41 protein-coding genes and 1 pseudogene (2 of these 42 only partly in view) are annotated in these 57,671 nt (G+C 55.4%); 12 read left to right on the top strand and 30 right to left on the bottom strand.

The window, feature by feature from the left end; all coding sequences use genetic code 11:
• The 4 genes from pncB to aspC all read left to right on the top strand — a co-directional run.
• Positions 1-1,179: the 3' portion of a nicotinate phosphoribosyltransferase gene (gene pncB, locus INF68_RS04080; RefSeq protein ID WP_109846028.1), read on the top strand. 24 nt of this gene lie to the left of the window's left edge; 1,179 of the gene's 1,203 nt are visible here — the last part of the coding sequence; its start codon lies beyond the left edge, outside the window; it ends in the stop codon at positions 1,177-1,179.
• 166 nt (positions 1,180-1,345) lie between these two features.
• Positions 1,346-2,746: an asparagine--tRNA ligase gene (gene asnS / locus INF68_RS04075; RefSeq protein ID WP_109846027.1), complete on the top strand. Its 1,401-nt coding sequence runs from the start codon at positions 1,346-1,348 to the stop codon at positions 2,744-2,746.
• 606 nt (positions 2,747-3,352) lie between these two features.
• Positions 3,353-4,459, top strand: coding sequence for a porin (locus INF68_RS04070; RefSeq protein WP_032658185.1), 1,107 nt, complete (start codon positions 3,353-3,355; stop codon positions 4,457-4,459).
• A 184-nt stretch (positions 4,460-4,643) separates the two neighbouring features.
• Positions 4,644-5,834, top strand: coding sequence for an aspartate transaminase (gene aspC, locus INF68_RS04065; RefSeq protein WP_033145106.1), 1,191 nt, complete (start codon positions 4,644-4,646; stop codon positions 5,832-5,834).
• Between the two features lie 48 nt (positions 5,835-5,882).
• On the opposite strand, the gene INF68_RS04060 is transcribed toward aspC, so the two are convergent.
• The 7 genes from INF68_RS04060 to cmoM form a co-directional block, all read right to left on the bottom strand.
• A complete protein-coding gene (locus INF68_RS04060; RefSeq protein ID WP_126786652.1) occupies positions 5,883-6,530 on the bottom strand; it encodes an MBL fold metallo-hydrolase in 648 nt (215 codons plus the stop codon).
• A gap of 20 nt (positions 6,531-6,550) precedes the next feature.
• Complete coding sequence (locus tag INF68_RS04055) at positions 6,551-7,102, bottom strand: YcbK family protein (RefSeq protein WP_023335137.1); 552 nt, start codon at positions 7,100-7,102, stop codon at positions 6,551-6,553.
• Positions 7,103-7,276: 174 nt separating this feature from the next.
• Positions 7,277-9,100, bottom strand: coding sequence for a L,D-transpeptidase (gene ldtD, locus INF68_RS04050; RefSeq protein ID WP_126786651.1), 1,824 nt, complete (start codon positions 9,098-9,100; stop codon positions 7,277-7,279).
• 178 nt (positions 9,101-9,278) lie between these two features.
• Positions 9,279-13,730, bottom strand: a complete 4,452-nt coding sequence (gene mukB, locus INF68_RS04045; RefSeq protein WP_126786650.1) for a chromosome partition protein MukB — start codon at positions 13,728-13,730, stop codon at positions 9,279-9,281.
• Positions 13,730-14,434: a chromosome partition protein MukE gene (gene mukE, locus INF68_RS04040; RefSeq protein WP_008499954.1), complete on the bottom strand. Its 705-nt coding sequence runs from the start codon at positions 14,432-14,434 to the stop codon at positions 13,730-13,732. The genes mukB and mukE overlap by 1 nt, the downstream gene beginning before the upstream one ends.
• Positions 14,415-15,737, bottom strand: coding sequence for a chromosome partition protein MukF (gene mukF, locus INF68_RS04035; protein WP_023311005.1), 1,323 nt, complete (start codon positions 15,735-15,737; stop codon positions 14,415-14,417). The genes mukE and mukF overlap by 20 nt, the downstream gene beginning before the upstream one ends.
• A 3-nt stretch (positions 15,738-15,740) precedes the next feature.
• Entirely contained in the window at positions 15,741-16,520 is a 780-nt protein-coding gene (gene cmoM, locus INF68_RS04030; protein ID WP_023311004.1) for a tRNA uridine 5-oxyacetic acid(34) methyltransferase CmoM, read from the bottom strand.
• 124 nt (positions 16,521-16,644) lie between these two features.
• On the opposite strand from cmoM, the gene elyC reads away from it, so the two are divergent.
• Positions 16,645-17,424, top strand: coding sequence for an envelope biogenesis factor ElyC (elyC, locus tag INF68_RS04025; RefSeq protein WP_032658191.1), 780 nt, complete (start codon positions 16,645-16,647; stop codon positions 17,422-17,424).
• Here elyC and INF68_RS04020 read toward each other — a convergent pair.
• From INF68_RS04020 to INF68_RS03960, 13 genes and pseudogenes are all read right to left on the bottom strand, one after another.
• A complete protein-coding gene (locus INF68_RS04020; RefSeq protein ID WP_023311002.1) occupies positions 17,401-18,294 on the bottom strand; it encodes a YcbJ family phosphotransferase in 894 nt (297 codons plus the stop codon). The genes elyC and INF68_RS04020 overlap by 24 nt on opposite strands.
• A gap of 141 nt (positions 18,295-18,435) precedes the next feature.
• Entirely contained in the window at positions 18,436-19,182 is a 747-nt protein-coding gene (kdsB, locus tag INF68_RS04015; protein WP_023311001.1) for a 3-deoxy-manno-octulosonate cytidylyltransferase, read from the bottom strand.
• Complete coding sequence (gene ycaR, locus INF68_RS04010) at positions 19,179-19,361, bottom strand: protein YcaR (RefSeq protein ID WP_006174474.1); 183 nt, start codon at positions 19,359-19,361, stop codon at positions 19,179-19,181. The genes kdsB and ycaR overlap by 4 nt, the downstream gene beginning before the upstream one ends.
• A 45-nt stretch (positions 19,362-19,406) precedes the next feature.
• Complete coding sequence (locus INF68_RS04005) at positions 19,407-20,636, bottom strand: winged helix-turn-helix domain-containing protein (RefSeq protein WP_063441484.1); 1,230 nt, start codon at positions 20,634-20,636, stop codon at positions 19,407-19,409.
• Between the two features lie 44 nt (positions 20,637-20,680).
• Entirely contained in the window at positions 20,681-21,658 is a 978-nt protein-coding gene (gene lpxK / locus INF68_RS04000) for a tetraacyldisaccharide 4'-kinase (protein ID WP_126786649.1), read from the bottom strand.
• Positions 21,655-23,403, bottom strand: a complete 1,749-nt coding sequence (msbA, locus tag INF68_RS03995; protein WP_023310998.1) for a lipid A ABC transporter ATP-binding protein/permease MsbA — start codon at positions 23,401-23,403, stop codon at positions 21,655-21,657. The genes lpxK and msbA overlap by 4 nt, the downstream gene beginning before the upstream one ends.
• Before the next feature lie 36 nt (positions 23,404-23,439).
• Positions 23,440-25,704: pseudogene (locus INF68_RS03990) on the bottom strand (ComEC family protein).
• 215 nt (positions 25,705-25,919) lie between these two features.
• Complete coding sequence (gene ihfB, locus INF68_RS03985) at positions 25,920-26,207, bottom strand: integration host factor subunit beta (RefSeq protein WP_008499965.1); 288 nt, start codon at positions 26,205-26,207, stop codon at positions 25,920-25,922.
• Between the two features lie 170 nt (positions 26,208-26,377).
• Positions 26,378-28,051 carry a 30S ribosomal protein S1 gene (gene rpsA / locus INF68_RS03980; protein WP_008499966.1) on the bottom strand — a complete coding sequence of 558 codons (1,674 nt, stop codon included), beginning with the start codon at positions 28,049-28,051 and terminating at the stop codon, positions 26,378-26,380.
• A gap of 111 nt (positions 28,052-28,162) precedes the next feature.
• Positions 28,163-28,846: a (d)CMP kinase gene (cmk, locus tag INF68_RS03975; RefSeq protein WP_013097305.1), complete on the bottom strand. Its 684-nt coding sequence runs from the start codon at positions 28,844-28,846 to the stop codon at positions 28,163-28,165.
• Positions 28,847-29,031: 185 nt separating this feature from the next.
• Entirely contained in the window at positions 29,032-30,315 is a 1,284-nt protein-coding gene (gene aroA / locus INF68_RS03970) for a 3-phosphoshikimate 1-carboxyvinyltransferase (RefSeq protein WP_109846020.1), read from the bottom strand.
• Between the two features lie 69 nt (positions 30,316-30,384).
• Entirely contained in the window at positions 30,385-31,473 is a 1,089-nt protein-coding gene (serC, locus tag INF68_RS03965) for a 3-phosphoserine/phosphohydroxythreonine transaminase (RefSeq protein ID WP_109846019.1), read from the bottom strand.
• Between the two features lie 162 nt (positions 31,474-31,635).
• Complete coding sequence (locus INF68_RS03960) at positions 31,636-32,328, bottom strand: DUF421 domain-containing protein (protein WP_126786648.1); 693 nt, start codon at positions 32,326-32,328, stop codon at positions 31,636-31,638.
• Between the two features lie 127 nt (positions 32,329-32,455).
• On the opposite strand from INF68_RS03960, the gene ycaO reads away from it, so the two are divergent.
• From ycaO to pflA, 4 genes are all read left to right on the top strand, one after another.
• On the top strand, positions 32,456-34,216 hold the full coding sequence (gene ycaO, locus INF68_RS03955; RefSeq protein ID WP_023310993.1) for a 30S ribosomal protein S12 methylthiotransferase accessory factor YcaO: 1,761 nt from the start codon (positions 32,456-32,458) through the stop codon (positions 34,214-34,216).
• A 406-nt stretch (positions 34,217-34,622) separates the two neighbouring features.
• Entirely contained in the window at positions 34,623-35,480 is an 858-nt protein-coding gene (gene focA, locus INF68_RS03950; protein ID WP_008499974.1) for a formate transporter FocA, read from the top strand.
• A 51-nt stretch (positions 35,481-35,531) separates the two neighbouring features.
• Positions 35,532-37,814, top strand: a complete 2,283-nt coding sequence (gene pflB / locus INF68_RS03945) for a formate C-acetyltransferase (RefSeq protein ID WP_023310992.1) — start codon at positions 35,532-35,534, stop codon at positions 37,812-37,814.
• Between the two features lie 203 nt (positions 37,815-38,017).
• Positions 38,018-38,758, top strand: a complete 741-nt coding sequence (pflA, locus tag INF68_RS03940; protein ID WP_045630022.1) for a pyruvate formate lyase 1-activating protein — start codon at positions 38,018-38,020, stop codon at positions 38,756-38,758.
• Positions 38,759-38,794: 36 nt separating this feature from the next.
• On the opposite strand, the gene INF68_RS03935 is transcribed toward pflA, so the two are convergent.
• From INF68_RS03935 to lrp, 10 genes are all read right to left on the bottom strand, one after another.
• Positions 38,795-39,316, bottom strand: a complete 522-nt coding sequence (locus INF68_RS03935) for an anti-virulence regulator CigR family protein (protein WP_126786647.1) — start codon at positions 39,314-39,316, stop codon at positions 38,795-38,797.
• 123 nt (positions 39,317-39,439) lie between these two features.
• Complete coding sequence (locus tag INF68_RS03930) at positions 39,440-40,588, bottom strand: MFS transporter (RefSeq protein WP_033145087.1); 1,149 nt, start codon at positions 40,586-40,588, stop codon at positions 39,440-39,442.
• Positions 40,589-40,863: 275 nt separating this feature from the next.
• Complete coding sequence (locus INF68_RS03925) at positions 40,864-41,727, bottom strand: dimethyl sulfoxide reductase anchor subunit family protein (RefSeq protein WP_126786646.1); 864 nt, start codon at positions 41,725-41,727, stop codon at positions 40,864-40,866.
• Position 41,728: 1 nt separating this feature from the next.
• On the bottom strand, positions 41,729-42,346 hold the full coding sequence (locus INF68_RS03920; protein ID WP_032658209.1) for a DMSO/selenate family reductase complex B subunit: 618 nt from the start codon (positions 42,344-42,346) through the stop codon (positions 41,729-41,731).
• Between the two features lie 10 nt (positions 42,347-42,356).
• The gene (dmsA, locus tag INF68_RS03915; protein WP_109846016.1) at positions 42,357-44,801 is read right to left on the bottom strand and encodes a dimethylsulfoxide reductase subunit A; all 2,445 of its coding nucleotides are present in this window, start codon (positions 44,799-44,801) and stop codon (positions 42,357-42,359) included.
• A gap of 212 nt (positions 44,802-45,013) precedes the next feature.
• Positions 45,014-46,306 carry a serine--tRNA ligase gene (gene serS, locus INF68_RS03910; RefSeq protein WP_008499983.1) on the bottom strand — a complete coding sequence of 431 codons (1,293 nt, stop codon included), beginning with the start codon at positions 46,304-46,306 and terminating at the stop codon, positions 45,014-45,016.
• Between the two features lie 92 nt (positions 46,307-46,398).
• The gene (gene rarA, locus INF68_RS03905) at positions 46,399-47,742 is read right to left on the bottom strand and encodes a replication-associated recombination protein RarA (protein ID WP_023310984.1); all 1,344 of its coding nucleotides are present in this window, start codon (positions 47,740-47,742) and stop codon (positions 46,399-46,401) included.
• Positions 47,743-47,751: 9 nt separating this feature from the next.
• Positions 47,752-48,366, bottom strand: coding sequence for an outer membrane lipoprotein chaperone LolA (gene lolA, locus INF68_RS03900; protein WP_023310983.1), 615 nt, complete (start codon positions 48,364-48,366; stop codon positions 47,752-47,754).
• A gap of 128 nt (positions 48,367-48,494) precedes the next feature.
• Positions 48,495-52,205: a DNA translocase FtsK gene (gene ftsK / locus INF68_RS03895; protein ID WP_126786645.1), complete on the bottom strand. Its 3,711-nt coding sequence runs from the start codon at positions 52,203-52,205 to the stop codon at positions 48,495-48,497.
• 135 nt (positions 52,206-52,340) lie between these two features.
• Positions 52,341-52,835, bottom strand: coding sequence for a leucine-responsive transcriptional regulator Lrp (lrp, locus tag INF68_RS03890; RefSeq protein WP_000228469.1), 495 nt, complete (start codon positions 52,833-52,835; stop codon positions 52,341-52,343).
• A gap of 544 nt (positions 52,836-53,379) precedes the next feature.
• Between lrp and trxB the strand changes: the two genes are divergently transcribed.
• The 3 genes from trxB to cydC all read left to right on the top strand — a co-directional run.
• Positions 53,380-54,348, top strand: coding sequence for a thioredoxin-disulfide reductase (gene trxB, locus INF68_RS03885; RefSeq protein ID WP_023616696.1), 969 nt, complete (start codon positions 53,380-53,382; stop codon positions 54,346-54,348).
• Positions 54,349-54,462: 114 nt separating this feature from the next.
• Positions 54,463-56,229 carry a cysteine/glutathione ABC transporter permease/ATP-binding protein CydD gene (cydD, locus tag INF68_RS03880; protein WP_126786643.1) on the top strand — a complete coding sequence of 589 codons (1,767 nt, stop codon included), beginning with the start codon at positions 54,463-54,465 and terminating at the stop codon, positions 56,227-56,229.
• On the top strand, positions 56,229-57,671 hold the 5' portion of the coding sequence (gene cydC, locus INF68_RS03875; protein ID WP_126786642.1) for a cysteine/glutathione ABC transporter ATP-binding protein/permease CydC. It continues 279 nt past the right edge of the window; only the first 1,443 of its 1,722 coding nucleotides appear in the window; the start codon lies at positions 56,229-56,231; its stop codon lies beyond the right edge, outside the window. Before cydD ends, cydC begins: the two co-directional genes overlap by 1 nt.

Raw genomic sequence — 57,671 nt, 5'->3', positions numbered from 1 at the left:
CTGCATACGTTGCTGGATACCGACGCGTATAAACTGCATATGCAGCAAGCCGTTTTCCACCACTACTATGACGTTCACGTCGCGGCGGAATTCCGCTGTCGTGGCGACGACTTGCTCGGTATCTACGCAGACGCCATTCGTGAACAGGTCGATGCTATGCAGCATTTGACGCTGCAGGACGAGGAATATCAGTGGCTTTCTGGCCTGCCTTTCTTCAAAGCCGACTACCTGAACTGGCTGCGCGATTTTCGCTATAAGCCGGAGCAGGTCACCGTGCTTAACGATAACGGCAAGCTGGATATTCGCCTTGAAGGTCCGTGGCGGGAAGTGATCATGTGGGAAGTGCCGCTTCTGGCGGTGATCAGTGAACTGGCTCACCGCTACCGTTCGTCTGAAACAGGCGTCGCGCAGGCGGTCGCCGCGCTGGAAAATAAACTCGCAGCCTTCTCTACGCTGACCGAAGGGCTGGACATGTCCCGCTTCCGCCTGATGGACTTTGGCACGCGTCGCCGTTTCTCGCGTGACGTTCAGGAGGCCATTGTTAAACGTCTGCAGCAGGAGCCGTGGTTCGTTGGCACCAGCAACTACGATCTGGCACGCCGCCTCAGCCTGACGCCAATGGGCACCCAGGCACACGAGTGGTTCCAGGCGCATCAGCAGATCAGCCCCGATCTGGCTAACAGCCAGCGCGCGGCACTGGCCGCATGGCTTGAGGAGTACCCGAATCAGCTCGGGATTGCCCTCACCGACTGTATTACGATGGATGCCTTCCTGCGCGACTTTGGTCCCGAGTTCGCTGAACGTTACCAGGGATTACGCCACGACTCCGGGGATCCGGTTGAATGGGGCGAGAAAGCCATTGCCCATTACGAAAAACTCGGCATTGACCCGATGAGCAAGGTGCTGGTCTTCTCGGATAATCTCGACCTGGCGAAAGCGGTCGACCTCTATCGCCATTTCAATACCCGTGTGAACCTGAGCTTCGGGATTGGTACCCGTCTGACCTGCGATATACCTCAGGTAAAACCTCTGAATATCGTCATCAAACTGGTGGAATGTAACGGAAAGCCGGTGGCAAAACTCTCCGACAGCCCCGGTAAAACCATCTGCCATGACAAAGCGTTTGTCCGCGCATTGCGCAAAGCGTTCGATCTCCCCTTGATCAAAAAAGCCAGTTAAGCGCTTACGGGAGCCTTTATGGCTCCCTTCTTCTTATTTATTTCTCAATTCTTCTCTTTTGACTGCGAAATTTACTTGTCTGATAGCGGATGGCAGGTAACATAGATATCCCCCCATAAGGGTGGACAAGTGTTTATTTTTTCCGACTATTAACAGAGAGAATATTATGAGCGTTGTGCCTGTAGCCGACGTACTCCAGGGCCGTGTCGCCGTTGACCAGGAAGTCACCGTGCGCGGATGGGTGCGTACCCGCCGAGATTCTAAAGCTGGCATCTCCTTCCTTGCCGTCTATGACGGTTCCTGCTTTGATCCTGTACAGGCCGTCATTAATAATTCTCTGCCCAATTACAATGATGACGTTCTGCGCCTGACAACCGGTTGCTCCGTCATTGTTACCGGCGTGGTTGTGGCGTCACCGGGCCAGGGCCAAAGCTTCGAAATTCAGGCCTCTGCCATTGAAGTCACCGGCTGGGTTGAAGATCCGGACACCTACCCGATGGCGGCAAAACGCCACAGCATCGAATATCTGCGTGAAGTCGCCCACCTGCGTCCGCGTACCAACCTGATTGGTGCGGTGGCGCGCGTGCGTCATACGCTGGCGCAGGCGCTGCATCGTTTCTTCGATGAGCAGGGTTACTTCTGGGTGTCTACCCCGCTGATCACCGCGTCCGATACGGAAGGTGCCGGCGAGATGTTCCGCGTCTCAACGCTGGACATGGAAAACCTGCCGCGTACGCCTGAAGGTAAAGTGGACTATGACAAAGACTTCTTTGGTAAAGAAGCCTTCCTGACGGTATCTGGTCAGCTCAACGGCGAAACGTACGCCTGTGCGCTTTCTAAGATCTACACCTTTGGCCCAACCTTCCGCGCCGAAAACTCCAACACCAGCCGTCATCTGGCGGAATTCTGGATGCTGGAGCCTGAAGTGGCCTTTGCAGACCTGAACGATGTCGCTGGCCTTGCAGAAGCGATGCTGAAGTATGTGTTCAAAGCGGTGCTGGAAGAGCGTCCTGACGACATGAAATTCTTCGCAGAACGTGTAGACAGCGATGCTGTGGCGCGTCTGGAGCGTTTCGTCTCTGCCGACTTTGCGCAGGTGGACTATACCGACGCGGTAGCAATCCTCGAGAAATGCGGTGAGACATTCGAGAACCCGGTTTACTGGGGCGTTGACCTGGCGTCTGAGCACGAACGCTATCTGGCCGAGAAGCATTTCAAAGCGCCGGTTGTCGTTAAAAACTACCCGAAAGATATTAAGGCCTTCTATATGCGCCTTAACGAAGACGGTAAAACCGTGGCAGCGATGGACGTTCTGGCGCCGGGCATTGGTGAAATCATCGGTGGCTCTCAGCGTGAAGAGCGTCTCGACGTGCTGGACGCGCGTATGGAAGAGATGGGGCTCAACCCAGCTGACTACAGCTGGTACCGCGATCTGCGTCGTTACGGTACCGTACCGCACGCCGGTTTTGGTCTGGGCTTTGAGCGTCTGATTGCCTACGTTACCGGTGTTCAGAACGTACGTGACGTGATCCCGTTCCCACGTACTCCACGTAACGCCAGCTTCTAATCGGTACAAGACTAAAATGGCCAGCTTATGCTGGCCATTATTTTATTCTGTATTGTCAGTTTTCGTCAGCGTAAAGTCAGCGTCTTTAAACCTTGCCCCCGTCACAACCACTACCTGTTACGTTTTGTTTCCGCGAAATATCCAGCCACAAAAAATAAACCCCATTCTTATTGCGATTATTACACCCTCAAGCGATAGCACAAATTTCAACCACTTTTACAGCCATCCGGAAGGCCCTTCGCAGTCATAAGAAAAAACGAGCCGTTTAAGGTCTGTTTATACGAATCGCCTTTATCTCAATTAATCATAAGGAATTCATATATATAGGATAGTGCTTGTTGTTTAATTCACCAGGGCGTTCTGAAGTTTGAGGTGGTTCACAAAGTTCCCAAAAATACATATTTAGTTACACATATTTTCTTTCAGTTACTTAATCTTGAGAATTGTAGCACTTTCAGGCTAGCGAAACGCTTCGCCGAATGGAAAGATGCCTGTCAGATACATAAAGACACCAAACTCTCATCAATAGTTCCGGAAATATTTATTGACAGAATTTATTGACGGCAGTGGCGAGTGTCATAAAAAAACCAATGAGGGTAATAAATAATGATGAAGCGCAATATTCTGGCAGTGGTAATCCCTGCCCTGCTGGTAGCCGGTGCAGCTAACGCTGCAGAAATCTATAACAAGAACGGCAACAAACTGGACTTCTACGGGAAAGTTAACGCCGAGCACGATTTCGTGACTTCCGGTGATAACACCAACAATAACGACGCTACCTACGCGCAGATCGGTTTCAAAGGCGAAACTCAGATCAACGACCAGCTGACCGGTTACGGCCAGTGGGAATACCGTTTCCTGGCCAACCAGGCTGAAAATGGTACTCAGACTAACAAAAACCGTCTAGCATTCGCTGGCCTGAAAGCGGGCGATGCTGGCAGCATCGACTACGGTCGTAACTACGGTATCGTTTACGACGTAGAATCTTACACCGATATGGCGCCGTCCTTCTCAGGTATGACCTGGGGCGGTAACTATGTTGATAACTTTATGACCAGCCGCAGCACCGGTCTGCTGACCTACCGTAACAGCAACTTCTTCGGTCTGGTTGACGGTCTGAGCCTGGGCGTTCAGTACCAGGGCAAAAACGACCGTACTGACGTTAAAACCTCTAACGGTGACGGCGTAGGCTACTCCCTGGGCTACGATTTCGGCGAAGGCTTCGGTGCAATCGCATCTTACAGCAACGCTAACCGTACTCTGAACCAGAAAGCTGATGGGGAAGGTGATAAAGCTGAAGCATGGGGTGTTGGTCTGAAATACGACGCTAACAACATCTACCTGGCAACCACCTATGCAGAAACCCGTAACACCACTCGTACCGGTTCTAACGGTGACGCTGGCTTCGCTAACAAAACGCAGAACTTCGAAGTGGTTGCTCAGTACCAGTTCGACTTCGGCCTGCGTCCAGCAATCTCCTACGTGCAGACCAAAGGTAAAGACCTGGCTGCCGTCAACGGCTTCAGCGGTGGCGATGCAGACCTGGCTAAATTCATCCAGGTTGGTACCACTTACTACTTCAACAAGAACTTCAACGTGTGGGCTGACTACTACATCAACCTGCTGGACAAAGACTCCGACTACGCGAAAGCTGTTGGCGGTCTGAACGGCAACGACGATATGGCTGCTGTGGGCGTAACCTACCAGTTCTAATCAGTACACCACTTTGTTATATGCTTAATGAACAGGGCTTCGGCCCTGTTTTTTTATGCGTGACAGAAAATAATGGCGACTTTTGAAAAGCCGCACGCTTTTCGTCGCAAACGGTTGGCATTTTGTAAATCTACCGTTAACCTGATAGCGGATTTCACTTCTGTAATCACAATGGAACTTCGTCATGTTTGAGAACATTACCGCCGCTCCTGCCGACCCTATTCTGGGCCTGGCCGATCTGTTTCGTGCCGATGACCGCCCCGGCAAAATCAACCTGGGTATTGGTGTATATAAAGATGAAACCGGCAAAACTCCGGTACTGACCAGCGTTAAGAAAGCTGAGCAGTATCTGCTGGAAAACGAAACCACCAAAAACTACCTCGGTATTGATGGTATCCCTGAGTTTGGTCGCTGCACCCAGGAGCTGCTGTTCGGTAAAGGCAGCGCAATTGTGAGTGACAAACGTGCCCGTACAGCACAGACCCCAGGCGGTACCGGTGCGCTGCGCGTGGCGGCGGATTTCCTTGCGAAAAACACCTCTGTTAAGCGCGTATGGGTGAGCAACCCAAGCTGGCCGAACCACAAGAGCGTGTTTAACTCTGCGGGTCTGGAAGTGCGTGAATATGCATACTACGACGCGGCAAACCACTCTCTCGACTTTGACGGCCTGCTGGCGAGCCTGAGCGAAGCGCAGGCAGGTGACGTGGTGCTGTTCCACGGCTGCTGCCACAACCCAACCGGTATCGATCCGACGCTTGAGCAGTGGCAACACCTGGCGAAACTGTCCGTTGAAAAAGGCTGGCTGCCGCTGTTTGACTTTGCCTACCAGGGCTTCGCCCGTGGTCTGGAAGAGGATGCCGAAGGCCTGCGCGCGTTCGCAGCCGTTCACCAGGAGCTGATTGTCGCAAGCTCGTATTCCAAGAACTTCGGTCTGTACAATGAGCGCGTGGGTGCCTGTACGCTGGTTGCCGCTAACGAAGAGACCGTCGATCGCGCGTTCAGCCAGATGAAATCGGTTATCCGCGCTAACTATTCTAACCCACCGGCACACGGTGCGTCTGTTGTTGCCACTATCCTCAGCAACGATGCGCTACGCGCTATCTGGGAACAAGAGCTGAACGATATGCGCCAGCGTATTCAGCGCATGCGCCTGCTGTTTGTGAATACCCTGGCTGAGAAAGGAGCGGACCGCGATTTCAGCTTTATCATCAAACAGAACGGCATGTTCTCGTTCAGCGGCCTGACCAAAGAGCAGGTTCTGCGTCTGCGTGAAGAGTTTGGCGTGTACGCCGTGGCCTCTGGCCGCGTGAATGTTGCTGGCATGACGCCTGACAACATGGCGCCACTGTGCGAAGCGATTGTCGCCGTACTGTAATTTGCGCCCATAAAAAAGCCTGCGTTATGCAGGCTTTTTTTATTCTGGTTACCAGACAGGCATCTCATCCTGAAGGAACGGATTATGGAGCCGTTCATAGCCCAGCGTCGACATCGGACCGTGTCCAGGGATAAACGTAACGTCATCACCCAGCGGCAATAACTTTTGTTTAATCGACTGGATCAGCTGCCCGTGATCGCCGCGAGGAAAATCGCTGCGTCCTACGCCGCCTTTGAAAATCACATCGCCGGAAATCAGCAGACGAGACTGGTCATCAAAGAAGGCAATATGGCCTGGCGTATGCCCAGGACAATGCAACACCTGTAAAGTCACATTCCCTACGTTAACGCGCTCTCCTTCGTTCAGCCAGCGATCGGGCGTCAGGGGCTGACACTCATCAAGGCCAAACATGCGGCTTTGGGCGGGTAACCCCTGCAGCCAGAACTCATCTTCTTTTTCCGGGCCGATCACCGGCACACCATAGTGTTCAGCCAGTTCAGCCGCAGCACCTACATGGTCAAGATGACCATGAGTGAGCAAAATCTGCATCAGCGTGACGCCGCTTGCTGCGACTTCCTGCTTGATTTTCTCAGCGTCACCGCCGGGATCGACAAGCGCGGCCAGTTTAGTCTGTTCGCACCAGATCAATGAACAATTCTGGGAGAACGCGGTAACCGGAATAATACGATAGTTCATACTGCTCCTGTGTTTCGTTATTACCAGTGCCGAACCGGACCGGTATCAATATGTACAAAGTTGCTGCTGGGGTAATATCCTACACCACCTGCGCGCATAGATAACGCAGCTTTGCGAATATTGGCTAACGAAACGCCTTCAATATGGAAATCCATTGCCTGTCCCTTCGTGTGATAGCTTTTTTTCGCTACCCCGCGACTGTGGGCGCGCAGTTCATTATTGGTATCAATTGAGCGATAGCCAGAAATGAGCTGAACCGGCTTGCTGGTGCCCAGCAGGCCCTGCAGGCGGAAAATCTGATCAAACAGTCCTGGATCGATGGCTTTTATTTTATTCGCGCGGAAATCACGGAAAAAATGGTTAAGTCTTGCTAATTCATCCTGAATATAGCCTCTGCCATCGAAAAACTCCGCTTTTAGCGACTCACCGGTATGAAGATTGTTGAGCGTTAAAACTCGCGGACGAGGTGTCGAGAGGGTGGCAAATGCTGGCGTCGGCAGGATGGCCGCTGCGCCAAGCGCAACACCACCTAACGCCAGCAGTTTGCGGCGATTAGCGTCAAATTTGTCCATGATAATCAGGTCTACAGGTAAAAGAAATCGTAATATGCTTAGCGCACGAAGGGCACCATAACTGGCAAAACCAGGTACGTCAAGGCGCCCAACCCCAGTGAATACGCGGCTTGCAGCGATATAGCCCCTTATTCAACATAACTTACGACAATCATTTTTCCCGAACTGCTTCATTTACCTGATTAATTGTTCCGCTTTTGGCAAAATTTGTGCGCCGGATCGCGCGGTGAGATCATAATTGTAAATATCTGTACGATACTGGGTACGCCCGTCTTCGCCCACAAACGCCGTCAGATAGTAAAGATTGACCGGAATATTGTGGCGAATATTAACGTAACGTGTATCCCCCTGTTTCAGGGCATCCGAGATGCGCGTATCGTTCCAGCCCGCATCCTGCAATAACATATTGGCCAGCTCCGAGGCTTTGTTCACGCGCACGCAGCCAGAACTCAGCGCGCGCGTATCTTTCTGGAACAGGTTGTGGTTCGGCGTATCGTGCAGGTAGATCGCTTCTGAACTCGGCATGTTGAATTTGTAGCGCCCTAAAGAGTTATGCGCTCCGGGAGCCTGCTGGAAGCGGAACGGCAGATTCGACGCTGTGATGGTCGACCAGTCGACCATATAAGGATCGATGGCCTCTTTACTGTTCCATCCACGCATCACCGTGTAGCCATGACGCTCCAGATAACCCGGATCGTTCCAGACCTTCGGCAGAATGTCTTTTCGCGCCAGGGTCGGCGGCACGTTCCACGGCGGGTTAACCACCACGTTATTCAGCGCGCTGCTCATCATCGGTGTTTTACGATCCGGACGCCCGACAATCACGCGCGACGCCAGTTTTTCGCTACCATCCTGATAATAGACCAGGGAATACGCCGGGATGTTTACCATAATCCCGGTAGAGAGCGTTCCCGGCAGCAGGCGCAAACGCTGGATATTGAGCGCCAGCACCCCTGCCCGCTGCGCAGGCGATACGTTCAGCCAGTCGCGCGTCGTCTGGCCAATGACGCCATCGGCCCCCAGCCCCTGAGCGGCCTGGAATTGTTTAACGGCCGCTACCAGCTCCCGATCGTAAGCCGCAGGTTTGTTGCTCAGGACAACGGCTTTCTTCTCTTTCACGGGCGCTGACGGGCTGACGGCGACGTTTTGTGGATCGTCACCCGGAAGAGCAATCTTTGGCCCGCCTTCCAGAATACCGGAACGCGTCAGGATCTCGCGCAGGGCGGGAACATCGCTGCTCCACTGCCCCGGACGCAGCGTCGCGGTACCGCGCATTTGCGGCCATGGACGCGTGTCCCCCACCAGCGCGAGGAGCGACTGGTGCAAAGTGGCATAGTGTGGATGCGCCGGTGCCAGGCTGGCAATAAAGCGCGGCAGTTCGCCATTGTCCAGCGCGAGCTGCCATTGATTAATCACCGATAGCGCCGGCGTCGCCAGCTTGTACGGCTTATCGCTGTACAGCCAGCGGTTGCCATTGACAGGAATACCCGCCACGAACTGCAGGTAGCCCATCATGGCATCGGAAAGCACCACGTCACGCGCCTGCCCGGTGACGGCAGGATCGGTTAACAGCTCAACCCACTTTGTAAACTGCGGCTGAAACCCTGCAATCGCAACCTCTGCCAGCTGCTGCTGGAAGGCGCGCACGGCATCGCGATTTTCCCACATCGGTTTCATATCGCGGGCAGCATAGAGGAGCGTGAGCTGGTTAATATAGACAGGCGTGTAGCCTGACGGCAGCTCCGACTGCAGCTGCTGACTGAGCGATTCTGCGTCGATGCCTTCCGGCAGCGGTTTAATTCCGGCCATGATAGCCGTCGCCGGAGACTGCTCCAGCGGCTGGGACAACGACGTTGGCTGCGCGCCTGTCGTTGCCGAGCTGTCAGTCGGCACAATTTCAGGCTCGTCGGCCTGGGCGGTTAACAGCGGAGCAAACATCACTGCCAGGCATAAACTCAGCGCAGACAGCTGACGACCACATTCTTTCTTTAGCAACATCCCTTGCCCCCTGTTTTCACGACATGCCCATCACGCTGGGGCTTTCTTTCATTATAGGTAGACGGCTAAGCTGTTGCCTTACCTTATGTAAAGAAGTTTAAAGATAACGCAGCCCCAAGCACAAGTTAAGTTTAAAAAAAAAGCGGCGCCAGTGCGCCGCTTCGGGACAGAACATGCTTCAGGAAGCGTCCGCCGTGGTTTCCGGCAATGACTCCGGCGGCTGCGGCGCAAAGCCACGCAGACCGACAACGTGAACGTGTTCGCTGTTCTGGAACACCTTACGCACCAGTTTGTAGGTGGTGCCCTTCTCGGGGCTGATGTTCTCCGGCGCCGCGATAATGAGCTGCATATCGAGACGCTCGCAAAGCTCGAACAGCGTGGCAATTGAGCGGGCATCAAGACGCGCCGCCTCATCCAGGAACAGCAGTCGGCACGGCGAGATGTCTTTGCCGCGCAGGCGACGCGCTTCATCTTCCCAGCTCTGTACGACCATCACCAGAATTGACATCCCGGTACCGATCGCTTCACCGGTAGAGAGCGCCCCGGATTCCGCACGCAGCCAGCCGTCTGAGCCACGGTTTACCTCAACTTCCATTTCCAGGTAGTTACGGTAGTCGAGCAGCTCTTCACCGATGGTTTGCGGCGTACGTTGCCCCATATCAATCTGCGGGTTCAGGCGCTGATACAGCTTCGCCAGCGCTTCGGAGAAGGTCAGACGGTTGCTGTTGAACAGATCCTGATGCTGCTCATGCTGCTCTGAGAGCACTTCCAGCAGCGTCGCGTGGGCCTCACGCACGTTGACGTTGAGGCGCACGCTGTTCACCTGGCCAAACGACACGCTCTGCAGACCCTGGTTCAGCTGGCGGATACGGTTCTGCTCGCGCTGAATAGTTTTACGAATGATGTTCGCCACGCTGCGGGAGCTGATCGCCAGCTTCTGCTCGCGGGAGGTCAATTCCTCCGTCAGGCGGCCCAGCTCGATTTCCATCTGTTCGATGGCTTCGACCGGATCGTCGGTACGGATAATGTCCTGACGAATACGCTCGCGCAGGTGCTGGTAAACCGCCACGAAGAACTGAATTTTACGTTCCGGACGTTTCGGATCCTCCGACATACGCAGCACGTCGCGCAGGTGTTCGTTATCCGCCACCGCCAGACGCAGCGCACCCAACGCCTTATCCGACATGGAACGCAGCTCATCGGCAGAGAGATACGCCAGCTCGCGACGGTGCAGGCGACGCTCAACGTTATTGTCTTTCACCATGCGCATCACCGCGCACCAGCCCGCCTTGGCGGTCACGACCTGCTCGCGCATTTCGTGATAGTCGCGTTCCAGCTTGCGCAGGCGACGGGTCAGGTTATCCATTTCGGCTTCGCAGAAGGTCAGCGCTTTTTCCAGCTGATTGCGACGCGCGCGGTTATTGCTGAGCTGAGAATGCAGCTCGTCACGACGAATACGCGCGCGCTCTTCTGCCCCGCTGTCGGCACGCACGCCGATGTCCTGAAGCTCTTTCTGCAGATCGTTTAACAGCTCTTTCTTGGTATCGAAGGAGCTTTTCAGCGAGGCCAGCACCTGATTGTACTGGTTCAGCTGAGCGGAGTGGCTGCGCATCGCTTCGCGGGCGCGAGTACGTTCCGCCTCCGCCTGCTCAAGGCGCTGACGCAGTTTTTCATTCAGGTCGCTGTTACCGCTCAGCATTTCAGCCGAATCGGAGTAGCCAAAGTGCGCGCGACGCTGCACCACTTCCGTCAGGGCAAACGCCTGCTGACGCGCTTCGCGCTGCACCTGCTGCGACCAGGCATAATCTTCTTTTAACTGCTCGAACTGTTCCGGGTCGCTCTGAAGGACAGACACGACGGGCTCCAGCTTCGCCAGCTGATTGCCGTGCTGCTGAACGAAACGCGCGGCTTCCTGCGCTTCATCCAGACGTTCCTGGATCTCATCCACGCGGTCAGCCAGCGTGTCATCCGCCAGCAGATTCAGGCGCGGCAGAATGCGGTTAAGGGCAGCAACGCCCTCTTTCGCCTGTTCAAACTGAACGCGACTTTGCTGGTTATCACTTTCATGGCTGGCAATCGCACGTTCCAGCTCGCCACGGCGGGTGTTCAGCTTGCGGATTTCGGCTTCCGGATCCGCGTCAAACGCTACGGCGAGATGGCTGCCGATAAAGCGGCTGAACGACTGGTGCAGACGCTGGGTTTTCTGCACGTCAAACGACAGGGTCGCAAAACGTTCAGACAGCGTTTCACGCTCGGCGTGCAGGCTCTCGATGCGGCTTTCGCGCGCGGCGCGGCCAAACAGCGGCAGCTCAGGGAAGCGGGAGTAACGCCACTGACGGTCGGCAATTTTCACCACCACCGCTTTTTCCAGCTCGTCGACGCTGAACACGCTGTCATCGAACGACTGCGGATCCCCTTCGATCAGGTAGAGATCTTCCGGGCAATCTTCCAGGCCGGCAAGCTGCTCAGAAATCAGCGACAGATCCGGGACCACAATCGCGTTGCGGGATGGACCGTACAGCGCGGAGAAGTACGGAGCATCGTCCAGGCCAACGTCGTCATAAATCTCGGACAGCAGCACGCCGCCAAAACGCTCCGCTAGCGCATTCAGGCGCGGATCTTCTGATCCGCCAGGCTGGCTTAAGCGCTCAATTTCTTCATCGACGTCGCGCTTGCGGGCGCCCACTTCGTCACGCTCAACGATGGCTTCGCGCTCGCGCTCCAGCAGCTGCTGCAGGTATTCGGTCACTTCCTGGCTGGATTCGAACTGCTCGCCGCACTGCTCGCTGAGCTGGTTCAGGCTGCTTTGAGCCGCCAGCCAGACCGGTGCACGCTCCAGGAGCGTCTTCGAACGGGACTGAATCTGCTCCAGCTCCTGACGCAGGGTCATACGCTGTTCGCTGGCGTTTGATACGGTATCGGACAGGGCCGCAATACGCGCTTCCAGCTCCTGATGCAGGGCCTCAAGCTCGTCGAAATCGTAATTTTTTCCCTGACGCTTGCAGAATTCCGCCAGCAGACGCTCGGCTTCCTGCTGCTCGCGCAGGCGCTGCTCCAGCTCGTTCAGACGCATACGCAGCGGCTGAACCTGCTCGGCCAGATGGCGCTGGTTCACACCGTCGCGCAGCAGTTCGCGGGCAACGTCCCAGGCTTCGTTACGCGCCAGAGGGCCGTTAATCGCGACCACCAGCTGATAAGCCTGCTCAAACTGGCTGTGCGCCGTTTGCGCGACGCTCATTTTCTGTTCGAGGGAGAGCAGTTTCTCGGTGGCTTCCTGCTCTTTGGCCTGGAAGGTATCCAGCCACTCGTCGGCGCTGTCCGGCGTCAGGTCAGGCAGATGGCACAGCTCTTTTGCACGCTGTAATGCCTGCAATGCCTGGTTATACTGAATCGCTCGCGTCTGCTGCACGTCAAGCGCCTGCTGGTAATCGGCAAGCTGGCTTTTCAGCTCATCCACTTCCAGCTCGGCAGCTTCGGCGCGGGCTTCGTTCTCTTCCTGCATGTCGGCGGCTTCAGCCACCACTTCATTTTGCTCTTCGAGACGAATCTGCAGCTCATCGAGGTCCGCTTCATAGCGCTCGATTTTTTCCTGCTGACGCAGCGCGGTCTGCACCAGGTTCAGGTGATCGCTGGCAGCCTGATAGTCGGCTTCCAGGTCGCCTTCAGCACCGTTGTGCTCACCCAGCTCGCGCGCCATCTCGACGTGCTTATACTGTTCGGCCACCAGCTGTTTACGGGAGGTAAACAGCTCGCGGCGGTATTCTAATGCCTGATCGAGATGCACGCGGCGCTCGTTGGCGTGGCGCATATAGTCTGCCGCCACGTAGTTGGTGGCTTCGCTGATCAGGTGTTTAAACAGGTCGCGGTCAGACTGGGTAACGCGAATCGCTTCCAGCGTCATGCGGTTTTCGCGCAGCGCCGCTTCCATATCCTGGAAGGCCTTACGCACGCCGCTGTTTTCCGGCAGCAGGTAGTCGCGCAGGGAGCGGGTAATCGCGCTGGAGATACCGCCGTACAGAGACGCTTCGATCAGACGGTAGTATTTACTACGGTCTGATGCGGTGCGCAGACGACGCGCCACCACGCCCAGATCGAACATCAGCGAGTGGTAGTCGGTAATGGAGTTGAACTGCTTGAACTGCACGCCTTCGATGGCCTCAAGCTTGTCTTTCAGCTCCTGCAGCGTCAACACGCGCGCCTGACGTTCGTTCAGGGTTTCCGTCAGCAGCGCCGTCGGCTGCACGGAGGTTGGCAGCCCCTGGATTGCAAACGGTTTGATATCCACTTTACGGTCACGACCGGCGACCTGCTGCAGGCGCACGCCCACCACCACGCGCTGATGACGGGAGTTAATAACGTCCAGAACCGAATAACAGACGCCGGCCTTCAGCTTACCGTGCAGACCTTTATCACGGGAGCCGCTTGTTGCCCCCGCTTCGGTGGTGTTACGGAAGTGAAGCAGCGTCAGGTCAGGGATCAGCGCCGTAACAAAGGCTGCCATGGTGGTGGATTTACCCGCACCGTTACCGCCGGAGAGCGTCGTGACCAGCTCATCCAGATCGAACGTTCGGGCAAAGAAGCCGTTCCAGTTAATCAGCGTCAGTGAGCGAAATTTACCGCGTTCAATCATTACTCTTCCTCCCCGCTATCCGGCAGATTCTCTTCATGCTCATCATTGAGCTGCAAATGGTTTTCCACCGGCATCGCTTCACCGTCGCGGATCATGCGAAGCTGCGCTTCACGCGCGTCATCGCCCGCACGCACGTCGGCGCCGAAGCGGAAGACAGATTCCGTAATGCGGAATTTGCTGCTGTCGTGGCCCATAAACCAGACCATCCCCAGACGACGCAGACGGTTTAGGGAAGAGCGAACCTTTTCCTGTAATTTCTGACGGTCAAGATCCGACCCCGTGGAGCGGTTGTTCACCAGCTTGAGCAGCTTGCTTTCATCTGCCAGCGTCAACAGCTCGTCGTAAAGTTCCTGCTGGGTGAAGATCCCTTCATTCGCCAGACGTTCCGGGCTGAGGTAGAGGTAGCAAAGAATTTTGCCGACCATCATATCCAGCTCGGAGAGCACGGAACGCGGAATAAGCGTCGTGGAGCGCGGGCGCAGGTAGAAAAACCCTTCCGGCGCGCGGATAAGCTCCACGTTGTAGCGCGCGTAAAACTCTTCCAGGTACTCCTGGAAGTCCATCAAAAAGGCGTGATTATCCAGCTCGTCTAAGCCAATGTGACGACCGGCACGCAGCTGGCTGTCCAGCGCCGGAAATAACGGATTCGCCAGCGCCTGTGCCAGCTTAACGGGCATCACTTGTTCAATATTTGTCAATGACATGCGCCTGTACCTTGGCTCCGTAATCGTTAATTGGCTGCCACTTCGGCGGCAGTCCGGTGAAATCTGCTTGCGCGACGCCCAGGCGCACCGCCTGGTCTACCACAATGCGGGCAATGTCGAAGTGGCGCGCGCGTGGATATTGCGCCAGATAGTCGCGCACCACGAGACCAAGATCCAGCGGCACTTGTCTGGTTTTGTAGACAGCGAGCTGTTCTTCGATCATCGCCGCAAGCTGCTCGCGAATTTCGTTAAATTCTTCGTATTCCAGATCCGGCGGCAGTTCACCTGTCACCTCTTCATCGCGCAGCGCCATCTCTTCGTCGCGCATATCCAGCAGACGATCGGCATTGGCGTAGGTCAGCGCCCACGGCGCATCGAAATAGGTCTGCACCGACTGACGCAGACGCTGAGCAAAGACGCGGTTTTTATCCATATCAATCGCGGTACGGATAAATTTATGCACGTGTCGGTCGTAGCCGATCCACAGATCGATTGACTGCTGGCCCCAGCTGATAATGCGGTCGAGTTTGCTCTGCAGATCGAAGACCAGACGATCGATAAAATGCAGATCGTCGTGCGCCAGAGTCGCGTCCTGGATGCGCAGCAGATTCGCCTGCAGCTTGTCCCCTGCGGCTTCCAGCGTATCCTGGAGTTCGCGCAGCGTGCCGGAGGTTTCTGACAGCAGAAGTTCACAGCTGGAGATGGCCGCTCGCCAGTCTTTATTCAGCAGCTGGGCGATATCGTCTTTCACCTGCTGCTGCTGTTCGTCCATCAGACGCTGGGTGAGATCGATACTGTCAAAAATCTCGGCCACCGAATATTTCAGCGGCGCGTAGACGTTACGGTGCCAGTGGAATTCGTCACCGTTTTCATCCGCCGCGTCGGCGGCGCGCTTAAGTTCACCCGCCACGATCGAGAGCTGCATGGAAAGACGCAGCGTAGAAAATTCACGCTGGCGAATGTAGTAATCGGTGATGCCGATGCCCAGCGGCGTCAGGCGATAGATGGCGTTTCCTTCCGCCTGCTCGCTGGTAAAGCGGTTCAGCAGACGTTGACGCACCATATCGTTGATTGCGTTGTTGGCACGCACGCTAATGGTTTCGCTGGTTTGCTCAAACGCATCACTGACATGGCGGAACGCATCCACCAGTTCACCCTCGCTCATTTCACCGTCCAGCCGTTCGCCGTTCAGCGTGGCAACCGCCAGCAGGAAAGAGAGTCTGTCTACCGGCAGCGAGATGGAGAAATCGTTTTTCCTGGCCCAGGCAACCAGTTCGGGGACTGTCTGGGAAAATTCACTCATAGGTTATCCTTGCATCTGCGGCTTGTGCGCGGTGACGTGAATATAGCGGCCAAGGCTGATAAAAGGCTCCTGACGGCAATACCGCGTTTCCAATTCTGTTAAGGTGTCAAAACAGTCACGCTGTTTGTGTTTTTCACGCAGATAATCATGAAACACCCTAACGCCCGTCTTCCCGACGATCTGCCAGCCAATCGCTTCCAGCCAGCCATAAACCTGCTGTGGATCGCGCGGATAGTCCGGGGAAAGCGTGCGCTTTTTCTTTTTGGGCATCCCGACCTGCACATAGTCGAAATTTCCTGCAACCATGTTGTGCATCAGGAAGCCGTTAGCATTGTAGAACATCAGCGACAGCGTGCCGCCCGGGCGCAACATCGACCACAGGGTTTGTAACACGCTTTGCGGATCGGCAACCCACTCCAGCACCGCATGAAACAATATCAGATCAACCTGGGTTTCCAAATGCTGCGCGATGTCCTGAGCGGCGCATTGTATAAAATGCATGTTGTCGCTCACACCTTTCTCTTCTGCAGCACGCGTCGCGCGGGCGACCATTTCAGCAGAAAGATCGCAAAGCGTGACGTGATGACCGCGCTCGGCCATTTTTATCGCCGTCTGCCCTTCACCGCCACCGGCGTCCAGCACGCGCAACGTTTGCCCACCAAAGGTAGCCAGAATGGTGTCCAGATCCTGCCAGAGGATCGTCTGACGGAGCTGCCCTTTCGTGGTGCCATAAATGTTGCGCGAAAACTTTTCCGCGATGTCATCAAAATTGCGATCCCGCATTGGGAGAGTTCCACTCGCTAACTGCAAAACCGCTATTTTGTCACACCCGCGCGGAGAATGAACCTCTCTGGTGTAATATCACGGGTAATCACCTGCTATATGGTCAAAAAAGGAACCAAAAAGGATGCTTTTTACCCTTAAGAAATACATTGGAGGGATGATGCTTCCCCTTCCGCTGCTGCTCATCATCATCGCGCTGGGGCTGGCGCTGGTGTGGTTCAGTCGCTTTCAGAAGAGTGGCAAAACGCTTATTACGCTCGGCTGGTTTGTCCTGCTGCTGTTGAGCCTGCAGCCGGTCGCGGATGGTCTGCTACGCCCCATCGAAAACAAATACCCAACATGGCAAGGAAATCAGAAAGTGGCGTACATCGTGGTGCTGGGTGGCGGGTATACCTGGGATCCTGACTGGGCGCCCAGTTCAAACCTGATCAACAACAGCCTGCCACGGCTAAACGAAGGCATTCGCCTCTGGCTGGCGAACCCGGGATCAAAAATGATCTTCACCGGCGCGGCGGCCAAAACGAACCCGGTGAGTACGGCTGAAGCGGGCGCCAGGGTCGCAGAATCACTCGGCGTGCCGCGTTCCTCGATTATCACCCTGGACAGCCCAAAAGACACCGAAGAAGAGGCTGCCGCAGTGAAGCAGGCAATAGGCGATGTCCCGTTCTTACTGGTGACCTCCGCCTCACACCTGCCGCGCGCGATGATTTTCTTTGAGAAGCAAGGCCTGCACCCGCTTCCCGCACCGGCAAACCAGATGGCCATCGACGCGCCGCTCAACCCGTGGGAACGGGCGATCCCATCCCCGGCCTGGCTGATGCATAGCGATCGCGTCGGTTATGAGACGCTCGGACGCCTCTGGCAGTGGCTGAAAGGATCGTCAGGCGAGCCAGGGCAAGAGTGATTTTGTTGCCAGATCGAAATTTGCGCGATTAAAACGTCCGGTATTCACTAGTTGCGCGACTTCGTCCCAGAGCAGGTAAAGCCAGCGCCGCCAGAGAAACGCTTCTGCAACGGGCGCGCGTTGAAGGTAGTGCCACAGTAGACCTTCCGCCGCCCCGCTGTCGCTGAGCCTGAACAGCTCGTATTCGCGCGGAGCCCAGAGCATGATCCCCGGCCCGAGCATCGCCAGAAGCTGATCGCTGCGGGAGTCTTTGAGCATGCTGCGCAGGGTGAAATTACCGTGGATCAGCACGCAGTTGTCATTAAAACCGTCGAACAGCGCCGGTAAGCACTCGCGGGTGCGAAACAGAATACGTTTGTCCTGCATGGTTAAACCGGTATTGTTGAACTGGTTAAGCGTTCCCCACAGCACTTCCACCCGCTGGCGATACCACAGCGGCCACAGGTTTTCCTGAGTGCTGTCGACCGGACCGACAAGCCCGCGGCTATCCTGACGATGCCAGGCCAGCAGCGCCTCGACAATCTGGTCTTTTAACTGCTCCCAGCGTTCCGGCGTGCGCGCGGGCGCTTCAACGGGCACGCCGCGTAAACGCTCAATCAGCAGCACGTCCGGGCCGGGGTGTTCCTCGTGGGTCATCACGCCGTACACCGTCGGCATACGGACGGTTCCCTCCCGCGCCAGCATCGACATTTTCCATGCAAGCTGCCTGGCAACGCCCGGCGAGGTGAAACTTCTGGCCATCAGCGGCATTGGGTTGCCCTGACTGTCATACAACGACCAAAGCGCGGTATCGGCCTTTTCACTCACGCATTCGACCCGGCTTAATTTCTCACCCAGCAGATGGCTAAGTTCGGCACGCAGCTGTTCCATATGAGATTACCCCCATTAAGACTACTGCTTTTATAATGAGCGTCCTTAAGGGAGATGTCACCCGGAAGAGAACAATTAGGGAAAAGAAAGGGGAATTAAGGGGCAGAGGACATCCCCCCGTCAGGAGGGATGCAGGCGGTATTAGCGCAGCTCGGCGCGAACGCGCTCAAGATCTTCCGGCGTATCAACGCCCGTTCCAGGCACTTCGCTGGCAACGGCAACGTGAATTTTTTCGCCATACCAGAGCACGCGAAGCTGCTCCAGCATTTCGATATGCTCCAGCGGACTCGGCGCCCAGGTAACATATCGACGAATAAAACCGGCGCGATAGCCGTAGATCCCGATATGACGCAAGAAAGTATCACCGATTGTCTCTTTGGAGAGCGCAAAGCGATCGCGATCCCACGGGATCGTGGCGCGGGAGAAATAGAGCGCATAGCCTTCGGCATCCATGACCACCTTCACGGCATTCGGATTGAATGCCTCTTCAGCGTGGTGAATAGGCACCGCGAGCGTCGCCATACCAACCTGACGCTGAGCCAGGTTTTCTGCCACCTGACGGATAATCACCGCCGGGATCATCGGCTCGTCACCCTGCACGTTAACGATGACCGTATCATCACTGAAACCACATTTCTCAACCACTTCCGCCAGACGCTCGGTGCCGGACTGGTGATCGGCGCGGGTCATGCATACCTCACCGCCTGCTGCCTCAACCGCTCGGGCGACGTCAGGATGATCGGTAGCAACAATCACGCGATCGGCACCGGATTCACGCGCACGCTCAAGAACATGCACAATCATCGGCTTGCCGTTGATATCCACCAGCGGTTTACCTGGCAGACGCGTTGAGGCATAACGCGCAGGAATAATGACAACAAAACTCATGGTTTGCTCTCTTCTGCCACCAGGGAACGAGCTTCATTTTCCAGCAGTACCGGAATGCCGTCACGCAGCGGGAAAGCCAGGCTGTCCAGCTTGCAAATCAGCTCCTGTTTGTCCTGGCTGTAATAGAGTTTGCCGTTGCATACCGGGCAGGCAATAATTTCAAGTAAACGGTGATCCATAGTTCCTCCGTATGGGTAATCGCTAAAGCTTAACACATTCCCTTTTCAGGGAGTGCCTGTTTCCCAGCCACTTCGACAGGATGTAAACAGCCCGTCGGGCACCCTACCCAGCGTCACGTCGCGGGCACCCTGCCAGCGCGCGAATTCGCTAATGGCGGACGTTAACCCTTTTTCCAGGCTCGCCGTCACCCTGACGCCCTCTTCCAGATAAAGCGCAATAATTTCAAGCGTGCCGGTCTTGCGGTGCATTTTGGCGTCCATGCGCCCGACCAGTTGCCCCTTATGCAGCAGCGGGAGTACAAAGTAACCATACTGGCGCTTTGGCGCCGGGGTATAACATTCCAGCCGGTAGCTAAAGTCGAACAGCTGCTCGGCGCGTTTTCTGTCCCAGACGACCGGGTCGAAAGGCGACAACACCGCACTGTGGGTTGCCTGAAGTTTCCCCTCCTGGGCCAGAGGCAGTAGCGGGAGGAGATCCGCATGCAGCCACATGTCGCCCAGCGTTTCCACCGTGACCGGGATGACGCGCTGTTCGCGTTGCCAGATGTCCAGCAGCGGTTTCAGCGCGGGCTGGCGAAGGCGATAATAATCAGCCAGCCATTGCGGGCGGAAAATCCCCAGGCTGCGGGCGCTGTTTTCGAGCATGATGGCCTCGGCCGCCTCCTGGGTAAGCAGGTCACGCTCGTCGTCCCAGTGCGGCATCACGCGATGAGTCAGGTCGTACACGCGCTGAAAATTACGCCGCTCAATCACCATGACTTTGCCAGAGGTAAACAGCCCTTCGAGATGACGCTTATGCGGTTTCCACTCCCACCAGCCGCTGGTGCCTTTGCGCGGGTGTTCAAAATCGGCGGAGCGTACGGGACCGTTATCCTGAATATGCGCGATTAGCTGCTCAATTTCGGCCGCATGTTCCAGCATCCACGCCTGACGGTATTTCCAGCCCATCTTTTCCGGAGCAAGCATACGGTGGCGGACCAGGGCAAAATCGCTGCGGGGCAGGAAGCAGGCTTCGTGCGCCCAGTACTCCATTAACTCTCCCTTGCTGAGCGCCTCATCCAGCCACTGCGAAGGATAATTCCCCAGGCGGCTAAACAGCACCAGGTAAGGGCTTCGCGCCACAATGTTAATGGTGTCGATTTGAAGCAGCGACATGCGCTGGACGGTCGAGAGAATATCGGCAGGCTGCGCGCGGCGGCGGGGCTTTTTAAGCAGCCCCTGCGCGGCAAGGTGTAAATGACGTGCGGCTGAAAGTGAGAGTTGCGGTAAAGACATGCGTTATCCTGTCAGTCAAAGCGCCACCAGAACCGCGTAAGCGTTTATTTCACCAACGCAATCAGTTCCTTGAGCAAACGTTCCGGCTGCTCGCCGCTGAGTTCAGCGTCAACCGGCAGATACCACCAGTTATCTTTCGCGAAGGCACGGCATTTCACCGCATCTTTTTCGGTCATGATCAGCGACTGCCCGGGTACGGTCAGGGCGTCTACCTGCCCTTCCACCAGCGCCTGGTGGTCGGCCAGCGGAACGCGTTTTTCCAGCCGGGCACCACACTGTTCCAGCGTCGCGAAGAAGCGCGGCGGATTGCCAATCCCCGCCATCGCCACCGGTGAAGGCAGCTCAGCAACCGACCGGCGGTCACCCGTCACTAGGTTGACCGCCAGACCCGGCTGCAGGTACATCGGGATTTCACCCGCTTTTGCCTCACCACCGTTCACAATCACCGCATCAACGGACTTAAGACGCGAAGCGCGTTCGCGCATGGGTCCGGCCGGCAACCACCAGCCGTTACCGAAACGGCGAACACCGTCGATGACCACGATCTCTTTATCACGCGCCAGGGCATAGTGCTGCAGGCCATCGTCAGTGATGATGATTTGTACCGCCTGTTCGGCAAGCAGCGCCTGAACGGCGTCGCTGCGCACAGGAGAGACCGCAACCGGCGCGCCGGTACGCTGGAAAATCAATACCGGTTCATCACCCGCTTCGGCTGTCGTGGTTTCCGCCGTCAGCAGCAGCGGATAACGCGCCGCTTTGCCACCATATCCGCGCGATACCACCCCTGGGCGGATGCCGCGTTTTTGCAATTGCTCCACCAGCCAGATCACCACCGGCGTTTTACCGTTGCCGCCCGCCGTAAGATTACCGACCACCACCACCGGAACCGGCGCGCGCCAGGCGCGCTTCAGCCCCAGACGGTAAAGCAGACGGATAATGCCGCTCACCAGGCCGTATAGCCAGGAGAGCGGCAAAAGCAGCAGCCACAGCGGGGATTCACCGGACCAGATGCGTGCAATCATTCGCCAAACTGCATCTTATGAAGCTGGGCGTAAACGCCGCGGTGTTCCAGCAAATCAGCATGGCTTCCGCGTTCAACAATGATACCGTCCTCAACCACGACGATTTCGTCAGCCTGCTCGATAGTCGACAGACGGTGCGCAATCACCAGCGAGGTACGGTTCTTTTGCAGCTCATCCAGCGCAGACTGAATAGCGCGTTCAGATTCCGTATCCAGCGCAGAGGTCGCTTCGTCCAGAATCAGAATCGGGCTGTCACGCAGCAGCGCACGCGCAATAGCGATACGCTGACGCTGGCCGCCGGAGAGCAGCACCCCGTTCTCACCGATTATCGTATCAAGGCCGTTATCCATCTTGTTGATAAAGTCCATTGCGTAGGCCATGCGCGCGGCGTTCTCAATCTGCTCGCGGCTGTATTCATCCGTGCGCGCATACGCAATGTTGTTAGCCACGGTATCGTTGAACAGGTGCACGTTCTGGGAAACCAGCGCCACCTGGTTACGCAGCGACTGCAGGGTATACTCCCGCAGATCATGACCGTCCAGGAGGATCTCACCTTCGTTAATATCGTAGAATCGGGTGATCAGGCTGGCAATCGTCGATTTACCCGAGCCGGAACGGCCCACCAGCGCCACGGTTTTACCCGCCGGAATGGACAGGTTGATATTACGCAGCGCCGGCGTTTCACGTCCAGGATAGGCGAAAGTGACATTGCGGAACTCAACGTCGCCGCGGGCGCGCTCAATCTCACGAGTACCTTCATCTTTTTCCTGTTCGGAATCGAGAATGCTGAACAGCGTCTGACAGGCAGCCATCCCGCGCTGGAACTGGGCGTTCACGTTCGTCAGGGATTTCAGCGGACGCATCAGGGCGATCATTGAGGAGAAGACCACGGTGATAGTACCCGCCGTCAGCGTCTCCATGACGCTTGGGAAGCTTGCCGCATAAAGGACGAATGCCAGCGCCAGTGACGCTATCAGCTGAATAATCGGGTCAGAGATGGAAGAGGCCGAGACCATTTTCATCCCCTGCAGACGCATTTTGTTGCTGACTTTATCAAAGCGTTTGGTTTCGACGTCCTGACCGCCAAAAATCAGAACTTCTTTATGCCCTTTCAGCATCTGTTCCGCGCTGGTCGTCACCTGCCCCATCGTGTTTTGCATATTCTTACTGATATTGCGGAAGCGCTTTGAGACGACGCGGATAGCAATAGAAACTATCGGCGCCAGAACGATAAGGATGATCGACAGCTGCCAGCTGTAATAGAACATCATCGCGAACAGGCCGATGATTGACGCACCCTCACGCACAACGGTGATCAGCGCGCTTGAGGAGGAGGAGGCAACCTGCTCGGAATCGTAGGTAATACGAGACAGCAGCGTCCCGGTAGACTGCTTGTCAAAGAACGAGACCGGCATGCCCATCATGTGGCTGAACAGGCGACGGCGCATGGTCATCACCACTTTCCCTGATACCCAGGAAATACAGTAGCTGGAAATATAGCTGGTGATGCCGCGTAAGATCATCAGTCCGATAACCACCAGAGGCATCCATAGCAACACTGAGCGATCCGTTTTACCAAAACCGTCGTCCAGTAACGGTTTGAGGAGCGATAGCATAAAAGTATCGCTGGCTGCGTTGAGAATTAACGCTACACCCGCCACGATCAGGCCTGCTTTAAAGGGTGCAATCATCGGCCAGAGTCGGCGGAAGGTTTGCCACGTGGAGAGATCTTTGTCGTTATGCATTCAAAAAACCAGCATTCGTTGAAATAGCCGCATATTCTACCCGTTATCGACGGGCTCGCCAAACCACTGATGATACCAAACGGGTAAAAATTGCTCTCGCAAGCGCCGGATTTGCCAGTGATGTTGCGAGAATGTCACCGATATTTGTCCTGAATGAGGGGTATCGTGCCAGATGTACCCCTCTTTTCGATAGCGTCGGACAACTTTTGCCGACGGGAATCGCCATGCGTTATAGCGGGCCGCGGAATCCAGGGCGATCTGACCTTCCACCCGCTGTACCAGCGGCAATGACGACGAAGTATTGCTGCCATGATGAGGAACTTGTATGAGCGTGGACGTCAGATAACGCCAGTAATGGCTAAGCATAGCCTGTTCCGCTTGCGCTTCAATGTCCCCTGTTAGCAGAACACTCTGCCCTCCGTCGTCCACCTTTACCACGCAGGAATGGTTATTTCCCTGAGCCGGGTAATTTTCGGGGGGCCAGTGTACGGTGAAGGAGAGTCCCTGCCATTCCCATCTCTGCCCGCGAAAACAGGGCCGATGTCCCGCCTAGCGCAATGGGCTTCTTACCCACACGTCCGGCCAAGCTTTTTGCAACGATGCGAGTCCTCCCGCATGGTCGAGGTGTTCATGACTGAGAATAACGCCTTCAGGCCGCAGATGATGCCAGCGAAGCCACGGGATAATTAACCGCTCTGCGCTATCCCCGCCCGGCCAGGCAAGCCCGGTATCATAGATAATGGCTTTGCCCTGCCGTTCAACGACCATCGCCAGCCCCTGACCCACATCCAGCATATGCAGCGTCCAGCTCTCGCTTTTTTCCGTTCGCCACAGAGGAAATGTGAGTAAGACACTTCCTGCAAGACAAACTGCGGGAAGGGTTTTCCAGGCACGAAAGCGCCAGCCAATGATGATAAGCCAGGGCAGTAATGTCATGTACTGCCACCGTTGGTCGACATTTTGCCAGCCGTCAGGCAGGCGCATGAGGAGCCAGAACAGCCACGCAAGTGACTTATTGGCTGCGAACCAAACGACGCTTTCCGGTGCCGCCAGCGGCAGCAGATGAAGCAGCATGCCGAGCAGGATCAGCGGCACGGAGACAAACGTCACCAGGGGAACGGCAAAGAGATTCGCGACCAGGGAGGAGATGCTGAATCCATGGAAAATCAGAACCTGTAGCGGCATCAGCAGCATCAGCATGCCGACCTGCAGATAGATCAGGTTCAGCAGAGGCCGTAGACGTCGTGCCCTGCGCCAGCCAGGAAGAGGCAGCCACTGAAACCAGAAAATCAGCGCGGCGACGGCAAATGCAGACAAGAGCAGACTTTGCGAGAGTATGGCTAAGGGATCGCTTATCAGGATCGCCGCGATACAGCAGACCCACACCTGCCAGGGAGACCACTGACGGGCAGCGATCCGCAACATTGCAAGCACAGCAAGCGAGATGACCGTGCGTAGCGCAGGAGGTTGCAGACCGGTAAACCAGGCGTAGAAAGCGGCAAAGCATAACCCGGCCAGGAGAGGCATTTGCCAGTGGATACGGTGGCTGGGTAATAAAAACTGTAGCCCACGCGCGAGTAACCAGGCGAGGGATGCCGCCAGCGCGATATGCAGTCCCGAAATCGCCATCAGATGCAGCGTCCCGGTTTCGCGCATCAGGTCTTGTATTTCCCGGGGCACATCCAGACGTTCACCCATTCCCAGTCCGAGTATAACCGCCCCCCATCGGTAAGCAGAAAGGCGGTTTTGCAGTGACATGAGATATTGCGCTCGCAGGCTGCAGCGTCCATCGACGAGTTCCGCACGGGTGAAGCGTCCGCTCAGCGTTTGATGGCGTGCAAAGGCGCTACGCTGGGAATCATAACCGCCGTCGTTCAGTTCGCCATGGACAGGTCTGAGCCTGAGCGTCATGGTCCAGCGCTGACCGGCACACGCTTTCTGTGGCAGATAATTGCCATACAGCGTTATGCCGGTAGAGGCCCACCAGCGCTCGCCATCAACGCTAAGAATGTTTCCCTGATGCTGCGTTGCGCCATCTGTGGCGGTGATCGCTACCTCAGCCTGCACGGCCCCCGTGGTTAAATGCTGCATCGGCCAGACGCTCTCCTTCGCAGCCAAAATACCCCACACGCAAAATAACAGCGTGAGACCCGCATACTTCAGTCGTACGTTTCGCCGTGCGGCCAGCACGACCCCGCCAACAATCATTATCCACACGGTATGGCGTGATGGCAGTTCAGGTAACCAGAGTAACGGGGCTATTGCCAGAATGACGCAGACGCTAAGCGCGGGAATTCCCATTGCTACCTCCCTGTTTCAGAGGGGCAGTATCTAATCAGGCAGAGCGAATTGTCAGATGGGAAAAGTACGTTTTACAGCGCGCGCTGTTCTGTTTTTATCGGTTTGCAGAAAACGAAACGGAAAAATGCGGGGCACCTTCAGAAGGAAAGCGACAGAGACAAAAAAAGCACCCGCAGGTGCTTTCTTTCGAACCCAGTTTAACCGGCTGGCTAAACTCAGTTGCCGTAAATATTGGCGCGATCGCGCAGTTCTTTACCCGGCTTAAAGTGTGGAACGTACTTGCCTTCCAGCTCGACTTTATCGCCAGTTTTCGGGTTACGCCCGGTACGTGGAGCACGATAGTGCAGAGAAAAACTACCGAAACCGCGGATTTCAATGCGCTCGCCCTGGGCAAGAGTGGAGGCCATATGCTCCAGCATCTCTTTTACGGCATCTTCCACTGCCTTGGCAGGGATATGCGGTTGCTGACTGGCAAGTCTTTCAATCAATTCTGACTTGGTCATGATTCCTCCGGTTCCTTTCAAACCAATTAGCTGAACAGCTCATTAAACAAGGGCGGCCGTAGCCGCCCTTTGTTATTGATTACAGGACGAATCCTGCAATCTGTCAAGTTTGCTCCTCATCCTTCACGCTGTAAATGCGTTACAGCGCAAATGATGCTGAGAACCTGATATTACTCGCCTTTAGCTGCTTTGAAAGCTTCAGCCATTGCGTTGTTAGAGAAGTTTGCATCTTCCTGTTTGTTAACAGTTGCGATTGCATCTTTCTCATCAGCTTCGTCTTTAGCACGAACAGACAGGCTGATTGCACGGTTCTTACGGTCAACACCGGTGAACTTAGCTTCAACGTCGTCGCCTACGTTCAGAACCAGAGTGGCATCTTCAACGCGGTCACGTGAAGCTTCAGAAGCGCGCAGGTAACCTTCAACGCCGTCAGCCAGTTCTACTGTTGCGCCTTTAGCGTCAACTGCAGTCACTTTACCGTTTACGATTGCGCCTTTCTTGTTCAGTGCAACCCAGTTGTTGAACGGATCTTCTGCGAGCTGTTTAACGCCCAGGGAGATACGCTCACGCTCTGCGTCAACCTGCAGAACAACTGCAGCGATTTCGTCGCCTTTTTTGTATTCACGAACTGCTTCTTCACCTGCAACGTTCCAGGAGATGTCAGACAGGTGAACCAGGCCATCGATGCCGCCGTCCAGGCCGATGAAGATACCGAAGTCAGTGATAGACTTGATTTTACCTTCAACACGGTCGCCCTTGTTGTGGGTTTCCGCGAACTGCTGCCATGGGTTGTTTTTGCACTGTTTCAGGCCCAGGGAGATACGACGACGTTCTTCGTCGATATCCAGAACCATCACTTCCACTACATCACCAACGTTAACAACTTTGGATGGGTGGATGTTTTTGTTGGTCCAGTCCATTTCGGAAACGTGCACCAGACCTTCAACGCCTTCTTCGATTTCAACGAAGCAGCCGTAGTCAGTCAGGTTGGTTACGCGACCAGTCAGTTTAGTACCTTCTGGGTAACGCTTAGCGATAGCTACCCATGGATCTTCGCCCAGCTGTTTCAGGCCAAGGGATACACGAGTACGCTCGCGGTCGAACTTCAGCACTTTAACAGTGATTTCGTCGCCCACGTTCACGATTTCGCTTGGGTGCTTAACGCGTTTCCATGCCATGTCGGTGATGTGCAGCAGGCCATCAACGCCGCCCAGGTCAACGAATGCGCCGTAGTCAGTGAGGTTCTTAACGATACCTTTGACTTCCATGCCTTCCTGCAGGTTTTCCAGCAGCTGATCGCGTTCTGCGCTGTTTTCGGATTCGATAACGGCACGACGGGAAACAACAACGTTGTTACGCTTCTGGTCCAGCTTGATTACTTTGAACTCAAGCTCTTTGCCTTCCAGGTGCAGAGTGTCACGAACTGGACGAACGTCTACCAGAGAACCTGGCAGGAACGCACGAATACCATTCAGCTCAACAGTGAAGCCACCTTTAACTTTGCCGTTGATAACACCGACCACAGTTTCAGCTTCTTCGTAAGCTTTTTCCAGCGTGATCCATGCTTCGTGACGTTTAGCTTTCTCACGAGAAAGCAGGGTTTCACCGAAGCCGTCTTCTACTGCGTCCAGAGCAACGTCAACTTCGTCACCAACCTGGATTTCCAGCTCGCCCTGGGCGTTTTTGAACTGCTCTGCCGGAATGGCGGACTCAGATTTCAGACCGGCGTCAACCAGTACTACGTCTTTGTCGATAGCAACAACAACACCGCGAACGATGGAACCCGGGCGGGTTTCGATTTCTTTTAAGGATTCTTCAAACAGTTGAGCAAAAGATTCAGTCATGTTTAATCTTCAGGTTAATATTAACGTCCACCTGGCTCCGTGCCGGATGGGGTTGTTTCACATACCCGCCGTCAATCCATTGCAGCGGGGGTACTACTAAATCGGTCGCGATTACGCGAGTGCCAGTTTTTGGCGCGCATATTGTAGCGCTTTTTCAATCACTTGCTCAATAGTTAAACTGGTTGAATCCAGAACTAATGCATCTTCTGCAGGAACAAGTGGGGCGACGGCGCGGTTACGATCGCGGTCATCGCGCTCTTTTATCTCGGATAAAAGGCGATCAAAGTTAACACTAAACCCCTTTTCCTGCAACTGAAGCATGCGGCGTTGAGCACGTTCTTCCGAAGAGGCGTCAAGGAAAATTTTCACTGGCGCATCAGGGAATACCACCGTTCCCATATCGCGTCCGTCAGCGATCAGCCCCGGGGCTTCACGGAACGCGCGCTGACGACGTAACAGCGCCTCGCGAACGCGAGGGAACGCCGCGACCTGAGAGGCCGCATTAGCCACTTCCTGCGTACGGATTTCGCCGCTCACGTCTTCCCCTTCAAGGATGACTTCCAGGTTGCCATCGGTCGATACGAAACGCACATCCAGATGCGCAGCCAGCGGAACTAGCGCTTCTTCAGACGCGACATCCACATGGTGATGCAGCGCGGCCAGCGCCAGCACGCGATAGATTGCTCCCGAATCTAAAAGATGCCATTGCAATGCTTCCGCCATCGCTTTGCACAGAGTACCTTTCCCTGCGCCACTCGGCCCATCAATGGTGATTACCGGGGCAACTGCCGTCATCTTTTTCTCCTTAAATAAGGCATACCGTTTACATGAACGCCGCGCATTATACGCGCCAACGTGCGCAACTGTTACCTTTGCGTGCAAATTACGGAATGATTGAAGCAGAGTGTAGAAGAAATGAGCGGAGGTGTTCGTAATGAAGAGTAAGGAAATGCCGCATCGGACGATGCGGCAATACGTTATCAGCCCAGCGTACTAATGCGTGCCAGCTGTTCGAAGTAGTCCGGAAACGTTTTCGCCGTACATTTCGGGTCAAGGATGGTCACAGGCGTGTCTGACAGCGCCACCAGCGAGAAGCACATCGCCATGCGGTGATCGTTGTAGGTGCCGATTTCCGCAAACTGCAGTTTTGCCGGAGGGGTCACGCGAATGTAGTCTTCGCCCTCTTCCACCTCGGCACCGACTTTTCGCAGCTCGGTCGCCATCGCGAACAGGCGGTCCGTCTCTTTTACGCGCCAGTTGTAGATGTTACGCAGCGTGGTAGTGCCTTTGGCAAACAGCGCCGCCGTGGCAATGGTCATCGCCGCATCCGGGATATGGTTCATGTCCATGTCGATGGCGTTCAGCTCGCCGTGGGTACAGGAGATGAAGTCATCGCCCCAGGTGACAATGGCGCCCATTTTTTCCAGCACGTCCGCAAAACGGATGTCGCCCTGCACGCTGTTACGGCCAATACCGGTCACTTTTACCGTGCCGCCTTTAATCGCACCCGCGGCCAGGAAGTAGGACGCGGATGACGCATCCCCCTCAACAAGGTAGTTGCCCGGAGACTGGTACTGCTGCGCCCCGCGCACCACGAAGCGCTGATAAGACTGGTTTTCCACCTCAACGCCGAAGGTTTTCATCAGGTGCAGCGTGATATCAATGTACGGTTTAGAAACCAGTTCGCCCTTGATGCTAATAACCGTATCCTGCGGTGCCAGCGGCGCGGTCATCAGCAGGGCCGTCAGGAACTGGCTGGAGACGCTGCCGTCCACCTCGACGTGACCGCCGGTAAAACCGCCGCGCAGACGCAGTGGCGGATAGTTTTCCTGCTCCAGATACTCAACCTGCGCGCCGCCCTGACGCAGAGCATCCACCAGGTGACCAATCGGACGCTCTTTCATGCGCGGCTCGCCGGTCAGCACAATGTTGTTGCTACCCAGACACAGGGCCGCCGCCAGCGGGCGCATCGCGGTACCCGCGTTGCCCAGAAACAGCTCAAGCTCTTCGCCCGAGCGCAGCGCGCCGCCGTTGCCGGTCACTTCGCAGCGGGTACGATCGTCGGAGAGAGTGTAATGAACGCCCAACGCTTTCAGCGCATTGAGCATATGGCGCACGTCATCGCTGTCCAGCAGGTTTGTAAGGACGGTGGTGCCGTTTGCCAGAGCTGCCAGCAGCAGAGCGCGGTTCGAGACACTTTTTGAACCAGGCAGATTAATGGTGCCATCTACCCGCGCGATAGGTTGTAACGTCAGGGATTCCATGAAAACTAAACTCTCAACTCAACATAATAAAAACCCCGCAGGGACGCTGCGGGGGTGACAAACAGCAAATTAACCGTGACGACGTTCAAAGTCGATCATGAAATCCGTCAGGGCTTTAACGCCTTCCAGCGGCATCGCGTTATAGATGGAGGCACGCATGCCGCCAACGACACGGTGACCTTTGAGCGCATGCAGGCCTGCCGCGAAGGACTCTTCCAGGAACACTTTGTCCAGGCTGCTGTCCGCCAGCTGGAACGGCACGTTCATGCGGGAACGGTTCGCTTTCGCCACATCGTTGCGGTAGAAATCGCTCTTGTCGATTACGCCGTACAGCAGTTCAGCTTTCTGCTGATTCACCTTGTCCATCTGTGCCACGCCGCCGTTTTGCTTCAGCCATTTGAAGACCAGGCCGGAGAGATACCAGGCAAACGTTGGTGGGGTGTTGAACATCGAATCGTTATCGTTCAGCACGGTGTAATCGAGAATCGACGGGCAGGATTTATGCGCTTTACCCAGCAGGTCTTCACGCACGACGACAATAGTCAAACCGGCCGGACCGATATTTTTCTGCGCGCCCGCATAGATAACGCCGTAGCGGCTGACATCAATTGGCGCAGACAGAATGGTGGAGGAGAAGTCGGCGGCAACCACGACATCGCTGCCGAAGTTTGGCGTCTCGTCGATGGCAATCCCGTCAATAGTTTCGTTCGGGCAATAGTGCAGATACGCTGCGTTACCGGAAAGCTGCCACTCGCTCATTGGCTTCACGGCACGCAGACCGTCAACGGTCACTTTGGCGTCGATAACATTCGGCGTGCAGTATTTATGCGCTTCTTTAACCGCGCTTGCCGCCCAGTAACCCGCGTCAACGTAGTCAGCCGTCGTTTTATCACCGAGAATATTCAGCGGAACGCCCGCAAACTGGCCGCGCCCACCGCCGTGACAGAACAATACTTTGTAGTTCGAGGGAATATTCAGCAGATCGCGAAAATCCTTTTCTGCCTCTTCCGCCACCTGAATAAACTCTTTACCACGGTGGCTGATTTCCATCACCGACGTACCGAGACCGTTCCAGTCACAAAGTTCCTGTTGAGCCTGTTTAAGCACGTCTGCCGGTAACATTGCCGGACCTGAACTGAAATTAAAGACTTGAGCCATTTCCCCTCACCACGCTAAAAGCCATAAGTTATAACTGTGGATATCGGTTTTATCATTCAGTGACACGCGCCGCAATGTCTAAAACTTATGACCCGTGAAATGTGCCCCGCGTCACACAAAACAATCTGCCGCCTCGCTAAGACAAAACCGACAAAATGGCTGTCAGGTAATACGTTTGGCCCGGCTAACCTTGGTCCATTCCGGATTTGCACAGCGGGGGCATAATTGGCGATCCCCCGGCTGCATCGCGACAACATGGCTACATCTTACGCAAGCATACTCGCCGGATTCAGGTACCGTTCTGAAACGCTCGATCAGCATATCCGGCAGGATACACAGTCCCGGCTTCACCTCGTCGTCAGAATAGTAATAGATGCTGATCTGCCCGTTGGTTTCCATGATCGCCAGACGCACCTGCCCGAGCTGTTCAACGCTGTTAAGGCGAAGCTCCATAAAGAACTCAAACTCGGTCATATTGGCGCTTTGTACATTTTCCCAGGCCAGCTGTCCGTCCTCGACGATAACGACCGGCTTCCCTTCAAGCAGATCTTCCAGCTTTTCGCTTTTCGACATCAGCCACATGACAAGACGGTAAAGTAGCGCCAGTGAGACAAAAACGATAAACACCGGCACCATCGGCACGTCATCATAAAAGGCGACGTCACCCGCCGCCGAGCCCAGCGTCAGGATGATCAATACCTCAAAGAGCGACATCTGCCGCACGCCGCGGCGGCCGGTGATTTTAAGAAACAGGAAGACGAGGACGAAGGTATACAGGCTGCGCAGCGCCACTTCGCCCAGAAATTCAGTAGGAAATTTATCAAACGCCATCCGCTGGAGATCAAATGCTTTCATTTTTCTATGCCTTAACAGTCAGTTACTGCCACTAAGCATAGCCCAGCCTTTTATTTTCGCCGAAGATAGCACCCGTCACGCAAAACCCGTATCATTGCGCGCTTTACGTACGATAAAAGTGAACGCCATGACTCAAACGTTTATCCCCGGCAAAGACGCCGCTCTGGAAGACTCCATTGCTCGCTTCCAGCAGAAACTGACCGACCTGGGTTTTAACATCGAAGAAGCCTCCTGGCTCAATCCGGTGCCTCATGTCTGGTCCGTGCATATTCGCGATAAAGACTGTGCCCTGTGCTTTACCAACGGTAAAGGCGCGACAAAAAAAGCGGCACTGGCCTCTGCGCTGGGTGAGTATTTTGAGCGTCTGTCCACCAACTATTTCTTCGCTGACTTCTGGCTGGGCGAAACCATCGCTAACGGCCCGTTCGTTCATTATCCAAATGAAAAATGGTTCCCGCTGACCGAAGATGACGAGCTGCCGGAAGGTATTCTCGACGCGCGCCTGCGTGCTTTCTACGATCCGGAAAACGAACTGACCGCCAGCATGCTGATCGATCTGCAGTCTGGCAATGAAGACCGTGGGATCTGCGCCCTGCCGTTCACCCGTCAGTCTGATGAGCAGACCGTGTATATTCCGATGAACATCGTCGGCAACCTGTATGTGTCCAACGGTATGTCCGCCGGTAACACCCGCAATGAAGCGCGCGTGCAGGGTCTGTCTGAAGTCTTTGAACGCCACATTAAAAACCGCATCATCGCTGAATCCATCAGCCTGCCTGAAATTCCGGCAGACGTGCTGGCGCGCTACCCGGGCGTAGTGGAGTCCATCGCTAAGCTGGAAGCCGAAGGTTTCCCAATCTTTGCCTATGACGGCTCGCTGGGCGGCAAGTATCCGGTTATCTGCGTGGTGCTGTTTAACCCGGCCAACGGCACCTGCTTCGCCTCCTTCGGTGCACACCCTGACTTCGGCGTGGCGCTGGAGCGTACCGTTACCGAGCTGCTGCAGGGCCGTAGCCTGAAAGATCTCGACGTCTTCACTCCGCCAACGTTTGACGATGAAGAAGTGGCCGAGCATACCAACCTTGAAACCCACTTCATTGACTCCAGCGGTTTAATTTCCTGGGATATGTTCAAGCAGGATGCCGACTATCCGTTCGTGGACTGGAGCTTTGCCGGTACCACGGAAGAAGAGTTCGCCACGCTGATGGCTATCTTCAACGCGGAAGATCAGGAAGTCTACATTGCCGACTACGAACATCTTGGCGTCTACGCGTGCCGCATTATCGTTCCGGGCATGTCCGACATCTACCCGGCTGAAGATCTGTGGCTGGCGAATAACAGCATGGGCGCGCACCTGCGCGAAACGCTGCTGGCTCTGCCGGGCAGCGAGTGGGAAAAAGAAGATTATCTGAACCTGATCGCCCAACTGGACGAAGAAGGCCACGATGACTTCACCCGCGTACGCGAACTGCTGGGCCTGGCGACCGGTAAAGACAACGGCTGGTATACCCTGCGTATCGGTGAGCTGAAAGCGATGCTGGCCCTGGCGGGTGGTGATTTGGATCAGGCGCTGGCCTGGACCGAATGGACCATGGAATTCAACCAGTCGGTCTTCTCTGCCGAGCGCACCAATTATTACCGCTGCCTGCAAACCCTGTTGCTGCTGGCCCAGGAAGAAGATCGCGAGCCGCTGCAATACCTGAACGCTTTCGTGCGGATGTACGGAGCTGAGGCCGTAGAAGCAGCCAGCGCAGCCCTGAGCGGCGAAGCGCCGTTCTATGGCCTGCAGGCTGTTGATAGCGATCTGAAAGCCTTCCCGGCGCATCAATCGCTGCTGAAGGCCTACGAAAAGCTGCAGAAAGCAAAAGCCGCTTACTGGTTAAAATAAGCGCACATAACATTACCAGCAGTAGGCGTATTCAATCGTCTGGGCTATATTACGGGGCAATTTCATTGCCCCGTTTTTTATTTTCTTCGGCAATGACTGTTGATTGTAATAATAAAGTTAAACATGGGTAAATATAATAATATTTACCTGGGCTTTACTGTTACTTTTTATGGTAAATACTCCATATTAATTAACTGCGTCAGGGGTGGCCGAACGAAAAAATTCAACTCTTTTCATAACTTTTAAAATTTATTTTTATACGGATAATCAATTACTTACTCCGCATTTGTTGTAAAACCATACACACTGCGGGCCTATAAGCCAGGCGAGATATGATCTATATCAATTTCTCTTCTATAATGCTTTGTTAGTATCTCGTCGCCGACTTAATAAAGAGAGAGTTAGTGTGAAAGCTGACAACCCTTTTGATCTTTTACTCCCTGCTGCGATGGCCAAAGTTGCCGAAGAAGCGGGTGTCTATAAAGCAACGAAACACCCGATGAAGACGTTCTATCTGGCGATCACGGCTGGTGTGTTCATCTCTATCGCTTTCGTCTTCTACATCACCGCCACCACCGGTACTGCCGGAATGCCTTTCGGCATGGCCAAACTGATTGGCGGCATTTGCTTCTCACTGGGTCTGATTCTCTGCGTCATCTGCGGCGCCGACCTCTTCACCTCAACGGTGCTGATTGTCGTGGCAAAGGCCAGCGGAAGAATTACCTGGGGTCAGCTGGCACGTAACTGGCTTAACGTCTACGTGGGTAACCTGGTTGGCTGTCTGCTCTTTGTTTTGTTGATGTGGCTTTCTGGCGAGTACATGACCGCCAACGGTGGCTGGGGCCTTAACGTCCTGCAAACCGCCGACCACAAAATGCACCACACATTTATCGAAGCCGTTGCTCTCGGCATCCTCGCTAACCTGATGGTCTGCCTGGCTGTATGGATGAGCTACTCGGGTCGTAGCCTGATGGACAAAGCCTTAATTATGGTTCTGCCGGTTGCGATGTTTGTTGCCAGCGGCTTTGAGCACAGTATCGCGAATATGTTCATGATCCCAATGGGCATTGTTATCCGCGACTTTGCGAGCCCGGAGTTCTGGACCGCAGTTGGTTCATCCCCGGAAAGTTTCTCTCACCTGACTATTATGAATTTCATTACTGATAACCTGATCCCTGTCACTATCGGGAACATTATCGGTGGGGGTCTGTTAGTTGGGTTGACATACTGGGTCATTTACCTGCGTGGCGACGATCATCATTGATGGTTTTCTCAGGCAGTAAATAAAAAATCCACTTAAGAAGGTAGGTGTTACATGTCCGAGCTTAATGAAAAGTTAGCCACAGCCTGGGAAGGTTTTGCGAAAGGTGACTGGCAGAATGAAGTAAACGTACGTGACTTCATTCAGAAAAACTATACCCCGTATGAAGGTGACGAATCCTTCCTGGCTGGCGCAACTGACGCGACCACCAAGCTGTGGGACAGCGTAATGGAAGGCGTTAAACTGGAAAACCGCACTCACGCGCCAGTTGATTTTGACACCTCCGTTGCTTCCACCATCACTTCTCACGATGCTGGCTACATCAACAAAGCCCTTGAGAAAATCGTTGGTCTGCAGACTGAAGCACCACTGAAACGCGCAATCATCCCGTTCGGTGGTATCAAAATGGTTGAAGGTTCCTGCAAAGCGTATAACCGCGAGCTGGATCCAATGCTGAAAAAAATCTTCACCGAATACCGCAAAACCCACAACCAGGGCGTATTCGATGTTTACACCAAAGACATTCTGAACTGCCGTAAATCTGGCGTTCTGACTGGTCTGCCAGATGCGTATGGCCGTGGCCGAATCATCGGTGACTACCGTCGCGTTGCGCTGTACGGTATCGACTTCCTGATGAAAGACAAGTACGCGCAGTTTGTTTCCCTGCAGTCCGATCTGGAAAACGGCGTAAACCTGGAAGCGACTATCCGTCTGCGTGAAGAGATCGCTGAACAGCACCGCGCGCTGGGTCAGATCAAAGAGATGGCGGCTAAATACGGCTGCGATATCTCTGGTCCTGCGACCAACGCTCAGGAAGCTATCCAGTGGACCTACTTCGGCTACCTGGCAGCAGTTAAGTCTCAGAACGGTGCAGCGATGTCCTTCGGTCGCGTATCCACCTTCCTGGATGCTTACATCGAACGTGACCTGAAAGCAGGCAAAATCACCGAGCAAGACGCTCAGGAAATGATTGACCACCTGGTCATGAAACTGCGTATGGTTCGCTTCCTGCGTACGCCTGAATACGATGAGCTGTTCTCCGGTGACCCAATCTGGGCAACTGAATCCATCGGCGGTATGGGCGTTGACGGCCGTACTCTGGTAACCAAAAACAGCTTCCGCTTCCTGAACACCCTGTACACCATGGGTCCTTCTCCGGAGCCGAACATCACCGTTCTGTGGTCTGAAAAACTGCCTCTGAACTTCAAGAAATTCGCGGCTAAAGTGTCCATCGACACCTCTTCTCTGCAGTACGAGAACGATGACCTGATGCGTCCGGACTTCAACAACGACGATTACGCTATCGCTTGCTGCGTAAGCCCAATGGTTGTTGGTAAGCAAATGCAGTTCTTCGGTGCGCGTGCAAACCTGGCGAAAACCATGCTGTACGCAATCAACGGCGGCGTTGATGAAAAACTGAAAATGCAGGTTGGTCCTAAGTCTGAACCGATCAAAGGCGACGTTCTGAACTTCGACGAAGTGATGGACCGCATGGATCACTTCATGGACTGGCTGGCGAAACAGTACGTCACTGCGCTGAACGTTATCCACTACATGCACGACAAGTACAGCTACGAAGCCTCTCTGATGGCGCTGCACGACCGTGACGTTATCCGCACCATGGCGTGTGGTATCGCTGGTCTGTCCGTTGCTGCTGACTCCCTGTCTGCAATCAAATATGCGAAAGTTAAACCAATTCGTGACGAAGACGGTCTGGCTATCGACTTCGAAATCGAAGGCGAATATCCGCAGTTTGGTAACAACGATTCTCGCGTTGATGACATGGCGGTTGACCTGGTAGAACGTTTCATGAAGAAAATTCAGAAACTGACTACCTACCGTAACGCTATCCCGACTCAGTCTGTTCTGACCATCACCTCTAACGTTGTGTATGGTAAGAAAACCGGTAACACCCCAGACGGTCGTCGTGCTGGCGCGCCATTCGGCCCAGGTGCGAACCCAATGCACGGTCGTGACCAGAAAGGTGCGGTTGCCTCTCTGACTTCCGTTGCTAAACTGCCGTTTGCTTACGCGAAAGATGGTATCTCTTACACCTTCTCTATCGTGCCAAACGCGCTGGGTAAAGACGACGAAGTGCGTAAAACTAACCTCGCGGGTCTGATGGATGGTTACTTCCACCACGAAGCGTCCATCGAAGGTGGTCAGCACCTGAACGTGAACGTCATGAACCGTGAAATGCTGCTCGACGCGATGGAACACCCTGAGAAATATCCTCAGCTGACCATCCGCGTATCTGGCTACGCAGTACGTTTTAACTCCCTGACTAAAGAACAGCAGCAGGACGTTATCACCCGTACTTTCACTCAGTCCATGTAACTGGAATTGACTGAAATCACGCGTTAACAAGCGTACAATAAAGGCTCCACGTCAGTGGGGCCTTTTTAGCACCCTCTCCACCTCAGTCTCTTTTGTCCGCTATCTATACTGAATGGATAACAGCCAAAACAGACTTAACACAGCCGGCTTTGAGCTGTGCATACACAGGCCCGGGACGGGCCGATGATGGAGATATCACCGCAATGTCAACTATTGGTCGTATTCACTCCTTTGAATCCTGTGGCACCGTCGATGGCCCGGGTATCCGCTTCATCACCTTTTTCCAGGGCTGCCTGATGCGCTGCCTGTACTGCCATAACCGTGACACCTGGGATACGCACGGCGGTAAAGAAGTTACCGTTGAAGACTTGATGAAAGAGGTGGTGACCTACCGCCACTTTATGAACGCGTCCGGCGGCGGCGTCACCGCATCCGGCGGTGAAGCCATTCTGCAGGCTGAATTTGTCCGCGACTGGTTCCGCGCCTGCCATAAAGAAGGCATTCATACCTGCCTCGACACCAACGGCTTTGTACGCCGCTACGATCCGGTTATCGACGAGCTGCTTGAAGTGACCGATCTGGTCATGCTCGATCTCAAACAGATGAACGATGAGATCCACCAGAACCTCGTTGGCGTCTCAAACCACCGCACGCTGGAATTCGCCAAATACATTGCCGATAAAGGCATCAAAACCTGGATCCGCTACGTGGTGGTTCCCGGCTGGTCAGATGATGACGACTCCGCGCACCGCCTGGGTGAATTTACCCGCGACATGGGCAACGTCGAGAAAATTGAGCTTCTGCCCTATCACGAGCTGGGTAAACATAAATGGGTGGCAATGGGCGAAGAGTACAAACTCGATGGCGTGAAGCCGCCGAAGAAAGAGACGATGGAACGCGTCAAAGGTATTCTTGAACAGTACGGCCACAAGGTGATGTATTAAAGAAAAGGCCCGGTGAGAACCGGGCCTTTTTATATTCTATTTAAAGACGCCGTTAATAACGGAGGTCACAATAGCTGTACTCAGCGCAATTAAGACCAGGTCATCTCCGACCACGCGCCATTCATAGCCCGGGTAGGAAGGAAGCTGGCCCAGCATTGAGGCCGGCACGGTTTTCTTCGCAATGCCCGGAGGCAACGGCTTACCGCGCGCCAGGTTTTTCGCGATACCCGGAGGCAGAGAGTCATAGCCCGTTAAGCCATAATTCAGCGCCAGATGGCGGGCATGATCGAAGCTCACGCGAGCGTCGACATCGTTACCGACATCTTTACTGCTTTTAAAACTTTTATCCGATTTCCCAGGGTTATCCTGGCCGTTATTTTGCTTATTGCCATGGTTACCAGAATTCCCGTTACCATGATTACCGCTATTACCTTGCCCGCCACCGTTTCCGTGACCACCGCCATTCCCGTTACCAGGATTAGCCATGACCGGAGCCGTTGCAAACGTTAAAGACAACACTACGGCAAGTGCGGTAGCGGAAAAACGACGAATAGACATGATTGCTGCCTTATAGTGGTAGGACTCACATGAATTATCGCCTGGCGTAATAAACAAACAATAAGTAAAACTCTTAGTTGTGACAGGGACAAAAAAGCCTGTCATCGACAGGCTTTTAATTAATCAGGCATGAGCCACAGGCGTTGGGTGTTCGCCCACTTTGCGCAGCAGCATTAAGAGATAAATAAACGATACGCTGGCGATCATGATAAACAATAAATTATCAGAGTAATTCTGCATCAGCATCGCGGTAAACGTCGGCCCTAATAAACTGCCAATGGTATAGCTCAGTAACAGCGCCTGGTTCATTGCCACCAGCTGATGATGTTCAACTTTCTCACAGGCCCAGGCCATCGCGACCGGATAGAGCGTAAAGCCGGCAGCCCCGAGAATAAACAGCGCAGGCGCCATAGCGGCGTTGCTGAGCATGGCAAGGCATCCCATGATGACCACGAAGACCTGCACGCGCAGCACCAGCAGACGACCGAAGCGGTCCGCCAGGCGGCCAATCGGCCACTGCCCGACGATCCCCGCACTCACCATCACCGCCATCCAGAAGCCAATTCCGGAATCGCTGACGCCCTGATGATTCAGATAGAGCGGCATCAGGCCGTAGAGCGAGCCCAGTACAATACCCGATATAATGCAGCCGTTAACGCCCAGGCGCGCCTGACGGAGTCTGAGCATCGGCCAGACGTGGGTCGCTTCCTGATGCTCGCTGTTCTGGTTCACAATGCGCGTGAAGAGCAGCGGCAGGATCGCGGCGAGCACCATGCCCGTTACCCACGGCAGAACGCTCATCAGATCGGTTGGCAGCTTGCTGACCATCAGTTGCCCCAGCACGGTGCCGACGTAATAAACCATCATATAGGCTGCCAGCAGGCGTCCACGGTTGCGCGAAGTGCCGCTGCACATCAGCGCGCTTTCAACCACCACCCAAATCATCGCGCAGCCTACGCCTGCGATAAAGCGCCATGCCATCCAGCTCCAGAAGCCGACCATCAGGCCCAGCCCGGCACACCCCGCGGCGAAAATCAGCGAAGCCAGATAATAGCTGCGATTAAAGCCAAAGCGCTTAATCAGGCTCCCGGTCATTAGCGTACCCAGCAGGTTGCCGGTAAAAAAGGACGAGCTGACCATACCCACCTGCCAGGTCGGTAAGTTTTCATGGGCGAGCCACAGCGGGACGAGCGTGTTTAACACTGCGATCGCCAGGGTCAACAGAAGCAGGCCACAGAGCAACAGAAGCACTGGCCGGGTATAGGTGGTCATGGATTAAAAACCGTGAGGAAGTTCAGATTTCGTGCGCATCATGCCACTGGCAAAAACAAAGTCAATCCACTGACTTAGCCGCCTCGCACAATATGTTCCCTGTCGATTTAAAAAACTTATCCTGCTAATGCCACGCCTGCTATAGATATTAATTATGTGTCTGTTTTTATTTATTAATGGGCGAAATCAAAACAAAACGACAGTCGAAAAATTTCATGATCGAAAAAAGAAAAAGCCGGGCTCTCAGGCCCGGCTTAATATAACTCAATGCAACGTTAACTGGCGATAGCCATACCAACGGTCATATGCAACCCGTAGAACACACCGCGGCCAATCAGTTCACCCGCCAGGACCAGCACAAAGGCCAGTGACAGCAGCGGCAGCGCGGGCTGATAACCTTTGAGCTGAGGAGCAATCCAGAATACCAACGCAGCGACCAAAAGAACGATACGCCAGGCCATCAGAGAACCGTAGTCCGGCACCAGGGCAGAAGCTTGCTGGATAGAGCTGTGAATGGTTGCCAGTTCAGCCCCCTGCATCAGGGCGACCATCGCACTCACCACCAGCGCCAGCAGCGAAACAGCGGGCAGCAAACGCATTGCCCACCCGTCTACGCCAGCCACGCGCAGCAGCAGGTAGCCCAGCAGCGGCCCGCCGATAAACATCGTCAGGAAGAAGCTCATCGGCGTCCAGACGCTGTACCAGGTGGGGACGGTATCGATGGTGTTATAGACACGCACCATCATCCACACGAACACCACGCCCAGCACCATGGTCACAATCAGCCACAGGCTGCGCAGACCCGCAGGCAACTTCTTCATAGCGGCCAGCAGCCAGCCCAGCCCACCGACGGCAAAGAAAATTGCGCCACTGGCGATCTCGTTACTGAGGGATGAGGCGCCCACGCGGTTCAGGGAGTTAAACGCGCGCATCGGCGAGCCCAGGTGCAGCGTAGAGGCGATAAAGCCGATCCCCATCAGCACCCACAGGCCAAACATACTCAACACCAGGCGCTGCTGCTGTTCAGCATTGAGCTGACCTTTCAACAACGCCAGCGCGAGCACAATGAAGCCGCCCGCTACGCACTGACCAAAGACCGTGAAGATCATCAGCGGCCATTCATGCCATCCACTTCCCATCTCACACCTCCTTCGGATTTGCCAGGTAGCCGGTGGTGTCACCTGTAGGACGGCTGTTGGCGTTAGGTTTAATCACAATACTCGGCTTCGTGAAGTGCGCAGAAGGTAGCGGTGCCACTGCGGCAAGCTGACCGTGTTTTTTACGCAGCTCTTCAATAGGACCAAAGTCCAGCGCGCGCAGCGGACAGGACTCGACGCAAATCGGCTTTTTGCCATCCGCTACGCGGGTGTGGCAGCCGTCGCATTTGGTCATGTGGCCTTTAGCGGCGTTGTACTGCGGCGCGCCGTACGGACAGGCCATATGGCAGTAGCGACAGCCAATGCAGACATCTTCATCTACCACCACAAAACCGTCTTCTCGCTTGTGCATCGCCCCGCTCGGGCAGACCTTTGTACAGGCGGGATCTTCACAGTGGTTGCAGGCAATTGACAGGTAATACGCAAAGACGTTCTGATGCCAGACGCCGTTATCTTCCTGCCAGTCGCCCCCGGCGTATTCGTAGATGCGACGGAAGCTCACGTCCGGCGTCAGGTCTTTGTAATCTTTGCAGGCCAGCTCGCAGGTTTTGCACCCGGTACAACGGCTGGAATCAATAAAAAATCCATACTGAGTTGTCATCGGTTACTCCTTAAACCTTTTCAACCTGGACAAGGTTAGTGTGGGATGGGTTACCCTTCGCCAGCGGCGACGGACGCTGTGTGGTCAGTACGTTAATACTGCCCGCCTGGTCGATGCGGTTGGCATCCGGGCTGTACCAGGCCCCTTCCCCTAACGCCACCACGCCGGGCATCATGCGTGGGGTAACTTTGGCTTCAATATGCACCTCGCCGCGACCGTTGAAGATGCGCACGCGATCGCCATTGCTGATGCCGCGCGCTTTCGCGTCCATCGGGTTGATCCACATCTCCTGGCGACAGGCGGCTTTCAGCACGTCGACGTTACCGTAGGTGGAGTGCACGCGCGCTTTGTAGTGGAAACCGGTCAGCTGCAGCGGGAATTTCGCCGTCAGCGGATCGTTGTAGTTTTCGAAACCCGGCGTGTAGATCGGCAGCGGATCGATAACGTCCCCTTCCGGCAGCTCCCAGGTCGACGCGATTTTTGCCAGCTCTTCGGAGTAGATTTCGATTTTGCCCGACGGCGTGGTCAGCGGATTCGCCTGCGGATCTTCACGGAACGCTTTGTAAGCCACGTGGTGCCCTTCCGGATCGCGCTGTTTGTACATACCCTGCTTGCGGAAGGTATCAAAGTCAGGGAGGTCTGGGATCGCCTTACGGGAGAGTTCATGAAGATGGCGCATCCACCCTTCCTGAGTACGCCCCTCGGTAAACTGCTGCTCAACGCCAAGACGTTTCGCCAGCTCAGAGGTCATCTCATAAATGGTTTTGCACTCGAAGCGCGGTTTAATCGCCTGGTCGGTAAAGATCACGTAGGACATGTTGCCGCAGGAGGCGTCCAGCGCGAAATCCATCTGCTCAGAGGCGGTGCAGTCCGGCAGCAGGATATCGGCATATTTTGCCGAGGAGGTCATGTGGCAGTCGATCACCACAATCATCTCGCACTTCTTGTCGTCCTGCAGGATTTCATGGGTGCGGTTGATTTCAGAGTGCTGGTTGATGAGACAGTTGCCGGCGTAGTTCCAGATCATCTTGATCGGCACGTCCAGCTTGTCCTTACCGCGCACGCCGTCGCGCAGGGCGGTCATTTCCGGGCCACGTTCAATCGCATCGGTCCACATAAACATGGAGATGCTGGTTTGAACCGGGTTATCCAGCGTTGGCATACGTTCAAACGGCACTTCATATGAGCCTTCACGCGCGCCGGTGTTACCGCCGTGAATACCGACGTTGCCGGTCAGAATGGAGAGCATGGAAATGGCACGGGTCGCAATTTCACCGTTCGCATGACGCTGCGGGCCCCAGCCCTGGCTAATGTAGGCTGGTTTGGCTGAGCCAATCTCACGCGCCAGCTGAACGATACGCTCGGCCGGAATACCGGTGATGGTGGACGCCCACTCCGGCGTTTTCGCCACGCCGTCGCTGCCCTGTCCGAGAATATACGCCTTGTAGTGACCGTTTGACGGTGCGCTGGCTGGCAGGGTTTTCTCGTCATAGCCGACGCAGTATTTATCCAGGAAAGGCTGATCGACGAGGTTTTCGGTGATCATCACCCACGCCAGCGCGGAGACCAGCGCTGCATCGGTACCCGGACGGATTGGGATCCACTCGTCTTCACGTCCGGCGCCGGTGTCGGTATAGCGTGGGTCGATGATGATCATGCGGGCATTGGATTTGGCGCGGGCCTGTTCGAGGTAATAGGTTACCCCGCCGCCGCTCATGCGGGTTTCGCCCGGATTATTACCGAACAACACCACCAGCTTACTGTTTTCGATATCAGATGGGCTGTTGCCGTCCGCCCAGCCGCCGTAGGTGTAGTTGAGTCCCGCAGCAATCTGCGCCGATGAGTAGTCACCATAGTGATTGAGATAACCGCCACAGCAGTTCATCAGGCGTGCCACCAGCGTTTTACCCGGTGGCCAGGAGCGGGTCAGCGTACCGCCGAGCGTCCCGGTGCCGTAGTTCAGGTAGATGGATTCGTTGCCGTACTCTTTGATAAGGCGCTGCATATTGGTGGCGATAATATCGTAGGCTTCATCCCAGCTAATTCGCTCGAACTTCCCTTCGCCACGCTTACCGACGCGCTTCATCGGATATTTCAGGCGGTCCGGATTATACACGCGACGACGCATTGATCGGCCGCGCAAACAGGCGCGAACCTGATGTAACCCTTCATAGTTATCGTCCCCGGTATTGTCGGTTTCGACATATTTAATTTCGCCATCCACCACGTGCATACGCAGCGGACAACGGCTACCGCAGTTTACGGTACAGGCACTCCACACCACTTTTTCCGGAGCTGAGGCTGGGGATAGTGCATCCGCCGCTGAGGCCAGTCGGGTAAAAGGAAGCGTGAAGGCGCTGCTGGCTACGGCCAGGCCGCCTATTGCCGTGGTTTTCATCAACCCACGGCGAGTGACCTCGGCAGCCATTAATGCTTCAGGCGCGTTGATTTTCATAGAGACTCACTTTGGTTGCTCACAAAGAAAAGAGTGGCGGCACAAAACCGCTATGTAGTTTTATATACAACGAATTTTTACGTAATCAGCTTTTTATGCTGACTTTCATTCGAAGGAGTATTACTACTTTAGAGGGAGAGGTTATTGCGTCGTATCAAACCAAAGGCATAAAAAAAGCGCCCTGAGGCGCTTTTTTGTTTTAAGACAAATTATTAGCCGATGTACTGCTGGCCTTTCATATATGGACGCAGCACTTCAGGGATCTCGATACGACCGTCTGCCTGCTGATAGTTTTCCAGCACGGCAACCAGGGTACGGCCCACAGCCAGGCCAGAACCGTTCAGGGTATGCACCAGACGGGTTTTCTTATCAGATTTGCTGCGGCAGCGTGCCTGCATGCGGCGCGCCTGGAAATCCCAGACGTTAGAGCAGGAGGAGATTTCACGGTAAGTATTCTGCGCAGGCACCCACACTTCCAGATCGAAGGTTTTGCAGGCACCAAAGCCCATATCACCGGTGCACAGCGCCATACGACGGTATGGCAGACCCAGCAGCTCCAGCACTTTTTCAGCGTGGCCGGTCATCTCTTCCAGCGCGTCCATGGATTCTTCAGGACGGACGATCTGCACCATCTCAACTTTGTCGAACTGGTGCATACGGATCAGACCGCGCGTGTCGCGACCGTAAGAACCTGCTTCAGAACGGAAGCACGGAGAGTGTGCCGTCAGCTTAATTGGCAGGTCGTCTTCATCGATGATCTCATCACGCACGAGGTTAGTCAGCGGCACTTCAGCGGTTGGGATCAGCGCGTAGTTGCTGCTGTCTGCTTCCTCGTCCAGCGGACGGGTATGGAACAGGTCGCCGGCAAATTTCGGCAGCTGGCCCGTACCGTACAGCGTATCGTGGTTGACCAGATACGGCACGTAGGTTTCGCTGTAGCCATGCTGCTCGGTGTGAAGATCCAGCATGAACTGCGCCAGCGCGCGGTGCAGATGGGCAATCTGGCCTTTCATCACCACAAAACGGGAGCCGGTCAGCTTAACCGCTGCCGCAAAGTCCAGGCCCGCGTGCATTTCGCCCAGCGTCACGTGATCGCGCACTTCGAAGTCAAACTCACGAGGCGTACCCCAGCGTTTCACTTCAACGTTGTCGTTTTCATCTTTGCCGACAGGCACGCTGTCGTCAGGAATATTCGGGATAGCCAGGGCAATATCACGAATCTCGGCCTGAAGAACGTCCAGCTCAGCTTTTGCCTGATCCAGTTCTTCACCCAGTTTGTTCACTTCCAGGCGTAATGGCTCAATATCTTCCCCGCGCGCTTTCGCCTGGCCGATGGATTTCGATCGAGAGTTACGCTCTGCCTGCAGATTTTCAGTTTGTACCTGCAGAACTTTACGACGCTCTTCGAGAGCGCGCAGCTTATCTACATCCAGCTTAAAGCCCCGGCGTGCCAGTTTTTCAGCGACTGCGTCTGGCTCATTACGCAGCAGATTGGGATCGAGCATGCTTATCCTGTGCTTATCGAATTAAAATAGGAAAATGTGACCACAGCCTGCGGCCACAAGGATACATTGCCAACATTACCGCAACGATTGAACTAACGGTAGCGTTTTATAGGGCTATTTTGATCCTGTCCGGCGAGCCAGGTGAGCTTTTCACCAATCTTGCCTTCAAGACCTCTGTTTGTGGGGTGATAATAGCGCGTTTGTGCCATCTCCTGCGGGAAATATTCCTCCCCGGCAGCGTAGGCATTGGGTTCATCATGAGCGTAACGATACTCCTGCCCATATCCCATCTCTTTCATCAGTTTGGTCGGCGCGTTACGCAGGTGAACCGGCACATCGTAGTCCGGACGTTCACGCGCATCGGACATCGCCGCTTTAAACGCGGTATAAACCGCATTACTTTTCGGCGCACAGGCCAGATAGACAATCGCCTGCGCAATGGCTCGTTCGCCTTCCGCGGGTCCAACGCGGGTGAAGCAGTCCCAGGCCGACAGCGCGACCTGCATGGCGCGAGGATCGGCATTGCCGACATCTTCTGACGCAATCGCCAGACAGCGACGCGCGACATATAAAGGATCGCCGCCCGCAGTGATAATGCGCGCGTACCAGTAAAGCGCCGCATCCGGCGCGCTGCCGCGCACGGACTTATGCAGCGCCGAGATCAGGTCGTAAAAACGGTCGCCTTTGTTATCGAAACGCGCGCTGCGCTCCCCCGCAATTTCGGTGAGCAGTTCCGGTTTCAGCACCCGCTTCCCGGCATCGTCGATTTCGGCCATATCGGCCATCATTTCCAGCGTATTCAGCGCACGCCGCGCATCACCGTTGACCAGCTCGGCAATCGCACGACGCGTGTCGTCAGGCAGAACGATATCCTGCCCGCCGTAGCCGCGCGCTTTGTCGTCCATCGCCTGGGTGAGAACCTTTTCGATATCATCGGTGGTGAGCGATTTGAGCAGGTAAACGCGCGCGCGGGAAAGTAGCGCCGAGTTCAGTTCAAACGACGGGTTTTCGGTGGTCGCACCGATGAAGAAGATCGTGCCGTCTTCAATATGCGGCAGGAAGGCATCCTGCTGGCTCTTGTTGAAGCGGTGGACTTCGTCCACGAAGAGGATGGTACGCCGCCCGGCATTGCGGTTCTGCCGCGCACGCTCGATCGCCTCACGGATCTCTTTCACGCCGGAGGTGACCGCCGAGATACGTTCGACGTCCGCGTTGGCATAGCGGGCGATCACTTCTGCAAGCGTAGTCTTGCCGGTGCCAGGGGGGCCCCAGAGGATCATGGAGTGAAGATGCCCAGCCTCAATGGCGCGCGGTAATGGCTTACCGGCAGCCAGCAGATGTTGCTGGCCGATATACTGCGCTAAATTTTCTGGCCGCATACGAGCGGCCAAAGGTTGAAACGCGTTATCTGAAAAATCGAGCGACAGATTGCCCACTCACGCCTCTTACTTATTGCGTTGATCGTCCACCGTTACGCCCTGCGGCGGGGTAAAGGTAAATTTCGATGCATCAACGGCGCCGTTCTGCTGAGACTTGAGCTGGTAGCTGCTGCGCTGATCGTCCTGCTCAACCGCGCCGAACTGATTAATCGTACCGTTGGTGCTTACGTTAATGGTGAACTGCTTCAGGTTGCCGTTACTGCCTTTCGGCGTCAGGACAAACTCGTCACCCGTCTGTTTAATATTGTACTGCTGCCAGTCGCTGGACTGGTTACGAGCAATCAGCATAAACGGCGTATTGCTGGTGGCATCTTTCAGCCAGGTCGCCGTTGCCTGCTCAACGAACGGGTTGAAGAACCATAAGGTTTTGCCGTCAGACACGAGGATACTCTCATCCGGCTGGGTCATGTGCCAGTTGAACAGATTTGGGCGTTTTACCCACAAATCTCCCTGGCCTTCCTGCACCGCGTTGCCGCTGCCGTCCGTCACTTTTTGCGTGAAGCTGGCGTGGAAGCTGCTTACTTTATCCAGTCGGCTTTTAAGGTCGCTGGCCGCATCAGCCCAGACGCTGCTGGCGACAAAACTGGTGAGTAATGCACAGGCGATGGCGATTTTTTTCATTGTTATTCCTTAAAATACGTCTTCCCGATATGGGGTTTCCGTCTTCTATTCTGGACCTGCCCGAAGGCAGGCGACAGAAGAAAATGCTTAATTTTGGCTGATTTACCCTTCTTTGCAATCGCTGAAGGTTAATCAAACGGCGGTGGAGCCAGCACCTCGCGGTTACCGTTATGCCCCTGCTCGCTCACAATGCCCTGCGCTTCCATCTGCTCAATGATGCGCGCCGCGCGGTTATAGCCGATGCGGAACTGACGCTGCACGCCTGAGATTGACGCTTTGCGTTTTTCGGTAACGAAGTTAACCGCCTGATCGAATAACGGATCCAGCTCTTCGCCGCCGTCGAAGCCACCGCCGCCGCCTTCGCTTTCCGTGTCGCTGGTAATACCGTCAACGTATTGCGGACGACCGCGCGCTTTCCAGTCCTGCACGACGGCGTGAACTTCCTCATCGCGGACGAACGCACCGTGGACACGCACCGGAGAGGTGGAGTTCGGGCCTGAATAGAGCATGTCACCCATACCCAGCAGCGACTCTGCGCCTCCCTGGTCAAGAATGGTACGGGAGTCAATTTTACTGGATACGGTAAAAGCGATACGCGTCGGAATGTTCGCTTTGATAAGACCGGTGATAACATCAACGGAAGGACGCTGGGTCGCCAGCACAAGGTGAATACCGGCCGCACGCGCTTTCTGCGCCAGACGGGCAATCAACTCTTCTACTTTCTTACCGACGGTCATCATAAGGTCAGCGAATTCATCGACCAGCACGACGATATAAGGCAGTTTTTCCAGCACCGGATGCTGGGCATCCATGCTGTCACCCGGCTTCCAGTAAGGATCCGGGATCGGACGCCCCATGCGCACAGCCTGGGCAATTTTCTCGTTATAACCGGCCAGGTTACGCACGCCCAGCGCAGACATCAGCTTGTAGCGGCGTTCCATCTCATTGACGCTCCAGCGCAGGGCGTTGGCGGCGTCCTTCATATCGGTGACCACTTCGGTCAGCAGATGTGGGATGCCTTCGTAGACCGACAGTTCGAGCATTTTCGGGTCGATCATGATGAAACGCACATCTTCCGGCTGCGCTTTATAGAGCATGCTGAGGATCATGGCGTTCACACCGACTGACTTACCGGAACCGGTGGTACCCGCTACCAGCAGGTGAGGCATTTTGGCGAGATCTGCCACGACCGGATCGCCCGCGATATCTTTACCCAACACCACGGTCAGCGGGGATGGATTATCGCGGAATTTGGTGTTATCCAGCACTTCACGCAGGTAGACGGTCTGACGTTTCTTGTTCGGCAGCTCAAGCCCAACGTACGGCTTGCCAGGGATAACTTCCACCACACGCACCGCCACGGTCGACAGAGAACGCGCCAGGTCGCGGGACAGGTTGGAAATACGCGCGGCTTTAACGCCGGGCGCCAGATTCAGTTCAAAACGGGTGATCACAGGGCCCGGCGAGTAGTTCACCACGTCCGCCTTGATGCGGAAGTCAGCCAGACGCGCTTCCACCAGACGCGCCATCTGCTCAAGCGCGAAGGTATCGACCGGCTCCACTTCTGACGGCGGCGGCGTTAACAGATCCAGAGACGGCAGCGGCGTGCTTGGACGCTGCAGCGGACGGCTGTCACCGTTACGCATCAGCAGCGGGTGAATCAGACTTTCCTGCGGCTGAGGCGCAGGCTGCTGGAACTGCGGTGGCTGCTGCGATTGCTGCGGTTGCTGAACAGGTTGATGCTGCTGCGCATACGGCTGCTGAACAGGCTGGTGCGGCTGCGCGTAGGCCTGTGGTGCTGGCTGCTGGCGCACAGGCTCCGCTTCCGGCATCACGCTCGGGGTAAATAAAGGCTCGCTCGGGCCATCATCCACCAGATCCTTCATCGGCGAGAATTCAAAATCAGACAGTGAGAACGGATTTGCACCAGCCGGTTGTTCACCGGAATAACGCTGCTGCTGGGTGGCGGCGAACTGGCGCGCTAATTCCGCTTCTGCAGCGTCATCTTCGTCTTCAGGCACAGGTTCATCGTGCTGATATCCTTCACCGTAGCGTTGATTCTGCTGCGCGGCGAACTGGCGGGCCAGCTCGTCCTGCTGCATCTCATCGGCGTCATCTTCGTACTCAGGCTCTCGCGCTTTCTCTTCCGCCATGCGCTGGGAAGGCAGCTTGATGCCATAAGAGGCAAGTTCACGACGGGTTGGTACGCGAACGCGGTTAGGACGAGGCAGTTGCGGACCAATCCCCTCCTTCACCTGAGGACGTGGTGCGCCCCCAGTTGCCAGGCTAAAGACAGGTGCAGCCACGGCAGCGGCCGCGGTAGCCTGCTTCACGCTTTCCGCTACGGGTGCGACTGCAGGCGTCGGGTCGATCGGTGGAACGAAAACAGAAGGCGCTTTCGTCACCGGCTCCTGCACCGGTTCAGGCACAGGCTGGTACCAGGCCGCCAGCTGCTCGCGTTCACGCGCACGACGCTCTTCAACTTCTTCAAAATAGTACATCGGTGGACGAGAGGGTTTTACCTCTTCCACGATTTCAGGTTCAGGCTGCGGCTCTACATAAGGCTGCACAGGTTCAACCGGCTCAGGCACATACTCCTGATAAGGTTGGGCCACAGGCTGTTCATAGTGCGGGTAATCTTGCGGTTCATACGCAGGCTGCGGCGGCTGATAAGGCTGCTGCCACTGCTCCTGCTGCACAGGGATGTAGCTTTCAGGTTCAGGCGCGATAACTGGCTCCGGCGTGTGAACGCCTGGCGCAGTCTGCCAGTCAACCTGAGGCTGCTGAATAACGGATTCCGGCGGCGAAACCGGCGCGGATGGCATCACGGCGTCGACAGGCGCGGCATACGCCTGCGCAGCGGTCGTCGCGGCTGCAGCGGCCGCAACCGGCTCGGTAACCGAATGGCCATTTAACAGCGGATCGTATTCGTCGAAGTCACCCGGAGTGGCCCGGCTGCCGGAGAAGAGCACATCGTCAGGATCGACGGCGACACCCGCAGCGCGATACGCCACCTGCTCGTCTTCATCCATGCGTTTACCGGAGAAGAGCGCCGCATCGGTTTTACGACCCAGCGGGTTGGCAAATTTCTCAGCAACACGCTGGCGACGCGCCAGCGCGCCGCGCAGAATACGCGCACGACGAGACTCGCGACGCTGCACAGGCGCGTCATCTTCCTCTTCATCTTCGTATTCTTCTTCATCAACCCACGTATCGTCACGGCGGGTACGGTTGCTGGCGAAGGTCAAAATGGTGAGGATAAAACTGCCGATCTTCTCGGCAATGCTCACCCATGACCAGCCGGTAAACAGCGTCAGCCCGGCCGCCCAGATACACAGCAGCGCCAGCGTACCGCCGCTGCTGTGCAGCATCGGCTGCAGCGCAGAACTGAGTAAACTGCCGATCACCCCGCCAGAGGCGAAGTACCAGATATCATCCGCATTGATTGCCGCCAGCCCGCACGAGGTGAGGATCAGCGCCAGCGCGCCAATCAGGCGCAGCGACACGGCAAAATAGTCGATGTAATCATCGTTCTGACGATGACGCCAAGCAAACCAGCATCCGCCAATGATAATGACGGGAAGGGTGTAGGCCATCACACCGAAAATGAAGAACAGCGTGTCCGCAAGCCAGGCACCGGGGACACCGCCTAAATTATGGATAGGCTCATGCCATGCAGTTTGTGACCAGCTGGGATCTGAGGGGTTGAAACTGAGTAAGGCTGCCATCAGCCAGACGGCAAAAAGGGCAATAACAATCAGCAAAGCCTCGAGGAGACGACGTCCGCTGCTTAGCTTCGATAGTGTGACTTCTTTGTCTTCAGTGTATTCCTGGCTCAAAAAAGGCTCTCCAGGTATCAGGCATATCCTGCCTTTTTGCTAAAACGGACAACAGCGCCGGGACTCCCCGGCACTGTTGCTGTATGGATTAACAGGAGTGTAATCAAACTACGCTGATTTTGCACCTGTTCCGTGTTAGCGCGTCTTAATAACCAGACGATTGCTCTGTTTGACCTCTTCCATCACCACGTACGTACGGGTGTCGTTCACGCCTGGCAGACGCAGCAGGGTTTCCCCCAGCAGCTTACGGTAGGCGGACATATCAGGCACGCGGGTTTTCAACAGGTAGTCGAAATCACCGGATACCAGATGACACTCTTGAATTTCTTCAAGTTTTTGTACAGCGGCATTAAATTGCTCAAACACATCCGGCGCACCACGATTCAGAGTAATCTCAACAAATACCAGAAGTGAGGCATCCAGATAATGCGGGTTCAGCAGAGCAGTATAGCCCTGAATGAAACCCTGTCTTTCCAGTCGGCGCACACGCTCAAGGCACGGCGTCGGGGAAAGTCCCACACGTTTTGAAAGCTCGACGTTGGAAATACGCCCATCCTTTTGCAATTCATTAAGAATGTTACGATCGATACGGTCGAGATCTTTGCCAGGGCGCTTCTTGCTATCTACCATTATTATTGTCTCTCTGTATTCCTTCCCTACTCCTGCCTGGACCCTGTGCACATCACTGTTCAGAGCCTGTACCCGTTAGTCATCACATCGCCTGGTTTTGTATTAGACGCGATGCGGATTCGGGTTCTGTTGGTAAGAAGACCGTTGCCCGAAGGCAGTCACCGACATCACGTATGGCGTCTGTCCACGCCATGCGTAGATTTCACTGACCCGGTAAAAATGGCATTTACGTGCATGCCTATGCGGCATACGGTTAACGCGGTTTTTTTTCTTCCTTGAATGTTTTCGCAAATGCGCAGGGGATTGTCAAAGCAAAACATCGTTTTTTAGTACAACATGCCGGATATTCATTACGGCAGGGTATTAATCCTCATTTTATTGCCTTACAAACGACCGTTTTTCAGGCGAAAGCGTGATGTTATAGCGCCTCATTCATCGCCCGTGGCTATTACACAGATTGATATCAAAATTGCGGCGCTCTTTTTTTACGACAACAAATTCCCTACAATCCAGCCAAATGTCTGCCAACAACAATGGGGATCTCATGGGCACGGCCAAACACAGTAAGCTGCTAATCCTTGGTTCTGGACCTGCGGGATATACCGCAGCGGTCTATGCTGCACGCGCTAACCTGCACCCGGTACTCATCACCGGCATGGAAAAAGGCGGTCAGCTGACCACCACCACCGAAGTGGAAAACTGGCCAGGGGACCCGAACGACCTGACCGGGCCGCTGCTGATGGAACGTATGCACGAGCATGCCGCTAAATTCGAAACTGAAATTCTGTTCGACCACATTAATAAGGTCGATCTGCAGAACCGTCCGTTCCGCCTGACGGGCGACAGCGGCGAATACACCTGTGACGCTCTGATCGTTGCCACCGGCGCCTCTGCCCGTTACCTCGGTCTGCCATCCGAAGAAGCGTTCAAAGGCCGCGGCGTCTCTGCCTGCGCAACCTGTGACGGTTTCTTCTACCGCAATCAGAAAGTCGCGGTCATCGGCGGCGGTAACACCGCAGTGGAAGAAGCGCTCTACCTGGCGAACATTGCCTCTGAAGTGCACCTGATCCACCGCCGCGAAACCTTCCGCGCGGAGAAGATCCTTATCAAACGCCTGATGGATAAAGTGGCAAGCGGCAACATCGTGCTGCACACCAACCGTACCCTGGAAGAGGTGACGGGCGACCAGATGGGCGTTGCCGGTCTGCGTATCCGTGATACCCAGAACACCGACAACGTCGAAACGCTTGAAGTGGCGGGTCTGTTCGTGGCGATCGGTCACAGCCCGAACACCGCGATCTTCGACGGTCAGCTGGAGCTGGAAAACGGCTACATCAAAGTGCAGTCCGGCATTCACGGTAATGCGACCCAGACCAGCATCCCGGGCGTGTTCGCGGCTGGCGACGTGATGGACCATATTTATCGTCAGGCGATTACCTCTGCTGGCACCGGCTGTATGGCCGCGCTGGACGCTGAACGCTACCTCGATGGACTGGCTGAACAAGGTAAATAATCTTTACAAGTCAGTAACAAACGTAAATAAAGGCGGCGATAAGTCGCCTTTATTGTCTCCCCGTTGTAACATTGCGCTGCCCAATTTCTAATAACGTCACCTGCAAAGTACGCAATGGAAAAAACCCGTCAACAAGAGTTAACACGCTGGCTGAAACAGCAAAGCGTTATTTCCCGCCGCTGGCTTACGATTTCCCGTCTCCTGGGGTTCGTTAGCGGTCTGTTGATTGTTGCCCAGGCATGGCTGCTGGCCCGCATTCTTCATCACATGATCATGGAGAACATCCCGCGCGAAGCGCTGTTGCTGCCTTTTATTGTCCTGATCCTGATTTTTATCCTGCGCGCCTGGGTGGTGTGGCTGCGTGAGCGCGTCGGTTTTCACGCCGGACAGCACATCCGCTACGAGATCCGCCGTCAGGTGCTGGATCGCCTTCAGGAAGCCGGGCCCGCGTGGATCCAGGGTAAACCGGCCGGTAGCTGGGCGACGCTGATCCTTGAGCAGATTGACGATATGCACGACTACTATGCGCGCTATCTGCCGCAGATGGCCCTTGCCGTCTTCGTTCCGCTGCTGATCGTGATCGCCATCTTCCCGGTGAACTGGATGGCTGCGCTGATTCTGATGGGCACCGCCCCGCTGATCCCGCTGTTTATGGCGCTGGTCGGCATGGGGGCAGCGGATGCCAACCGCCGTAACTTCCTGGCACTGGGTCGCCTGAGCGGTCATTTCCTCGATCGTCTGCGCGGCATGGAGACGTTACGCATTTTTGGCCGCGGTGAAGCGGAAACCGAAAATATTCGCCGGGCATCGCAGGACTTCCGTCAGCGCACCATGGAAGTGTTACGCCTTGCCTTCTTGTCCTCCGGCGTGCTGGAATTCTTTACCTCGCTGTCGATTGCCCTCGTGGCGGTCTACTTTGGCTTCTCCTACCTTGGCGCGCTGGATTTCGGCCATTACGGCACGGCGGTGACCCTTTCTGCCGGTTTCCTGGCGCTGATCCTGGCCCCGGAGTTTTTCCAGCCGCTCCGCGATCTGGGGACCTTCTATCACGCCAAAGCGCAGGCGGTTGGTGCAGCCGATAGCCTGAAAACGTTCCTTGAAACGCCGCTGGCTCACCCGGAGCGGGGTGACGTGACGCTGAATGCTAAAGACCCCGTGACCATTGAAGCGCAGGACTTTTCTATTCTGTCACCGGAAGGCAAAGTGCTCGCGGGTCCGCTGAACTTTACCTTACCTGCCGGACAACGGGTGGTGCTCGTCGGCACAAGCGGTTCCGGTAAAAGTTCTTTGCTGAATGCGCTGTCCGGCTTTATGGCCTATACGGGTTCACTGCGGATCAACAAAACCGAACTGCGCAACCTCGATCCAGATGCCTGGCGTAAACAGCTCAGTTGGGTAGGACAAAACCCGCAGCTTCCAGCCTCTACGCTGCGTGAAAACGTTCTGCTGGCGCGCCCGGACGCGCGAGAAGATGAACTGCAATCGGTGCTCGACCGCGCCTGGGTCAGCGAGTTTCTGCCGCTGCTTCCGCAGGGGGTAGATACCGTGGTGGGCGATCAGTCCGCCGGGCTGTCGGTCGGACAGGCGCAGCGCGTAGCCGTTGCCCGCGCGCTGCTTAACCCATGCCATCTGATGCTACTGGATGAGCCCGCCGCCAGCCTGGACGCCCACAGCGAACAGCGCGTAATGGAGGCCCTGAACGCCGCCTCCCGGCAGCAAACCACCCTGATGGTTACCCATCAGCTGGAAGGGATTGCCGACTGGGACCAGATCTGGGTCATGGAGAACGGCCGTATTGTTGAGCAAGGCGATTACGCCTCTCTCGTTGCCGCGCAGGGACCGTTTGCCGCCCTGCTGGCGAACCGTCAGGAGGACATCTGATGCGTGCTCTGCTGCCTTATCTTGCGCTCTATAAACGCCACAAATGGATGCTGACGCTGGGGATTGTGCTGGCGATTGTCACGCTGCTCGCCAGCATTGGCCTGCTCACCCTTTCCGGCTGGTTCCTGTCGGCCTCGGCCGTCGCGGGCTTTGCCGGTTTATACAGCTTCAACTATATGCTCCCGGCTGCCGGTGTTCGCGGTACCGCCATCACGCGGACTGCCGGACGCTATTTCGAACGGCTGGTCAGCCACGACGCCACTTTCCGCGTGCTGCAGCACCTGCGCATCTACACCTTCAGCAAACTGCTGCCCCTCTCCCCTGCCGGGCTGGCGCGTTTTCGTCAGGGTGAGTTACTTAACCGTGTCGTTGCGGATGTCGACACGCTGGATCACCTTTACCTGCGCGTGATTTCCCCGATCGTGGGCGCGTTTGTGGTGATTGTGGTGGTCACGCTGGGGCTGTCTGTTCTGGATGTTTCCGTTGCGCTGACGCTGGGCGGGATCATGCTGCTGACGCTCATCATTCTGCCGCCGCTGTTTTACCGCGCCGGGAAATCCACCGGGGAAAACCTGACGCGCCTGCGCGGGGACTACCGCCAGCAGCTCACCTCCTGGCTTCAGGGGCAGGCAGAGCTGACGATTTTTGGCGCCAGCAAGCGCTACCGTGCGCGGATGGAAAGTACGGAGCTTAACTGGCATGAGGCCCAGCGCCGCCAGTCGGAGCTGACGGCCTTCTCTCAGGCGCTGATGATGTTAATCGGCGGCGTGGCGGTGATTGCCATGCTGTGGCTGGCTTCCGGTGATGTCGGGGGAAACTCACAGCCGGGTCCACTTATTGCCCTTTTCGTCTTCTGCGCGCTGGCGGCGTTTGAGGCGCTGGCCCCGGTGACGGGCGCCTTCCAGCATCTTGGTCAGGTGATCGCCTCTGCCCTGCGCATCACGCAGATTGCCGAACAGGAGCCAGAAGTCACGTTCAGTACCGGGCAAACTGCGGTACCAGAGCAGGTTGCGCTGACGCTTGAAGATGTCACCTTCGCCTATGACAAACAGGCGCAGAACGCGCTGGACGGTATCAACCTTTCTGTTAATGCCGGTCAGCGGATGGCGATCCTCGGCCGTACCGGCTGCGGTAAATCGACGCTGCTGCAGTTGCTGACTCGCGCCTGGGATCCGCAGCTCGGTCAGATTCGTTTTAATAACACGTTGCTGACCGATTTCAGCGAGCAGGCCCTGCGCAAGACGGTGAGCGTCGTTCCGCAGCGTGTGCATCTGTTTAGCGCCACCCTGCGCGATAACCTGCTGCTGGCCGCGCCAGAGGCCTCTGATGATGCGCTTCGCGCCGTGCTGGAGCAGGTCGGGCTGCAAAAACTGCTTGAGGACGACGGACTGAACAGCTGGCTGGGCGAAGGCGGCCGTCAGCTCTCCGGCGGTGAACTGCGC

The sequence above is a fragment of the Enterobacter cloacae complex sp. P16RS2 genome (assembly GCF_014982155.1).
Classification (GTDB): domain Bacteria; phylum Pseudomonadota; class Gammaproteobacteria; order Enterobacterales; family Enterobacteriaceae; genus Enterobacter; species Enterobacter cloacae_M.
Note: the sequence above shows the minus strand (reverse complement) of the source record. Positions and strands in the feature narration are given on the sequence as shown.

Bases quoted from the DNA above. Each gene is read 5' to 3' on its own strand.
- asnS (WP_109846027.1), top strand. From the start codon at position 1,346: ATGAGCGTTGTGCCTGTAGCCGACGTACTCCAGGGCCGTGTCGCCGTT.
- INF68_RS04070 (WP_032658185.1), top strand. From the start codon at position 3,353: ATGATGAAGCGCAATATTCTGGCAGTGGTAATCCCTGCCCTGCTGGTA.
- aspC (WP_033145106.1), top strand. From the start codon at position 4,644: ATGTTTGAGAACATTACCGCCGCTCCTGCCGACCCTATTCTGGGCCTG.
- INF68_RS04060 (WP_126786652.1), bottom strand. From the start codon at position 6,530: ATGAACTATCGTATTATTCCGGTTACCGCGTTCTCCCAGAATTGTTCA.
- INF68_RS04055 (WP_023335137.1), bottom strand. From the start codon at position 7,102: ATGGACAAATTTGACGCTAATCGCCGCAAACTGCTGGCGTTAGGTGGT.
- ldtD (WP_126786651.1), bottom strand. From the start codon at position 9,100: ATGTTGCTAAAGAAAGAATGTGGTCGTCAGCTGTCTGCGCTGAGTTTA.
- mukB (WP_126786650.1), bottom strand. From the start codon at position 13,730: ATGATTGAACGCGGTAAATTTCGCTCACTGACGCTGATTAACTGGAAC.
- mukE (WP_008499954.1), bottom strand. From the start codon at position 14,434: ATGTCATTGACAAATATTGAACAAGTGATGCCCGTTAAGCTGGCACAG.
- mukF (WP_023311005.1), bottom strand. From the start codon at position 15,737: ATGAGTGAATTTTCCCAGACAGTCCCCGAACTGGTTGCCTGGGCCAGG.
- cmoM (WP_023311004.1), bottom strand. From the start codon at position 16,520: ATGCGGGATCGCAATTTTGATGACATCGCGGAAAAGTTTTCGCGCAAC.
- elyC (WP_032658191.1), top strand. From the start codon at position 16,645: ATGCTTTTTACCCTTAAGAAATACATTGGAGGGATGATGCTTCCCCTT.
- INF68_RS04020 (WP_023311002.1), bottom strand. From the start codon at position 18,294: ATGGAACAGCTGCGTGCCGAACTTAGCCATCTGCTGGGTGAGAAATTA.
- kdsB (WP_023311001.1), bottom strand. From the start codon at position 19,182: ATGAGTTTTGTTGTCATTATTCCTGCGCGTTATGCCTCAACGCGTCTG.
- ycaR (WP_006174474.1), bottom strand. From the start codon at position 19,361: ATGGATCACCGTTTACTTGAAATTATTGCCTGCCCGGTATGCAACGGC.
- INF68_RS04005 (WP_063441484.1), bottom strand. From the start codon at position 20,636: ATGTCTTTACCGCAACTCTCACTTTCAGCCGCACGTCATTTACACCTT.
- lpxK (WP_126786649.1), bottom strand. From the start codon at position 21,658: ATGATTGCACGCATCTGGTCCGGTGAATCCCCGCTGTGGCTGCTGCTT.
- msbA (WP_023310998.1), bottom strand. From the start codon at position 23,403: ATGCATAACGACAAAGATCTCTCCACGTGGCAAACCTTCCGCCGACTC.
- ihfB (WP_008499965.1), bottom strand. From the start codon at position 26,207: ATGACCAAGTCAGAATTGATTGAAAGACTTGCCAGTCAGCAACCGCAT.
- rpsA (WP_008499966.1), bottom strand. From the start codon at position 28,051: ATGACTGAATCTTTTGCTCAACTGTTTGAAGAATCCTTAAAAGAAATC.
- cmk (WP_013097305.1), bottom strand. From the start codon at position 28,846: ATGACGGCAGTTGCCCCGGTAATCACCATTGATGGGCCGAGTGGCGCA.
- aroA (WP_109846020.1), bottom strand. From the start codon at position 30,315: ATGGAATCCCTGACGTTACAACCTATCGCGCGGGTAGATGGCACCATT.
- serC (WP_109846019.1), bottom strand. From the start codon at position 31,473: ATGGCTCAAGTCTTTAATTTCAGTTCAGGTCCGGCAATGTTACCGGCA.
- INF68_RS03960 (WP_126786648.1), bottom strand. From the start codon at position 32,328: ATGAAAGCATTTGATCTCCAGCGGATGGCGTTTGATAAATTTCCTACT.
- ycaO (WP_023310993.1), top strand. From the start codon at position 32,456: ATGACTCAAACGTTTATCCCCGGCAAAGACGCCGCTCTGGAAGACTCC.
- pflB (WP_023310992.1), top strand. From the start codon at position 35,532: ATGTCCGAGCTTAATGAAAAGTTAGCCACAGCCTGGGAAGGTTTTGCG.
- pflA (WP_045630022.1), top strand. From the start codon at position 38,018: ATGTCAACTATTGGTCGTATTCACTCCTTTGAATCCTGTGGCACCGTC.
- INF68_RS03935 (WP_126786647.1), bottom strand. From the start codon at position 39,316: ATGTCTATTCGTCGTTTTTCCGCTACCGCACTTGCCGTAGTGTTGTCT.
- INF68_RS03930 (WP_033145087.1), bottom strand. From the start codon at position 40,588: ATGACCACCTATACCCGGCCAGTGCTTCTGTTGCTCTGTGGCCTGCTT.
- INF68_RS03925 (WP_126786646.1), bottom strand. From the start codon at position 41,727: ATGGGAAGTGGATGGCATGAATGGCCGCTGATGATCTTCACGGTCTTT.
- INF68_RS03920 (WP_032658209.1), bottom strand. From the start codon at position 42,346: ATGACAACTCAGTATGGATTTTTTATTGATTCCAGCCGTTGTACCGGG.
- dmsA (WP_109846016.1), bottom strand. From the start codon at position 44,801: ATGAAAATCAACGCGCCTGAAGCATTAATGGCTGCCGAGGTCACTCGC.
- serS (WP_008499983.1), bottom strand. From the start codon at position 46,306: ATGCTCGATCCCAATCTGCTGCGTAATGAGCCAGACGCAGTCGCTGAA.
- lolA (WP_023310983.1), bottom strand. From the start codon at position 48,366: ATGAAAAAAATCGCCATCGCCTGTGCATTACTCACCAGTTTTGTCGCC.
- lrp (WP_000228469.1), bottom strand. From the start codon at position 52,835: ATGGTAGATAGCAAGAAGCGCCCTGGCAAAGATCTCGACCGTATCGAT.
- trxB (WP_023616696.1), top strand. From the start codon at position 53,380: ATGGGCACGGCCAAACACAGTAAGCTGCTAATCCTTGGTTCTGGACCT.
- cydD (WP_126786643.1), top strand. From the start codon at position 54,463: ATGGAAAAAACCCGTCAACAAGAGTTAACACGCTGGCTGAAACAGCAA.